Annotated in this window: 48 protein-coding genes (1 of these 48 only partly in view); 29 read left to right on the top strand and 19 right to left on the bottom strand. The window is 32.4% G+C overall.

What is annotated here, in order from left to right; all coding sequences use genetic code 11:
• Positions 1-244 precede the first annotated feature (244 nt).
• The 4 genes from ACTPNM_RS15880 to ACTPNM_RS15865 all read right to left on the bottom strand — a co-directional run bounded on the left by ACTPNM_RS15880 (position 245) and on the right by ACTPNM_RS15865 (position 2,633).
• The gene (locus ACTPNM_RS15880; RefSeq protein ID WP_440122792.1) at positions 245-898 is read right to left on the bottom strand and encodes an AAA family ATPase; all 654 of its coding nucleotides are present in this window, start codon (positions 896-898) and stop codon (positions 245-247) included.
• A complete protein-coding gene (gene pnuC / locus ACTPNM_RS15875) occupies positions 859-1,491 on the bottom strand; it encodes a nicotinamide riboside transporter PnuC (protein ID WP_440122791.1) in 633 nt (210 codons plus the stop codon). The genes ACTPNM_RS15880 and pnuC overlap by 40 nt, the downstream gene beginning before the upstream one ends.
• Positions 1,475-1,735 (bottom strand): hypothetical protein, encoded by a 261-nt coding sequence (locus ACTPNM_RS15870; protein ID WP_028891327.1) that lies wholly within the window; start codon positions 1,733-1,735, stop codon positions 1,475-1,477. Before ACTPNM_RS15870 ends, pnuC begins: the two co-directional genes overlap by 17 nt.
• A 271-nt stretch (positions 1,736-2,006) precedes the next feature.
• The gene (locus tag ACTPNM_RS15865) at positions 2,007-2,633 is read right to left on the bottom strand and encodes a 4'-phosphopantetheinyl transferase family protein (RefSeq protein ID WP_440122790.1); all 627 of its coding nucleotides are present in this window, start codon (positions 2,631-2,633) and stop codon (positions 2,007-2,009) included.
• Positions 2,634-2,695: 62 nt separating this feature from the next.
• Between ACTPNM_RS15865 and ahcY the strand changes: the two genes are divergently transcribed.
• On the top strand, positions 2,696-4,012 hold the full coding sequence (gene ahcY / locus ACTPNM_RS15860; protein WP_274639443.1) for an adenosylhomocysteinase: 1,317 nt from the start codon (positions 2,696-2,698) through the stop codon (positions 4,010-4,012).
• Positions 4,013-4,105: 93 nt separating this feature from the next.
• Here ahcY and ACTPNM_RS15855 read toward each other — a convergent pair whose 3' ends face one another.
• From ACTPNM_RS15855 to ACTPNM_RS15785, 15 genes are all read right to left on the bottom strand, one after another.
• Positions 4,106-4,612 (bottom strand): ferritin, encoded by a 507-nt coding sequence (locus ACTPNM_RS15855; RefSeq protein WP_274639444.1) that lies wholly within the window; start codon positions 4,610-4,612, stop codon positions 4,106-4,108.
• 82 nt (positions 4,613-4,694) lie between these two features.
• A complete protein-coding gene (locus tag ACTPNM_RS15850; protein ID WP_440122789.1) occupies positions 4,695-4,988 on the bottom strand; it encodes a hypothetical protein in 294 nt (97 codons plus the stop codon).
• A gap of 102 nt (positions 4,989-5,090) precedes the next feature.
• Positions 5,091-6,098, bottom strand: coding sequence for a TlpA family protein disulfide reductase (locus ACTPNM_RS15845; RefSeq protein ID WP_440122788.1), 1,008 nt, complete (start codon positions 6,096-6,098; stop codon positions 5,091-5,093).
• A 133-nt stretch (positions 6,099-6,231) separates the two neighbouring features.
• Positions 6,232-7,767, bottom strand: coding sequence for a YifB family Mg chelatase-like AAA ATPase (locus tag ACTPNM_RS15840; protein ID WP_274639446.1), 1,536 nt, complete (start codon positions 7,765-7,767; stop codon positions 6,232-6,234).
• A 42-nt stretch (positions 7,768-7,809) separates the two neighbouring features.
• Positions 7,810-8,172 (bottom strand): hypothetical protein, encoded by a 363-nt coding sequence (locus tag ACTPNM_RS15835; protein WP_440122787.1) that lies wholly within the window; start codon positions 8,170-8,172, stop codon positions 7,810-7,812.
• Between the two features lie 34 nt (positions 8,173-8,206).
• Complete coding sequence (locus ACTPNM_RS15830) at positions 8,207-8,779, bottom strand: DUF4126 domain-containing protein (protein ID WP_440122785.1); 573 nt, start codon at positions 8,777-8,779, stop codon at positions 8,207-8,209.
• Between the two features lie 78 nt (positions 8,780-8,857).
• The gene (locus ACTPNM_RS15825; protein WP_440122783.1) at positions 8,858-10,819 is read right to left on the bottom strand and encodes a cytochrome c biogenesis protein CcdA; all 1,962 of its coding nucleotides are present in this window, start codon (positions 10,817-10,819) and stop codon (positions 8,858-8,860) included.
• 24 nt (positions 10,820-10,843) lie between these two features.
• Complete coding sequence (gene tilS, locus ACTPNM_RS15820; RefSeq protein WP_440122781.1) at positions 10,844-12,157, bottom strand: tRNA lysidine(34) synthetase TilS; 1,314 nt, start codon at positions 12,155-12,157, stop codon at positions 10,844-10,846.
• Positions 12,158-12,169: 12 nt separating this feature from the next.
• Positions 12,170-12,994, bottom strand: coding sequence for a lysophospholipase (locus ACTPNM_RS15815; protein WP_440122779.1), 825 nt, complete (start codon positions 12,992-12,994; stop codon positions 12,170-12,172).
• The gene (locus ACTPNM_RS15810; RefSeq protein ID WP_440122777.1) at positions 12,995-13,507 is read right to left on the bottom strand and encodes a hypothetical protein; all 513 of its coding nucleotides are present in this window, start codon (positions 13,505-13,507) and stop codon (positions 12,995-12,997) included.
• 66 nt (positions 13,508-13,573) lie between these two features.
• Positions 13,574-14,890 (bottom strand): aminodeoxychorismate synthase component I, encoded by a 1,317-nt coding sequence (gene pabB, locus ACTPNM_RS15805; RefSeq protein WP_440122775.1) that lies wholly within the window; start codon positions 14,888-14,890, stop codon positions 13,574-13,576.
• A 67-nt stretch (positions 14,891-14,957) separates the two neighbouring features.
• On the bottom strand, positions 14,958-17,396 hold the full coding sequence (locus tag ACTPNM_RS15800) for a sodium-translocating pyrophosphatase (protein WP_440122773.1): 2,439 nt from the start codon (positions 17,394-17,396) through the stop codon (positions 14,958-14,960).
• A 119-nt stretch (positions 17,397-17,515) separates the two neighbouring features.
• Positions 17,516-18,043: an inorganic diphosphatase gene (locus ACTPNM_RS15795; RefSeq protein ID WP_099215634.1), complete on the bottom strand. Its 528-nt coding sequence runs from the start codon at positions 18,041-18,043 to the stop codon at positions 17,516-17,518.
• A gap of 103 nt (positions 18,044-18,146) precedes the next feature.
• The gene (locus tag ACTPNM_RS15790; RefSeq protein WP_440122771.1) at positions 18,147-20,678 is read right to left on the bottom strand and encodes a DUF5686 family protein; all 2,532 of its coding nucleotides are present in this window, start codon (positions 20,676-20,678) and stop codon (positions 18,147-18,149) included.
• 74 nt (positions 20,679-20,752) lie between these two features.
• A complete protein-coding gene (locus ACTPNM_RS15785) occupies positions 20,753-21,733 on the bottom strand; it encodes a pyruvate dehydrogenase complex E1 component subunit beta (RefSeq protein WP_440122769.1) in 981 nt (326 codons plus the stop codon).
• Between the two features lie 215 nt (positions 21,734-21,948).
• Between ACTPNM_RS15785 and ACTPNM_RS15780 the strand changes: the two genes are divergently transcribed.
• From ACTPNM_RS15780 to ACTPNM_RS15645, 28 genes are all read left to right on the top strand, one after another.
• Positions 21,949-22,689 carry an electron transfer flavoprotein subunit beta/FixA family protein gene (locus ACTPNM_RS15780; RefSeq protein ID WP_099215631.1) on the top strand — a complete coding sequence of 247 codons (741 nt, stop codon included), beginning with the start codon at positions 21,949-21,951 and terminating at the stop codon, positions 22,687-22,689.
• Between the two features lie 102 nt (positions 22,690-22,791).
• Complete coding sequence (locus ACTPNM_RS15775; RefSeq protein ID WP_440122767.1) at positions 22,792-23,745, top strand: electron transfer flavoprotein subunit alpha/FixB family protein; 954 nt, start codon at positions 22,792-22,794, stop codon at positions 23,743-23,745.
• Between the two features lie 148 nt (positions 23,746-23,893).
• Positions 23,894-24,508, top strand: coding sequence for a bifunctional nuclease family protein (locus tag ACTPNM_RS15770; protein WP_274639463.1), 615 nt, complete (start codon positions 23,894-23,896; stop codon positions 24,506-24,508).
• Positions 24,509-24,523: 15 nt separating this feature from the next.
• Positions 24,524-26,269: a NupC/NupG family nucleoside CNT transporter gene (locus tag ACTPNM_RS15765; protein ID WP_274639464.1), complete on the top strand. Its 1,746-nt coding sequence runs from the start codon at positions 24,524-24,526 to the stop codon at positions 26,267-26,269.
• 117 nt (positions 26,270-26,386) lie between these two features.
• Complete coding sequence (locus tag ACTPNM_RS15760; RefSeq protein WP_440122764.1) at positions 26,387-26,569, top strand: hypothetical protein; 183 nt, start codon at positions 26,387-26,389, stop codon at positions 26,567-26,569.
• Positions 26,570-26,683: 114 nt separating this feature from the next.
• Positions 26,684-27,508 carry a thymidylate synthase gene (locus ACTPNM_RS15755; protein WP_440122762.1) on the top strand — a complete coding sequence of 275 codons (825 nt, stop codon included), beginning with the start codon at positions 26,684-26,686 and terminating at the stop codon, positions 27,506-27,508.
• 64 nt (positions 27,509-27,572) lie between these two features.
• Positions 27,573-27,758 carry a hypothetical protein gene (locus ACTPNM_RS15750; protein ID WP_047790311.1) on the top strand — a complete coding sequence of 62 codons (186 nt, stop codon included), beginning with the start codon at positions 27,573-27,575 and terminating at the stop codon, positions 27,756-27,758.
• Between the two features lie 18 nt (positions 27,759-27,776).
• The gene (locus ACTPNM_RS15745; protein WP_440122760.1) at positions 27,777-28,262 is read left to right on the top strand and encodes a dihydrofolate reductase; all 486 of its coding nucleotides are present in this window, start codon (positions 27,777-27,779) and stop codon (positions 28,260-28,262) included.
• Positions 28,262-28,723 carry a GNAT family N-acetyltransferase gene (locus ACTPNM_RS15740; protein WP_440122758.1) on the top strand — a complete coding sequence of 154 codons (462 nt, stop codon included), beginning with the start codon at positions 28,262-28,264 and terminating at the stop codon, positions 28,721-28,723. The genes ACTPNM_RS15745 and ACTPNM_RS15740 overlap by 1 nt, the downstream gene beginning before the upstream one ends.
• 7 nt (positions 28,724-28,730) lie before the next feature.
• Positions 28,731-29,624, top strand: coding sequence for a gliding motility-associated ABC transporter ATP-binding subunit GldA (gldA, locus tag ACTPNM_RS15735; RefSeq protein WP_440122756.1), 894 nt, complete (start codon positions 28,731-28,733; stop codon positions 29,622-29,624).
• 26 nt (positions 29,625-29,650) lie between these two features.
• The gene (locus tag ACTPNM_RS15730; RefSeq protein ID WP_440122754.1) at positions 29,651-30,823 is read left to right on the top strand and encodes a hypothetical protein; all 1,173 of its coding nucleotides are present in this window, start codon (positions 29,651-29,653) and stop codon (positions 30,821-30,823) included.
• The gene (locus ACTPNM_RS15725) at positions 30,814-31,659 is read left to right on the top strand and encodes a tetratricopeptide repeat protein (protein WP_440122752.1); all 846 of its coding nucleotides are present in this window, start codon (positions 30,814-30,816) and stop codon (positions 31,657-31,659) included. Before ACTPNM_RS15730 ends, ACTPNM_RS15725 begins: the two co-directional genes overlap by 10 nt.
• Positions 31,660-31,953: 294 nt before the next feature.
• Positions 31,954-32,529 (top strand): DUF4255 domain-containing protein, encoded by a 576-nt coding sequence (locus ACTPNM_RS15720; protein ID WP_274639470.1) that lies wholly within the window; start codon positions 31,954-31,956, stop codon positions 32,527-32,529.
• Positions 32,530-32,535: 6 nt separating this feature from the next.
• Positions 32,536-33,606: a hypothetical protein gene (locus tag ACTPNM_RS15715; protein ID WP_440122750.1), complete on the top strand. Its 1,071-nt coding sequence runs from the start codon at positions 32,536-32,538 to the stop codon at positions 33,604-33,606.
• A 29-nt stretch (positions 33,607-33,635) separates the two neighbouring features.
• Complete coding sequence (locus ACTPNM_RS15710) at positions 33,636-35,606, top strand: phage tail sheath family protein (RefSeq protein WP_440122748.1); 1,971 nt, start codon at positions 33,636-33,638, stop codon at positions 35,604-35,606.
• Positions 35,607-35,649: 43 nt separating this feature from the next.
• Positions 35,650-36,096, top strand: coding sequence for a phage tail protein (locus tag ACTPNM_RS15705; RefSeq protein ID WP_047790305.1), 447 nt, complete (start codon positions 35,650-35,652; stop codon positions 36,094-36,096).
• Positions 36,096-36,533 (top strand): phage tail protein, encoded by a 438-nt coding sequence (locus tag ACTPNM_RS15700; protein WP_099215620.1) that lies wholly within the window; start codon positions 36,096-36,098, stop codon positions 36,531-36,533. The genes ACTPNM_RS15705 and ACTPNM_RS15700 overlap by 1 nt, the downstream gene beginning before the upstream one ends.
• Before the next feature lies 1 nt (position 36,534).
• Complete coding sequence (locus ACTPNM_RS15695; protein WP_408028391.1) at positions 36,535-36,696, top strand: DUF5908 family protein; 162 nt, start codon at positions 36,535-36,537, stop codon at positions 36,694-36,696.
• Positions 36,696-37,382 carry a CIS tube protein gene (locus ACTPNM_RS15690; RefSeq protein ID WP_440122745.1) on the top strand — a complete coding sequence of 229 codons (687 nt, stop codon included), beginning with the start codon at positions 36,696-36,698 and terminating at the stop codon, positions 37,380-37,382. Before ACTPNM_RS15695 ends, ACTPNM_RS15690 begins: the two co-directional genes overlap by 1 nt.
• Positions 37,383-39,128, top strand: a complete 1,746-nt coding sequence (gene vgrG, locus ACTPNM_RS15685; RefSeq protein ID WP_440122744.1) for a type VI secretion system tip protein VgrG — start codon at positions 37,383-37,385, stop codon at positions 39,126-39,128.
• Between the two features lie 4 nt (positions 39,129-39,132).
• Positions 39,133-39,423, top strand: a complete 291-nt coding sequence (locus ACTPNM_RS15680; protein WP_099215617.1) for a PAAR domain-containing protein — start codon at positions 39,133-39,135, stop codon at positions 39,421-39,423.
• 2 nt (positions 39,424-39,425) lie between these two features.
• Positions 39,426-39,839, top strand: a complete 414-nt coding sequence (locus ACTPNM_RS15675) for a GPW/gp25 family protein (protein WP_099215616.1) — start codon at positions 39,426-39,428, stop codon at positions 39,837-39,839.
• Between the two features lie 8 nt (positions 39,840-39,847).
• Positions 39,848-43,030 carry a baseplate J/gp47 family protein gene (locus ACTPNM_RS15670; RefSeq protein ID WP_440122742.1) on the top strand — a complete coding sequence of 1,061 codons (3,183 nt, stop codon included), beginning with the start codon at positions 39,848-39,850 and terminating at the stop codon, positions 43,028-43,030.
• Positions 43,018-46,185 carry a hypothetical protein gene (locus tag ACTPNM_RS15665; RefSeq protein ID WP_440122740.1) on the top strand — a complete coding sequence of 1,056 codons (3,168 nt, stop codon included), beginning with the start codon at positions 43,018-43,020 and terminating at the stop codon, positions 46,183-46,185. Before ACTPNM_RS15670 ends, ACTPNM_RS15665 begins: the two co-directional genes overlap by 13 nt.
• Before the next feature lie 78 nt (positions 46,186-46,263).
• On the top strand, positions 46,264-51,378 hold the full coding sequence (locus ACTPNM_RS15660) for a hypothetical protein (RefSeq protein ID WP_440122738.1): 5,115 nt from the start codon (positions 46,264-46,266) through the stop codon (positions 51,376-51,378).
• Complete coding sequence (locus tag ACTPNM_RS15655) at positions 51,378-53,153, top strand: contractile injection system tape measure protein (RefSeq protein ID WP_440122736.1); 1,776 nt, start codon at positions 51,378-51,380, stop codon at positions 53,151-53,153. The genes ACTPNM_RS15660 and ACTPNM_RS15655 overlap by 1 nt, the downstream gene beginning before the upstream one ends.
• A 24-nt stretch (positions 53,154-53,177) precedes the next feature.
• Positions 53,178-54,284: an eCIS core domain-containing protein gene (locus ACTPNM_RS15650; protein ID WP_440122734.1), complete on the top strand. Its 1,107-nt coding sequence runs from the start codon at positions 53,178-53,180 to the stop codon at positions 54,282-54,284.
• 50 nt (positions 54,285-54,334) lie between these two features.
• Positions 54,335-57,671, top strand: partial view of an eCIS core domain-containing protein gene (locus ACTPNM_RS15645; RefSeq protein ID WP_440122732.1) — the 5' portion only. It continues 287 nt past the right edge of the window; 3,337 of the gene's 3,624 nt are visible here — the first part of the coding sequence; its start codon is at positions 54,335-54,337; the stop codon falls past the right edge of the window.

Below are 57,671 nucleotides of genomic sequence, written 5' to 3'. Positions count from 1 at the left end.
CTCCTTCGTCGTTCGGAATGACGTTTAGGTTGTTTATTTCATATTATAATAATTAAAAGCTGTCATTTCGAAGGAGTTTGCGACTGAGAAATCTCAAGGTTCAGCGGAGCTAAATCTCAAAGTCGAGTGTTGGGAGTTTTAAAGGGTATTCGTAACTAAAATTAAGCAGATTTCTCCCTCTGGTCGAAATGACGTTTATCTATTATATTCATTACATGAAATACGCGATGACGTTTAGCAATGCTTACATATCGTAATTAGGTGTATCGGGTGATTGGTGCATAAAGTGCATATCTAAATCGGTAAGGGTGTCGGAAAAAGAGTATAAGTTTTCCTTTTTAGTGAGTAATTCATCAATAACTTCTACTGCTTTTTTCAATCGGGTTTCTTTGTCTCCTTTTAACAACACATACGGACGGTTGTATTTTTTCAACGCATTTTCAAAGGCTTTAAACATTTCCAAGCGTTGCTCGGGTCTGTCGCGTAAATCGTCGGCTTCCCAAGGCGTATCGATATAGGTTAAAAAATAAATATCGTAGGTGTTTGCAATGGCAGCCTCGTCTAATTTCGGATCTACGAATCCGCCATAATACTCTTCAGAATATACTTTGGTTTCCAATAAATCGGTATCACAGATGAGTACTTTATCCGCTTTTTTAGCCAATTCATTTTCCAAGCCCATTTGTCCTTCAGCAATCGGAATTAAATCGTGTTGTTCACAAGTTTTACGTTCGTTGTTCCACTTGTCTTGCAAGTATTCACGCGCAAATTCGGGAGCCCAAACAGTATTGTAATGACGCGCTAACTGACCAGAAAGTGTTGTTTTTCCTGTGCTTTCAGGTCCAAATAATACCACCTTTACAAGGTTGATGGGTTGTTGTGTAAGTGCTTTTTCCATGCTAAATATCCTGCAATTGCTATAAAGGTAAATAATAAATATTGAAAACTAGTAAAGGTAAATCCTTTGTAAAAGTACAGTGGAACGGAGATAATATCGCCAATAATCCAATAAATCCAGTTTTCTATTTTTCGTTTTGCCATCAGCCACATTCCTACAAAGAAAATGGCAGTGGTAACGGTGTCTACATAAGCTGTCCAGCTTGTCCATTTATCAAAAACAGTATACACAGCGTAGACAAAAACTAAGGTGGCTACAAATATGGCTACGCTTTGTTTTTTTTCTTTAGATGTTGTTCTAGAGATAGGAGTTACATGTGTGGCATCTACTTTTCGTGTCCAGATATACCAGCCATATACACTCATAATAAAGTAGTACCCGTTAATCATCATATCACCTAACAGTTCCCATTTTAATAGGAGGTATACAAAAATAGCGGTGCTAATCATCCCCGTAGGGAATACCCAAATTTTATTCTGTTTAGAAAACCAAACGGATAAAAAACCAAAGATAACGGCAATAATTTCTAGCCAAACATCAATAGGATTATAATTAGCATACTGCCCAAAAAGGAAATCAAAAAGTTGGCTCATAATCGCTACGATCGGTTTTTACGATTTTCATAAATAGCAATCCGTTGTCAATTAATTCAAAAGCATTTTTTAATTCAGAAGTAACTAAACTCATCACGGTATCATAATCACCATACACTTGCGTACTTAACGGATTTTCTAATACGGTTAAACCTGAGGCTCTTAGTTTTTTGATGAAATTGATAATTGGTTCTTCAAATTCGTTCTGAAGCGGACTTAAGGTTAATTCTACGGATATTTTCATGGTTGTTCCTAATTAGAAAGATGCAAAGTTACTAAAGTTAAGTTGTTGTTGTGTGGAAAAGGTTTTGGGAGTTTTTGGAGTTGTAGAGTGGCAAAGTTTTTTTAGTTACAAAGTTTCAAAGATGCAGAGTTTTTTAGTTTCAAAGTTTTGGAGTGGTAGAGTTGCAAAGTTGTGGGGTTTTAAAGTTTCAAAGGTGCAGAGCTTCAAAGTTTCATAGTAGCAAAGTTTTTGGGTTGTAGAGGTTATGGAGTAGGAGAGTATGATACATTTTTTAACAAGCGCACACGCAGGTGAATCCTTCCATTTCTAAAAAGTGGATGTCGTATTCTGAGGTTTGTCCTTCGTATAAAATTTTTCCAGTGGTTACATTTGTGTCAAAAGAAAAATCTTCAATATAAATGTTTTCTAAGAAGAGCAATTTTTTCTTTCCGTAGATTTTATACAAACTTTCTTTGGCTCCCCAAACAATGGTTAGTTTGCTTACCAAAGCATCGTGGTTGGCAATAGATTTGTATTCTTCAATAGGAGTAAATTTGTGTGCAATTTTTACAATTTTATCGCGCTGCATTTCAATATCTATCCCCACAGGTTGTGTGTCGGAAATAATTATTGCCGAAAAGGTAAATGAATGGGTTATTGAAATGAATTTACCGTCTTTTAAGTGTGGTTTTCCGTAGCCATCGTACAGTAGATCGTCATCGGTATAACCAACTTCTTTTAGTAAGTGACGTACACTCATAAAGCCTCTTTGGTGTAAATCGGACTTCATGCCGTTTACTCTTTGTTGATTTCCTTTTGTTAAAGAAACGCCGTTAGAAAGTTGTTCAAAAGATTCTTCAATCTTCCAAATCAATGCTTTAGCATGGTTGTTTACCGTTAATGTTTTGTAAAGAGGCATATTTTAGAAAGTTATTTCGTAATTTTGCGACTCAAATTTAAGATACATAAATATACAAAAATATGAGCACAAAAACCGCAACATATGTTCCTTACAAAGTTAAAGATATTTCTTTAGCTGATTGGGGAAGAAAAGAGATTGAATTGGCAGAAGCTGAAATGCCAGGGTTAATGAGTTTACGAGAAGAGTATAAAGATGAGCAACCTTTAAAGGGTGCAAGAATTGCAGGATGTTTACACATGACGATTCAAACTGCGGTTTTAATTGAAACGTTACAGGCTTTAGGTGCTGAGGTTACTTGGAGTTCTTGTAATATTTTCTCTACTCAAGATCAAGCTGCTGCTGCTATTGCTGCTGCTGGAACTCCTGTGTATGCTTGGAAAGGTATGAACGAGGAAGAGTTTGATTGGTGTATTGAACAAACATTATTCTTTGGTGAAGATAAGAAGCCATTAAACATGATTTTAGATGATGGTGGAGATTTAACGAATATGGTATTAGATAAATATCCTGAGTTAGCTTCTGGAATTAAAGGTTTATCTGAAGAAACTACTACAGGGGTACACCGTTTATACGAGCGTATGAAAAACGGAACGTTACCAATGCCTGCGATTAACGTAAATGACTCGGTTACTAAATCGAAGTTTGACAATAAGTACGGATGTAAAGAATCTGCAGTTGATGCAATTCGTCGTGCTACTGATGTAATGTTAGCTGGTAAAAGAGTAGTGGTTTGTGGTTATGGTGATGTTGGTAAAGGTACTGCGGCATCTTTCCGTGGAGCTGGTTCTATCGTTACGGTTACTGAAATTGACCCTATTTGTGCGTTACAAGCGGCAATGGACGGTTTTGAAGTGAAGAAATTAGAAACTGTTGTTGGAAAGGCGGATATCGTAATTACTACTACTGGTAACAAAGATATCGTTCGTTCTGAGCACTTCGAAGCGATGAAAGATAAAACAATTGTTTGTAACATCGGTCACTTTGATAACGAAATCCAAATGGGTTGGTTAAACGAAACATACGGTGATACTAAGGTTGAAATTAAGCCTCAAGTTGACAAGTATACTGTTAAAGGAAATGATATTATCGTATTAGCTGAAGGACGTTTAGTAAACTTAGGTTGTGCTACTGGTCACCCAAGTTTTGTAATGTCTAACTCTTTTACAAACCAAACTTTAGCGCAAATCGAATTATGGAAAAATTCTGATGCGTATAAGAACGAGGTGTATATGTTACCTAAACACTTAGATGAAAAAGTAGCAAAATTACACTTAGCTAAGATTGGTGTTGAGTTAACCGAGTTACGTGAAGACCAAGCTAAATATATTGGTGTAACTGTTGAAGGTCCATACAAACCAGAACACTATAGATACTAGATTCTTAGAGTCAAGATTTTTAGAATCAAGAGTCAAGACACAAAAAATCCCGCAACATTGTTGCGGGATTTTTTTATACTGTTTATAAAAGTTTTATTCGGTAGGAATACGCTCATCAATCATTTTTAATGGCATACCTTCCATTAAATCGATTAAGTCTAAAATATCTCTTACTTTCTCTTCTTCTTCGGCTTGTTCTGTTACAAACCATTGTAAAAAGATTTCAGAAGTAAAATCACTTACTTTTCTTGCAGTTTTAAATACGTGGTGAATAGATTTAGTTACTTCTATTTCGGCATCTAAAGAAGCTTCAAAAATAGCTCGTAAGCTTTCAAATTCGTGAGCAACTTCTGTAGCTATAGGTGACATTGCACTACCGCCATTATCGTTAACGAATTTGAAAATCTTCATCATGTGCTCTCTTTCTTCTTCAGCTTGCTTATAAAAGTATGCTGCGCTATTTCTAAGTTCTCTTTGGTCGCACCATGATGCCATGGCTAAATATTTAGAAGAAGCTTGTTGCTCCATCGTTATTTGGTGGTTTAGCAAATCAACTACTTCCACATCTAAAATCATGTCTCTTCTTATTGCTGTTTCCATAATATTTTGTTTAGTTTTAATACTATAAAGATACAGATTATAAGGCTCTAAAAAGAATAGAGGGGCTAATTTAAAGCTAGTCTTAGTAAAGACTTTTCTGCTTAAATACTGATAAAAGAAGTTCTCGTAACTCTATGAGTTGAGGTACATCTAAGAATAATAGGTGTTTGTTGTCTGCTGCAAAAAGGAGTATGAAGTTATCACCGTCGATAATCGTTTCTAAAGATTCATAAGAAGCGTATTCTAGTACTTTTTTTCTGAAGGTTAATAGTTGGCAGAAAGTAAAGTCTATTACTTTATAGCCTAAATCTAGTTGGTAACAGTTTCTGCCACCACAAGAAATTTTAAATGATAATTCTTCTACAAAAAAATTCATTCGGCAAATATAATTATTTTTAATGAATCTAAAGAAGAATAATTTAAGCAATAAAAAAGCCCACTAATTAGTGGGCTTTTTTATTATAAACGTCTTTTAAGACTAAATATTCAATGACTCGAATAATTCAACTAATTTAGGATTAGAAGGTCTTGGAGCATTAGAATCTATAATCTTTCCTTCTGGATCTAATAAAATAAATCTTGGAATTCCTGATACTTTATACGCATCCATAAAAGCTTTATCTTCTTTTGCATATAATTGAACTCCTGATAATTCTTTATCAACAATCATTTTTTTCCAAGTCTCATAGTCTTTTTGTCTGTCAACAGAAATACTTACAAACTCAATATTTTTATTGTGGTATTTTTCTTCAACTTTCTTTAAGAAAGGAATTTCGTTTTTACATGGTTGACACCAAGTAGCCCATAAGTCGATATAAACATACTTACCTTTTAAATCATCTAAAGAAGTAGTACCTCCAGCATTATTTTCATAGTCAACAAACTTAGGAGACTCAGCACCTTTAGCTAAGTTTTTAGCAATATATTGCTTATCGTTGTACATTTTAGTTAAGTACTTTTCTAAACCAGCAATACTTTGTTTTTGATTTGCCACGAAAGTAGAATCTAATGTAGCTCCTTCAAATCTCTTGTTAAAATCATCAACAAAATTTGAAACTTTAGATCTAAAGTCTAACTCTGGTAAATCCATTAACTCTCTATCTCCAAATAATTTTTCTTGATTTAAAGAAGATTGAGCTAAGAAAGCACTTTCTTCAGAACCAACACCCGTATAAGTTATAGTTTCATCAAATTTTTGAGCGTCAAGGGTCATGTTAATATCTGCTCCATTTTTTAAGTATAAAGTAGCATATTCTTTACCATCAAAAAGTCTGTAGAAACCATCTTTTATATTCATGGTATCTTTAAAAGTTCCGTCCTCACCAACTTTAATTACTTTGTTGAATTTAAATTGAGGGTTAGAAATAGTAACAGTTTCAGAGTTTTTGTTAGTAATTTTTCCAGAAAAAGTAACATAATCTTTTTGTTCCTTTTTACATGAAATTAAGGCAATAGAAAATGCCAATAAGTAAACTAGTTTTTTCATTAGGGTGTGTTTAATTTTGCTATCCAGCGTTATAATAAGCGTCTAAATTAGTGATTTTAAATGAAAGCGCAATTTTTTAACATTTCCCTAACTGTTTTAAAGTTGTATACTTGCTTGAATTCTAGCTTTATAATTATCCTAACCAACCTTCACGATCCAAACTTCTATATTGAATAGCTTCAGTAATATGTTCGGATTGTATGTTTTCGGAAGAAGCTAAATCGGCAATAGTGCGAGATACCTTTAAAATTCTATCATAAGCTCTAGCTGATAGGTTTAACTTTTCCATGGCTATTTTTAATAAGTTTTTACTTTCTTCTGATAGCTTACAAAATTCACGAATCTGCTTTACATTCATTTGAGCATTGTAATGAATGTTTTCAAAGTCTTTAAACCTAGTTGTTTGTATTTCACGAGCAAGAGTAACACGTTTTCTTATATCTACGCTACTTTCTCCTTTTCGTTCATCTGATAGCTTATCAAACGGCACTGGTGTAACTTCAATGTGAATGTCTATTCTATCTAATAAAGGGCCAGAAATTTTACTTAAATAACGTTGCATTTCGGCAGGAGAGGAGGTAACTGGTGAGTCGGGATTATTGAAATATCCAGAAGGACTTGGGTTCATACTTGCTACCAACATAAAACTACTAGGGTAGTTTACTGTAAAACGAGCTCGTGATATGGTAACTTCTCTGTCCTCTAAAGGTTGACGCATTACTTCTAAAACTGTACGTTTAAATTCTGGAAGTTCATCTAGAAAAAGGACTCCGTTGTGTGCTAAAGAGATTTCTCCAGGTTGAGGGTATTGTCCGCCACCTACAAGTGCAACATCAGATATTGTGTGGTGAGGAGAACGAAAGGGGCGTTGATACATTAAACCGGTATTCTTTACCTTTCCTACTACTGAATGTATTTTGGTGGTTTCTAAGGCTTCGTGCAAAGTCATAGGAGGTAGAATGGAAGGCAAACGTTTTGCCAACATTGTTTTACCCGCTCCTGGAGGTCCTATAAGAATAATATTATGTCCACCAGCAGCAGCAATTTCCATACAACGTTTTATGGATTCTTGTCCTTTTACATCAGCGAAATCAAACTCTGGAAAATCGATATGTTTGTAAAATTCAGCACGAGTATCAACGGTTGTAGGTTCAATTAGTTGATTACCATCAAAATGATTGATAACTTCCATAATATTGTCTACTCCTAGAACATTTAAGTCGTTAACAATTGCAGCTTCTTTAGCGTTTTCCTTAGGAAGGATGAAATGTTTAAAGCCTTCTTCACGTGCTTTAATAGCAATAGGTAAGGCTCCTTTTATGGGTTGTAAACTTCCATCAAGAGAAAGTTCTCCCATAATGATGTATTCGTCAATGTATTCTGATTTTATTTGATTTGAGGCAGCTAAAATTCCTACAGCTAAGGTTAAATCATATGCAGCACCTTCTTTACGAATATCAGCAGGTGCCATGTTAATAATGATTTTCTTTCCTGGGAGTTTGTAACTGTTATTGGCTAAGGCGGCAGAAATTCTATACGAACTTTCACTTACAGCTTTATCGGGTAATCCAACTAAATGATATCCTATACCTTTATCAATATTAACTTCAACGGTGATTGTGGTTGCTTCAATACCAAAAACGGCACTTCCATAGACTTTTACTAGCATATTTTTTTCTCTTTTCGTTAAAGATAGAGAAAAAAATAAAATTTATTGTAATCGCATCTGTTTTGGGTTCCAAAGAGTTGGGTCATTCTTTTTTAAGAAGCCTTTTAAAAGATTGTTGTTTTGATAATCGGTATAATCATCATAAATTAATGAAGTTGGTTTTTTACTTAGTTTATTGAATGGAAGAGAAAAAGAATTGTTATCAATATCTTCTTGACTCACAATGAAGAATGAAAATCCTGTTAAATCTAGGTTTTTATTTATTGTTGATGAATCAAAAAAAGTAGTCTTTATTTTAGAAAAGGTATAAATACTTTTAGGTGCTTTTTCTTTTTTATCAATTTCTTGGGCTGTACTAGAAAATATCACAGCTATTAAAAAAAGGGTAGTAATGCTATTTTTCATAAAGTTAGATTTATAAAAAAAATAGTACCAAGAATTATGCCTTTTTTGATTTAGGAAAAATGTACTTGTACATTTTACGAATACCAATAAATATTAAAACGACTAAAATAATAGCAACTACAGGTAAAAAAATAGAAAAGGCAGACATAACTACTGAGGTTCCTGTTTCTACAGTTGAAATAACTGGATTGGCTACTCCACCAGTTGTTGCTGTAGAAGTAAGCCGAGTAGAAGCGGCAGTACCTTTTATAGCTGATGCTGTTCCTCCACCAGCAATAATTGCTAAAGCCCAAGTAATAAAGGGCGATAAATCTGCTACGGTTGAAACCATAACTGCTGTACCTGCAATTGCAGCAAGTGGAACTGCTATGGTATCAAGTAAATTATCAAACCAAGGAATATAATAAGCAAATATTTCTAATATGGTAGCTACCCCTAAGGTTATAATAGCAGGAGTACTTGCTGCCCAAATCCAGTTTTCGTTTAATGGAATTATATTATAATATCCAGCTAAACTTAATGCAAACAGAGGTAAAAAGACTCTAAACCCAACTGAAGCAGCTAAGCCAATTCCTAAAAATATGCTGATAATAGTTTCTGGTGTCATATATTTTTTATTGAAAGATATAAAAAAAGCCTCTTTTTTAAAAAAGAGGCTTTTAAATATATAGTTCTAATACTAAAATTAGTTAGAGTTAAATCTGTCTAAACCAGTTTTTAACCAATTGTAGTAAGTCGTATGATCTGTATATTGTTGAGGTGAGTTTAATACCTCTAATTCTGGACTCATTAATACATAGAATGGTTGAGAAGCTGTTTTAAAGTTAGCAGCTTGTAAAGTTGCCCACTTATCACCATAAGTTCTAATTCTTTTTACTTTTCCATTTGATTTGATAAAGTCGAATTGCTCTTCTTCTGGTAACATTCTTTGATGGTCATCTACATATAATGAAATTAATACATAATCGTCATTAATTAAAGAGTAGATGTTTGGTTGACTCCAAATATTCTCTTCCATTTTACGACAGTTTACACATGCCCATCCTGTAAAGTCTAATAATACAGGTTTGTTAACCGATTTTGCGTAAGCTATACCTTCATCAAAATCTTTAAAACAGTTTAGGTTAAGAGGACAGTGGTTGTCTTTTTGATAAATACTATGGAATTTAGGTGGAGCAAATCCACTTAATAATTCATTTTGACTCCATGCTGGTTTCTCCATAACTCCTGGAGCTAAATACACAGCTAATCCTAATGCACCGATTCCTATTAAAACTCTAAAAAGAGTCATTTTTCCATATTTTTTACCGATAAATCCAAATAGATAAAGTGCTAATAAAAATGCAATTAAAGCCCATATACCGATAAAAATTTCTCTTTTTAATAATCCCCAGTGACCTACTAAGTCAGCATTTGATAAGAATTTGAAAGCAAAAGCTAATTCAATAAATCCTAAAACAACTTTAACAGTGTTTAACCATCCACCAGATTTTGGTAATGTGTTTAACCAGTTAGGGAACATTGCAAATAAAGCAAAAGGTAATGCTAAAGCTAATCCAAAACCTACCATACCTACTGATAATTGCATAGCACCACCGCTTAACGATCCTGCTAATAATGATCCTAAAATTGGTCCTGTACAAGAGAATGATACGATAGCTAAAGTTAATGCCATGAAGAAAATTCCGATTACTCCTCCAATATTAGAAGCACTATCTGCTTTATTACTCCAAGAGCTAGGTAATGTTAATTCGTAAAAACCGAAGAAAGAACCTGCAAAGAATATTAGAATAACAAAGAAGAATAAGTTTAACCAAATGTTAGTTGAAATACTATTTAATATTTCAGGATCTAATGTATCTAAGAAGTGGAAAGGTAAACTTATTAACCCATAAATTAATACGATAAAGAAACCATATAAAACAGCACTACCAACACCTTTTCCTTTTTTCTCTGTACGTTTTGTGAAAAAAGATACAGTTAAAGGCACCATTGGGAATACACATGGAGTTAAAAAAGCTAATAATCCACCAACAAAACCTAACAAGAAAATGTTTAATAAGGTGTCATTTTCTTCTTCACCAGAACTTGACTCAGTTGAACTTTTTAATAAAACTGTGTTTTTTAAGTCTAAGTTTAAAGTTTGAGATAACTCTTTACTTTTATCATCAACTTCAGCAACAGTTTGTTCTACTTTTTCACCTGATAATGAAAATGTGAAATCTTCATCAAAAGGTAAACAGTATTCTTTACATACTTGTGCGTCTAAGTTTAATGTAACTTTTGTTAATGTAGAATCAGAAACAGTAATTCGTTGTACTATTTTACCTTCTTCAACAAAAAAGATTTCATCTTTTCCCCAGATTTCACTAAACTGAGTTTCTGTTTCACTTTCCTTGGCTTTACCATTTAAGGTATATCCAGATTGTCCTTCTGCTGGTGTAATTGTCATAGGTAGTGACGCATCTTCTGGGTTATACTGAGAGTATAAATGCCAGTCTTCAGCAATTAACACGTCAAAAATTAAGTCGTACTCAGTATCAGAGATCTTCTCTACTTTAGGAGTAACAACTACGGGGTTATCATCAGATTGAGAATAAACCGCTAAACCTATGAATAATAAAAATAGAGTAAAGAATTTTTTCATTCTATTGTAGTTTGATGGGGTTAATTAAATACTAATTTTTAATAGTTTGGTTGTTTTTTCTGTCGGTAAAAAGCGTCTGTCTTGCCGTTTTCCTACTATCCAAATAATCTCATTTTTACTGGAACAGAGTAACCAAACTTTATTTTTGTTTACAATTGATATCTTTTCGTCTTTAAAATACTTACTAACTTTTTTACGTCCTAACATTCCTTTAGGATAAAAAAAGTCACCGGACTTCCACCGTCTAAGTTTTAGGGGGAAACTAAGTAGTTCGTCATCAACGTAAATACTTTTATTATCAGTATTAGTTTTTTCTTGAACCCTTTTTAGTAGCAGCTTGATAGGTGCTGTAATTTCTTTGTTTTCCTCCCTTATAATGAAATGTTCCTCTTCAAAAGAGGTCTTTTCATTAGTGCGTAAAAGTAATAAAAAATCTCTGTCTTTCAACAAAGTATAAAATTTTGTTAAAATACGTTTACCTGATTGTGCATAAATCAAGTTGTAAACATCGTCCCATTCCGTGAATTTATAAGGCTTTAACAGCTGGTAGAGGTATGCTTTCGGGTTCGATAACTTTAACAGTTTTACAATGTTTATTTTTAATAAATCTCCCTCTTTTGAGACGATTTGATGGGTGATTTCTTCTATTTTATCATTAACAATTTGTTGAGATTCTTTTAAATGACCAATCGTTTTATTAAAATTATTTAAGATGTTGGGATTCAGCTCTTTTAGTATTGGTGTTATTTGGTGACGAATCTTATTTCTCAAATATTTTATATCAGCATTGCTTTTATCTTCACGCCACTTAATATTGTTGTTTTCGGCAAATGTTAGAATCTCTTCACGAGAAAAAGGAAGTAAAGGTCGGATGATGTTTCCATTAATTGAAGGTATTCCAGTCAAACCTTCTAATCCCGTGCCACGAGAAAGGTTAATTAGAAAAGTCTCCAAATTATCGTCAGCATGATGGGCTGTTAATATATAATCAAAATTGTTTTCTTGACTTAAAGTATTAAACCAATTGTAACGTAAATCTCTTGCTGCTAGTTGTGTTGATAATTTATTCTTAATAGCATATTCATTCGTGTTAAAGTGTGTTGTAAATGTTTGGATATTTAAGTTTTCTCCTAACTCTTTAACAAATACTTCGTCTAAATCACTTTCTTTTTCTCTTAATTGGAAATTACAATGCGCTAATGAAATATTAAAACGCAGTTGATGTAAAAGGTGTGTTAGTACAACACTATCAACTCCTCCAGAAATAGCTACGAGTAATTTTTTCTCTTTTAAAAAGGGAAATTGTTCGTCAATATGTTTTGCTAATTTTTGGAGCATGTAGATGAATAATTATTGTAATTGAGTGTTTAACCAGTTTACAACATCTTGTAACATTTCTTCTTTACATAAGTCATTTTGTAACTCATGAAATCCGCCTTCATATAATTTTATACTGGTTTTAGATGCATTATTAGCAAAAGCTTCCGTGCCTTTATAATCAATAATTTTATCTCCTGTACCGTGTAATAGTAACATTGGTGTTTTTAGAGAGGAAGCATTTTTTATAGCCCATTCACCAGCATCAATAAAAGATAAAGAGAAATTAGGGCTAACTTTATCATGTACTAAAGGGTCATTGCTATATTTTTCAACTTCAACAGGATCACGAGATATATCATTTGCATCTAATTCATTACCTAAAGTAATTGAAGGTGCTATTTTTTGCATTATTTTCCCTAAAGAAAGTTTCCATGCAGGTGGTTCAAATGCTAATCGTAAAAAAGGACTTGTAGCTATAATTCCTTTTAGAAGGTGTTCTTTTCTAAGAGTATAATTAATTACAGTGTTACCTCCCATAGAATGTCCATATAAAAAGGTAGGTTTGTCGCCAAAAACCTCTTTGGCTTTATCAATTAATTTAGTTACACTTTCTAATACATAGTTGTAACCAGGGTTATGTCCTCTTTTTCCTGTTGTCTTACCGTGACCGAAGTGATCAAAAGCAATTACTCCAAAATTATTATCTGTTAGCTTTTTCGCTACATGTTCATATCTACCAGAGTGCTCTCCCATTCCATGGATAATCACTACCACAGCTTTTAGGCTTTCAGGTTTCCAATATTGACCAAAAAACTCAGTTTTTTGAAAATTGAATGTAAATGTATGGTGTGTCATCTAGTCTCTAGTAATGTTTCCATCTTCTAAAATATTAAAAATAATAGTAGAAGGAGAGTCAGAAATATATTCAACTAATTCAATGCTATTTTTATCAAGAGTAGAAGTGGTTTTTAACATTCCTTCCGCTATTTCATCATAAGCCAATATTTGACTATTAATTATATTGAATTGCTTATCGTAAGTTACTAACATAGAGATTAACTCAGTATTATTTGGATAGAAATAATATACTACAGATTGAAAGTTTTCTGATATTTTAGGAAGGTAAGAAACACCAATTTTAGCATTTTTCTCATTTAATTGTTCTTCAAAAATTGAAGGAAGTTTTAAAAGTTCTTGTTGAGATTTGGTTAATAATTTACCTTCTACATGATTGCTAAAGTTTGTGCTATCAACCAAAGGAACATTTTTAGTAGGATAATCGTTTAAAAATGAATACTTGTTTGCTTTACAAGATGTCATTGATGCAATAATAGCAACGAAAAGTATAATTTTAAATGTGTTTTTCATCTCTTTATTTTTTGTAATAGTTTTTTGATTAGAAATATTTATTTTGAGTATTTGTTATAAATATAGTTAACTTTTGTTAGTATGCGTTAAAACATATTTCATAGCCTTGGCTTTGAGTAAGCATTCTTCATATTCTTTTTCTGGAGTAGATTTAGCTGTAATAGCACCACCAACTGAGTATGAAACGTATTTATTTTCTGCATTGTATAAAATACTTCGGATAACTACGTTAAAATCGAAGTCGCCATTTGGAGTAAAATAGCCAACGGTTCCAGAGTATAAACCGCGTTTGGTTTCTTCTAATTCTTCAATGATTTTCATGGCTGAAATTTTGGGAGCTCCGGTCATGCTTCCCATGGGGAAGGTGTCTTTGATTACATCAACTGGATGTGTAGTATTTTCAATTTCTGAAACTACAGTAGAAATCATTTGGTGTACTTGCTTAAAAGAGTATACTTTACATAGTTCTTCTACTTGGACACTTCCTTTTTTAGCTGTTCTTGATAAGTCGTTACGAACTAAATCTACAATCATAATATTTTCTGATCGTTCTTTTTCGTCACGAGCTAAATCAAAAGCAATTTTCTCATCTTCAATAGGACTTATAAGTCGTTTTGCAGTTCCTTTTATAGGTTGAGAAATAATTTTAGAAGCTTCTTTTCTGATATATCGTTCTGGAGTAGCAGAAAGCAAGTAATGATTGTCATTTCTAAAAAAAGTAGCAAATGGAGGTTCTGATATTTTGTTTAACTGTGTATATACTTTATATGGATTTATAATTGTGTCTTCTGCATAGAATTCTTGACAAAAGTTAGCTTCATAAATATCTCCTCTATGGATATGTTCCAGTACTTTTTCTACTTTTTGGTGGTATTCATCTTTATGTATTCGGAGTTTTATTTTTACTTCATCTGTTTCTTCTTGTTCGTGATTTTGAATAATAGGATTGGTTTCAATAATGTCTTCAAAATCTTCTTCTAACTCATCATCAATCATTTGTAAATAATGAAACTCAACTGTATTTTCTTTGATGAAAATTAATTTTTGAGGTTGAAAAAAATACAAGTCAGGAAAATGAAGCCCGTCAAAATTATTAGAAGTTAGTCTTTCAGTGTCATTTTTAACATCATAACTAATGTAGCCAAATATGTAATCTTTTGTGAAAGATTGGTATTCTTTAAGTTTATCAAAAGCGTTATGATAATCTGTTTTAATAGAAGTAAATTCTTCTACAGCTAAAGCGCAATCAAAAGAGCTATATTTTTGCTCGTAATTGTTAGAATCTAGCCAAATAGCTGTTTCAAATTGTTTAGCCCAAACAAACAGTTTTTGTTTGAAGAGCTCAGGGGTGTCTATAGAAAAAATACGGACGGTTCTTGACATCGCCACAAAAATAAGAAACCCGATAGAAATACTGCTATCGGGTTTGAGTTTTATACGAATTTGAGGATTATTCTTTTTTTGAGTTTTCGTATTCTTCAATTTTCTTTTCAACTTCTTCTAAAGTACCTTCAAAAGTTTTTTCTTCAGTTGTTTCTTCACCGTTTTTAATAATTGTAGTAGTAATAGTAGCTTTAGCAGTACCATTGTCACTCTTTTCAATATTTACTTTAACGATGTTTTCTAATTTGTTTTCTGTAGTAAATTCAGCATCAGTAGAAAGTTTTACTTCATGTTTTTCACCATTCTTGTCAATCCAAACTTTAATATTTTCCGTTTCTTTATGTGTTTCAGAAGAAGTATGCCCGCCTAATATTGGAGCAATAACTAAACCAACTAAACATGTAAGTTTAATTAAAATGTTCATTGATGGTCCAGAGGTATCTTTAAAAGGGTCTCCAACAGTATCACCCGTAACGGCTGCTTTATGAGCATCAGAACCTTTGTAGGTCATCTCTCCGTTGATTTCAACACCTGCTTCAAAAGATTTCTTAGCGTTGTCCCATGCACCACCAGCATTATTTTGAAAAATAGCCCACATAACACCTGATACACAAACACCAGCCATATAACCACCTAAAGGTTCAGGACCAAAAGCTAATCCGATAATAATTGGGGTGATGATAGTTATTAACCCTGGTAAAATCATTTCTTTTAAGGCAGCTTTGGTTGAAATATCTACACATTTTGCATATTCAGGGATACCTGTTCCTTCCATAATTCCTGGAATTTCTTTAAACTGACGACGTACTTCGTGTACCATTTCCATAGCTGCTTTTCCCACTGATTGCATTGCTAATGCAGAAAATATTACAGGAATCATTCCTCCAACAAATAGCATAGCTAATACATCTGCCTTAAAAATATTTATTCCGTCAATTCCTGTAAAAGTTACATAAGCTGCAAATAAAGCTAAAGCAGTTAAGGCAGCAGAAGCAATGGCAAAACCTTTACCAACCGCAGCAGTTGTGTTTCCTACAGAATCTAAAATATCAGTACGTTCACGGACGTGATCTTCTAATTCACTCATTTCAGCAACACCACCAGCATTGTCAGCAATAGGACCGAATGCGTCTATAGCTAACTGCATAGCTGTTGTTGCCATCATTGCTGAAGCTGCTAAAGCAACTCCGTAAAATCCTGCAAAATAATATGAACCATAAATTGCAGCAGCAAATAATAAAACAGATAAGAAAGTAGATTTCATACCTACAGCTAAACCAGCAATAATATTAGTACCAGCTCCTGTAGCACTGTTTTGTACAATAGCTAACACAGGCTTTTTACCTAAACTAGTGTAATACGAAGTTACCATAGAAATAAGAGCACCTACTGCCAAACCGATACAGGCTGCCCAAAATACATTAATGGAAGCTACTTCTTTAAAACCTGCACCGAAGAATTTCATTTGCATTGTTTCAGGAAGCATCCATTTTATTAAGAAAAAACTTGCCGCTAAGGTTAAAATAATAGCAACCCAGTTTCCTGTGTCTAATGCTTTTTGTACTTCTGCTTCTTTAGCTGTGTTATCTTTAATTCCTACCAAAAAAGTTCCAATAATGGAAGCTACAATACCAACTCCAGCAATCACTAACGGAAGTAGTATTGGTCCCATTCCGTTAAATGCATCGGAAAAAGTAGAGTCTATTGACATGTCTCTGATAACATAGTTTCCAAGAACCATGGCTGCTAATACTGTTGCTACGTATGAACCAAATAAATCGGCCCCCATACCAGCAACATCACCAACGTTATCACCAACATTATCTGCAATGGTAGCAGGATTACGAGGGTCGTCTTCTGGGATTCCTGCTTCTACTTTTCCTACTAAATCGGCACCTACATCGGCAGCTTTGGTATAAATACCTCCACCAACACGAGCAAATAAAGCAATAGATTCAGCTCCTAATGAAAATCCTGCTAAAGCTTCTAGCACAACAGTCATTTCATTGTAGAAGTTTCCGCCATCTGTAATAAATTGACCAACAAATATTAGAAAAAATAAACTTAGTCCTAAAACGGCTAAGCCAGCAACACCAAGTCCCATTACAGTTCCTCCGCCAAAAGATACTTTTAGAGCTTGTGGTAAACTGGTTTTAGCAGCCTCAGCTGTTCTTGCGTTAGCATCGGTTGCAATACGCATTCCTATGTTTCCTGCTAGCGCAGAAAATATAGCTCCTATGATAAATGCAGGAACAATCATAATACTGGTTGTTTCTACCAATTGAGAGATTCCAAATAAAGCTAATGAAGCGATAATAACAAAGATTAGTAATAATCGATATTCGGCAGCTAAAAAAGCAAGAGCTCCTTCTTTAATACTTTTTGAAATGGATTGCATTTTTTCATTTCCTGCATCTTGTTTTTTAACCCAGATCATTTTTATATACATAAAAATGAGTCCTAAAAGTGCCAAAAGTATTGGCACATATATCATGTTTTGTTTCATGTTATTGTTATTTGATTAGTTATAAGTGTTCGTAAATATAACAAAATCAATAACTAAACAAAAAACCTCTCAGTTGAAGCTGAGAGGTTTTTTGTTTTATATAGGATAATTTTTTCAGATTAAATCTTGAAATTTCCATTAGCTTTATGTTCGCTATTTTCATAACGCTCTAAACACTTGTCTAAAATTTCGTAAGCTTCATCAGCATTACCCCAGTCTCCGATATCAACTTTTTTCTTTTCTAAGTCTTTGTATACTTGGAAGAAGTGTGTGATTTCTTTTTGACGGTGAGGGTTTAGGTCTGTGATATCATTATATCTGTTCCAAATAGGGTCAGATACTGGTACACAAACAATCTTTTCGTCTGGGCCTTTTTCGTCTGCCATATGGAAAACACCAATTGGTTTTACCTCCATAACACACATTGGGAAAGTTGGTTCAGCACCTAAAACTAAAACATCTAATGGATCACCATCTAATGCTAAAGTTTGAGGAATAAACCCATAGTCTCCAGGGTACATCATTGAAGAGAATAACATTCTATCAAAACGAATTTTTCCTAAATCAAAATCGTATTCGTACTTGTTTCTACTACCTTTTGGTATTTCAATTAAAACATCAACTGTTTTTCTTTCTTTTGCGGTCATATATTCTAAACTTTTCTTCGTTTTCTAAAATCGGTTTGCAAAAGTAGTGATTTATTAGTTTTTTTAAAGAAAAAATAAAGGTATTTTATGGTTAAATGTATGATTATAAGCCGGGTTTAATACCTATACGGATTGCAAACTTTGGTGTTGGGGCAACAACTGAACCTGCTGGAGGTGTATAATTACTTCTCCAAATAGCGTCAATTCTTAGAAAACGTAAGTTACCATACCCAATATTTTCTAGCCCAACACTATATTCATAATATAGTTTGTTAGGAGCGTTGTAGTTAATGTTATATGCTCCACTGCTATTAGATAAGCCATCATTTATAGCTCTATTTTCTTGAGATATATTTCCGTAAGCAGCTCTAAAAGAAACTAAACTTCTTAGTTTTAACTTTTTTAATAGCGGAATTCTATTCAGAATATAACCATTAAAATGGTGTTCAAAATGTCCTGCTAAATATTCGTCAGCAACAAAATCGTAGTAATTAAGTAAGGCAAAAGTATCTTTTACTAATGAAAACGTTTGGTTGGCAGGAATAGGACTTAATAAAGCAACAGGAACAGTACCAAATGTTTTTCCTGCTTCAATACTAGCGTCTAAAGTTCCAAACTTACTAAGTAGAATAGGTTGGCTGTATTTGAATTGGATTTTATCGTAACTGTGAGTTCCATTAAAAGGTCCTTTATAACCTTTTCGGTAGTTTAATACAAAAGTAGGAAATACGTTTCGTCCAAAACGTCTTTCTACACCTAACCCATATACAAATCTTCCAGGAGTGAAAGAAACATAAATATCGGAAGCTACATCAGTAACTCTTGATTGAATATTTCCGTTTTCATCAATGTAATTCATGGAGAAATCTTTCTCAGAAGCTGAAGCTATTTTTGAGTGAGAAAAATTAAACCCTACATGTAAGTTCTGTTGAACTTGGTAATCAAAATTTGTAGCTATTTTTTCAATATTAGATAAAAAGAAATTATCTCCTCTTGAAAATAATGCAGCCGTACCAAAACTTCTTCCTAAAAGTTGTGTTGTGTTTAATAAGGTACTACCTAATTGTTCAATATCTTTTTGATAAGCAACACCAACTGCAATTCTTGGTTTGTAAGATAAAAGGTAGCGTGCTTCTGCACCATATTTTGCTTTTTTGTCTTTAAAGCCGTAGGCAATGTGACCTCCTAGGCGAAAACGATCATCTTTAGTGATAAAGGTTCTGAATCCCATTTTGGTTCTGAATCCTTCTACTTGATTGTTGGCAAAAGCAGTCCATAAAGGTCCAATTTGCACACCAAATTTGGTGTTTATATATCCACTGGCCACTGTGTTAATTAGACCTGTTAGGTTTTTTATTTGTTTCTTTTCTTTAACACTTTCAATTAATTTGTAGGTATTTTTACTTTCATTGGATTGAACATCTGCCCAATAAGATTCTTCTTTTTCGTATTGATCAGGCCTAATCTTTTCAATAGTCTGTTCGTAAAAGCTTTTAGGAAGTGCTTTGTCTAAGACATAGTTCTTAAAAATGATATTTTTTTTAATAGTTAACCCTTTATTACTTTCGTTTTTATCAATAAAAGTAAAGTCTCCTTCATAAGCATTTTTAGTAGGGATGTAAATGCTGTCGTTTCGTACTTCAAATTCTTTTTCAAAAGTAAGCCCCCTTACAAAGTTTAAGTTGATGCTTTTGTGGACTTTCATTTTTAGTTTTTTGATAGAGAAGTTTTTGTCAGCTACCCAAAAGTTCCCTTGAAAAGCTAAATCACCATCCCTTCTTGGGAAGAAGTAAATGTTGTAGAGTTTTTTATTATTGTTTACAATACTGTCATATAAAACATAATCGTAAGTAGAAAAACCATCAGTAGATAAAGGACTAATAAAGGGTTTTTGAAGTAAGTTGATATTGTTTTTAAAAACATCAACATTTTGAAAAGTATTAGCCATTCTATCAAAAATAAAACCTTGGGCACTTAAACCTTCAGATTTTTCAGCTTCAATATCTTCTCTAAGATTGTTGTTTTTATTGTCTCCATATACATTAGCAACTTGTTCATTTAAGTAAATAGGAATGTAATAATTTATTCCATCGCTATCATAATTTATTTCTTGAAGAGCTTGTTTATATTCTTTCTTAAATATTTTTTTCAAGAACAATGTATCTAAGTTGTTTAGCCCAATTTCTATGGATGTGTTTTTTTTGTATTGATAATGGTCAACTAAGTCAAGTCCATTTTTTCGCTTACGTTTCCATATCTCTTTTAAAATTCTATAAGCGGGATTTTCTTTTTTCTTTAAACGTTTTTTAGGTTTGGTAACAATAACAACTTCTTCTAACTCATTGCTTTCCTCTTTTAATACAACACTTAAAAATTTTGTCTTTTGACTAACTTTTATTGTTTGCGTTTGGAATCCTACAAAAGATATTTCGAGTGTACCTCTGTATTTATTTGTTTTTAGATAAAATCTACCGTTATCATCAGTAGTGGTTCCGTGTGTGGTGTTTTTTAGGATTACATTAACGAAAGGCATTGGAGTGTCAAACTCGTCAACTACTTTACCTTGTATGGTTAATTGTGCGCATAAAACACTGGTAGTTAGTAGTAATAGTAAGGTAAGAAGATGTTTCATCATTTTTTTTACTACAAAATCCTTTTGACCAGAGTCAAAAGGATTTTAATTTATTTTTCAATTTCTTTTTTCTTCAATTATTTGCGGTACATTACCTCTTTTACGGCTGATACAACATCGTTTGCATTAGGCAACCATTCCTCCAATAATACAGGAGAATAAGGAGCGGGAGCATCAGCAGTTGTAATTCTTTTAATAGGAGCATCTAAGTAATCAAATGCTTCGTCTTGCACTCTAAAAGTAATTTCTGATGAAACACTTCCAAATGGCCATGCTTCTTCTAAGATTACCAATCTGTTAGTTTTCTTAACAGATTCTAAAATAGTTTTATGATCCATTGGACGAACTGTACGTAAATCGATAATTTCAACTGAAATACCTTCTTTAGCTAATTCGTCAGCAGCTTTATATGCTTCTTTTATGATTTTACCAAAAGATACTACAGTTACGTCTGAACCTTCTCTTTTAATATCAGCAACTCCAATAGGGATGATGTATTCTCCTTCAGGAATTTCCATTTTATCACCATACATTTGCTCAGACTCCATAAAAATTACTGGATCGTCATCGCGAATAGCAGCTTTTAATAAACCTTTTGCGTCGTATGGATTAGAAGGAACAATTACTTTCAATCCAGGGCAGTTAGCATACCAGCTTTCAAAAGCTTGTGAGTGTGTTGCTGCTAATTGACCTGCAGAAGCTGTAGGCCCACGGAAAACAATAGGGCAGTTAAACTGTCCACCACTCATTTGACGGATTTTCGCAGCATTGTTAATAATTTGGTCAATTCCTACTAAAGAGAAATTGAAAGTCATATACTCAACAATAGGGCGGTTACCGTTCATTGCTGATCCTACAGCAATACCACCAAAGCCTAATTCTGCAATAGGAGCATCAATAACGCGTTTAGAACCAAACTCGTCTAACATCCCTTTGCTGGCTTTATATGCACCATTATACTCAGCAACTTCTTCTCCTATCAAGTAAATGCTTTCGTCTCTACGCATTTCCTCGCTCATTGCTTCGCAAACGGCTTCTCTAAATTGTACTGTTTTCATACGTTTTATAAGTAGTTGTTTATCAAGAGTGCAAAAATAATAAAAATAGGGGTAATATTGTAGCTTTAAAATAAACAAATGATTATGTAATAATAATACCTTAATTTTGAGGTTGATTAATGTTGAGGAAAAAATTTATTATGCGTGCATAGTAAATTAAAAAAAATCCTTAACTTCGTCGCACAAAATTAAGTTTCTTTAAAACAACGATATATATGAAAATATTAGTTTGTATCAGTCATGTACCTGATACTACTTCAAAAATCAACTTTACTGATAACGATACAAAGTTTGATACTAACGGGGTTCAATATGTTATAAATCCATACGACGAGTTTAGTTTAACTCGTGCAATGTGGTTTAAAGAAAAACAAGGAGCAAGTGTAACTGTAGTGAACGTTGGAGGAGCTTCTACAGAGCCTACATTACGTAAAGCTTTAGCGATTGGTGCAGATGATGCAATTCGTGTAAATGCTGAACCTACTGACGGATTTATGGTTGCTAAAGAATTAGCTGAAGTTGTTAAAAATGGAGGATATGATTTAGTATTAGCAGGAAAAGAATCTGCTGATTATAATGGGCAAATGGTTCCAGGGATGTTAGCTTCTTTATTAGATTTTAACTTTGTTAATGGTTGTGTTGGTGTAGAGGTAGATGGAACAAATGCTACTTTAGATAGAGAGATTGACGGAGGAGAAGAAAAAGTATCTTCAACATTACCAATGGTAATTGCAGGTCAAAAAGGAATTGTAGAAGAAAAAGATTTACGTATTCCTAATATGAGAGGTATTATGATGGCGCGTAAAAAGCCGTTAAGTGTAGTTGAACCAACGGGTGCAGCAGCAGCGACAGCAACTCAAAACTTTGAAAAACCAGCACCAAAAGGAGCGGTTAAGTTAGTTGATAATGTTGATGATTTAATTGATTTATTACATAACGAAGCGAAAGTAATTTAATCAGTTAACCTGTTTTAATAGAGTTCAAAAGAAAAAATAAAAATATTTGTTAGTGTTTAATGATAAAAAACTAACCACTAACGACTAAAAAAATAAATAAATATGTCTGTATTAGTTTTTGCCGATTCATCGGAAGGAAAATTCAAAAAAACAGCTTTTGAGGTTGTTTCATACGGAAAAGAAGTAGCAGAACAATTAGGAAGCGACTTAGTAGTGTTAACTATTAATGGAGGAGATGCTTCTGAATTATATACTTACGGAGCAGAGAATGTAGTAGAAGTAAAGAACGATTTACCTTCATTTAATGCTAAAGGTTATGCTTCAATTATTAAACAAGTTGCAGAAGCAAAAGGAGCAAACACAGTAATTATTGATTCTAGTGTTGATGGATTAACTGTAGCACCATTAGTAGCTGTAGCTTTAGAGGCAGGATATGCTTCAAATGCTGTAGCTTTACCAAGTAGCACAAGTCCTTTTGTTGTTAAAAGAAAGGCTTTCTCAAACAAAGGGTTTAATAACACTGAAATTTCAACTGAGAAAAAAGTAATAGGTGTTGCTAAAAATTCTTACGGAGCACATGAAAATGCAGTAAGTGGTACTGCTGAAAGTTTTGATGCTACATTACCTGAATTAGGAGTGAAATCTGAAAATATTAATAGAGCAACAGGAAAAGTTACTATTGCTGATGCTGATATTGTTGTTTCTGCAGGAAGAGGTTTGAAAGGGCCTGAAAACTGGGGAATGGTTGAGGAGTTAGCTGATGTTTTAGGTGCAGCAACTGCATGTTCTAAGCCTGTATCTGATTTAGGATGGCGTCCACACAGTGAACACGTGGGGCAAACAGGTAAGCCAGTAGCTTCAAATTTATATATAGCTATTGGTATTTCAGGAGCAATTCAACATTTAGCAGGAATTAATGCTTCAAAAGTAAAAGTAGTTATCAATACAGATCCTGAAGCTCCTTTCTTTAAAGCTGCTGATTACGGTATTGTTGGTGATGCTTTTGAAGTTGTACCTCAGTTAGTAGACAAATTAAAAGCTTTTAAAGAAGCATAAAATAGTGGTAATTTTTTCTTTTTCTATAAATTAGAGTACAACTCATAATTTTTAGTAAATTGTGCCCACTTTAGAAGGCTGTCTAAAATTTTAAGCAAAAGGCCTAAATTTAGACAGTTTTTTTGTATTTTATGATGATTGATTGTACATGAGTTTAATTAAACTAACTATAAAAGGGATTTCGTATAGCCAAACACAAAGTGGGGCATATGCTTTAGTGCTGAGTGAAATGGAAGGAACCAGAACACTTCCTATAATCATAGGAGCATTTGAGGCACAATCAATAGCAATAGCATTGGAAAAAGAAATCCGTCCTCCAAGACCACTTACTCACGATTTATTTAAAACATTTTCTGATAGATTTTCTATCACAGTTAAGCAGGTAATTATACACAAGCTAGTTGATGGTGTGTTTTATTCAAGCTTAATCTGCGAAAGAGAAGGAGTAGAAGAGGTTATTGATACAAGAACGTCAGATGCAATAGCTTTGGCAGTTCGATTTGAAGCACCAATCTTTACCTACGAAAATATTTTAGATAAAGCAGGTATTTATCTAAAAATGGATGAAGAACTAACAATTGAAGAAGATTTGGATTCTGATGAAGATGAGATTGAGTTTTCAATTGAAGAGGAAGAAGAAGATCAAGGGAACTACTCACACTTATCACTTAAAGAATTACACGAACAACTTAACGATGCTGTAGCCAATGAAAACTACGAATTGGCAGCTAAAATTCGTGATGAAATCAGCAAACGTTCTTAATTTAAAATATTAAAAATGAAGAAACTATTTACTTTCATAATGCTTTGCGTTACGATGATAACTTTTAGCCAAAGCATTGAAAAAAAGTGGAATTTCTCATCAATTACAACAACCAAAGGAGATTCAATTGTTTCTATAGATCCTACAGATGTTTTTACCTTATCAGAAGGCAACTTTACATACTCTTTAGTAGCAAAAGATAGTTTACAAGCTTCAGGAAACTATATTCATCAAAATAACTTATTAATTTTTAACTACAAACAACCTAACGATACAGTTCGTTATTACAATGTAGTTGAGTTAACAGATGAAGTATTAACACTTTCAGAAAAAAACATACTTTATAACTTTACAACAGAACCAAAAGTAGTTTTAGAAAAAGACTCTGAAGAAGTAGTAGATAATACAAGTAAAATAATTCCAAGTCAAGGTTTCTCAATGCAAAGTTTATGGAGAGGAGCTTTAGGAATGGTAACATTATTAATTATAGCTTTTTTATTTAGTGCAAACCGAAGAGGTATAGATTGGAAAACAGTAGGACTGGGATTAGCTTTTCAATTATTAATAGCAATAGGAGTTTTAAAAGTTCCCTTTGTGCAAAAAACATTTGAGTTAGTAGGAGGTTTATTTGTTAGTGTATTAGATTTTACAAGAGCAGGAAGTGAGTTTTTATTCAGCGGTTTAGTTGCTGATATGGATTCTTTTGGATTTATTTTTGCTTTTCAAGTATTGCCTACAATTATATTTTTCTCGGCACTAACGTCAGTGTTGTTCTATTTAGGGTTAATTCAAAAAGTAGTAAAAGGATTAGCTTGGTTGTTATCTAAATTTTTAAAGATTTCTGGAGCAGAAAGTTTATCGGTAGCAGGAAATATTTTCTTAGGACAAACAGAAGCACCTTTGTTGATTAAAGCATATTTAGAAAAAATGAACCGTTCTGAAATCTTATTAGTAATGATAGGAGGAATGGCAACCGTAGCAGGGGCTGTTTTAGCTGCTTATATTGGATTTTTAGGAGGAGATGATGAAGCATTACGCTTATTATATGCAAAACATTTATTAGCAGCATCTGTAATGGCAGCACCAGGAGCAATTATTATTTCTAAAATATTATATCCACAAACTGAAGAAGTAAATACAGATGTACAAGTTTCATCAGAAAAAATTGGTTCAAATATTTTAGATGCCATTGCTAATGGAACAACAGAAGGTTTACAACTAGCAATGAATGTTGCAGCAATGTTATTAGTATTTATTGCATTTATAGCCATGATAAATGGTATTTTAGGTGGAATTGGAGGTTTTGATGGAATTGAATATTTCAGCTGGAAATTTACTTCTTTGAATGAGTTGATTGAAGGAGCTACACCTTATGAAGCATTATCGTTAGAATTTATTTTAGGATATGCCTTTGCACCTTTAATGTGGTTAATAGGAGTTGCTAAAGAAGATATGGCATTAATGGGACAATTATTGGGTATTAAATTAGCTGCAAGTGAGTTTGTGGGATATATCCAATTAGCAGACTTAAAAAATGCAGCAAGTGCAACACATTTAACGTATAGCAAGTCAGTAATTATGGCTACTTATATGTTATGTGGTTTTGCAAATTTTGCTTCTATTGGAATTCAAATTGGAGGAATTGGTTCATTAGCACCAGGTCAACGTAAAAACTTATCTGAATTTGGTATGAAAGCTTTAATTGGAGGTACAATTGCTTCGTTAATGTCAGCAACCATAGCAGGTATGATTATTGGTTAATAAGGTTTTTAGAATAATAGGTTTTTTGTAATCTATTGTTTTTTAGGTTGATAGTTTTGTTTGTTCACTTTTTTTGATATATTTATACCAATATTAACCCCCAAAATTAAATCTATCATGAAAAAACTGAAAAGTTTAAAAGGAATTAAAACGTTATCAAAAAGAGAACAAAACCAAATTAACGGAGGTGGCTATACCTATTGTAAAGGAAGCAACATGTGTTGTACAAGATTTGCTAACGGTTTTGAGTTTTGTGACTATGGTTACTGTCAAAGTAACGGAAACTGTGTTTGGGCATAGTTATAGTTGATAACTTATTAATATAATTTTAAAAGCATTTACATTTTTTGTAGATGCTTTTTTATTTTTACGTTGTTAAACAAATCAATAATTTTAACAATTAAACGTAGAAGGATGAAGCAGTATCACGATTTAGTAAAACACGTTTTAGAAAACGGAAACGAAAAAGGAGATAGAACAGGAACAGGAACTAAGAGTGTTTTTGGATATCAAATGAGATTTGATTTGAGTGAAGGGTTTCCAATGGTAACAACTAAGAAGCTACACCTAAAATCGATTATTTATGAATTATTATGGTTTATAAAAGGTGATACCAATATTAAGTATTTACAAGAAAATGGTGTACGTATTTGGAATGAATGGGCTGATGAAAATGGTGATTTAGGACCAGTTTATGGACATCAATGGCGTAACTGGAATAGTGATGAAATAGACCAATTAAAAGAAGTAATTGAAACACTAAAGAGTAACCCTAATAGTCGTAGAATGTTAGTGTCTGCATGGAATCCTTCAGTTTTACCTGATACTTCAAAATCGTTTGCAGAAAACGTAGCAAATGGTAAAGCGGCATTACCTCCATGTCATGCATTTTTTCAATTTTATGTAGCAGACGGGAAACTTTCATGTCAATTGTATCAACGTAGTGCAGATATATTTTTAGGAGTTCCTTTTAATATTGCGTCTTATGCTTTATTTACCATGATGGTTGCACAAGTTTGTGGTTATGAAGCAGGAGAGTTTATTCATACGTTTGGTGATGCTCATATATATAATAATCATATGGAGCAATTAGAGTTGCAATTATCACGTGAGCCAAGACCTCTTCCTAAAATGAAAATTAATTCAGCAATAAAAAATATTGAAGATTTTACTTTTGAAGACTTTGAGTTGATTGGTTATGACCCACACCCTCACATAAAAGGAGTTGTAGCAGTATAATTTAACTTTATTTTATATATATTGTTTAGTAGCTTTGTAAGAAACCAGCAAAAAAGTTATAAGAATGAATATAGACGTTGATGTTTTAAAAGAAGATCTCTACGATAAAATAGCCGAAATTAACGATGAAAATGTATTAAAAGCAATTCATACGTTGGTTGATAATATGAAAAATGAAACTTTTGAAGAGGCTACAACAGAAAAAAGAGACCTTACAGGTTATATTAAAGAATGGGTGAAAAACATGTAAGCCACACAAACTAAATTTATGATTACACTCATAGCTGCAATTGCAAAAAACAATGCTTTAGGGAAAGATAATGACTTAATTTGGCATTTGCCTGCCGATTTAAAGCGTTTTAAAAAAGTTACTACAGGGCATCCTATTTTAATGGGACGGAATACTTTTGAGAGTATTGGAAAACCTTTACCCAACCGTACATCAATAATTATTACCCGAAATAAGAACTATTTTATAGATGGATGCTTAATAGCAAATAGTATTGAGCAAGCTATAGAGTTAGCAGAAGGAAAAGATGCGTTTATAATAGGTGGAGCGCAAATTTACAAGGAAGCTTTAGAGCAAAGTTTAGTTGATAGATTAGATATAACTGTGCTGCATCATGAATTTGAAGCAGATGCTTTTTTTCCTAAAATAGATATGAATGTATGGAAAGAAGTAGCAAGGGAAGATTTTAAAGCTGACGAGAAAAATAAATATGACTACAGCTTCGTTTCTTACGAAAGAAGATAATGGAGTTTAAAGAAACAAATAAATTATCCACTTTTTATAAAGAACAAGTTAGGTTACTATGGAATCGTGAATACCCATATGTCATTAAGCAGAAAAGTATTGAAGATTTTAATCAGTATTTAGGGCCACTAAAGGACAAAAATCATCTTTTGGTTATAGAAAATAGTCGAGTATTGGGTTGGTGTTGTGATTTTATTCGAGAAGGAGAATGTTGGTTTGCAATGATTTTAGATACAGAAATTCAAGGAAAAGGAATAGGTAGAAGCCTAATTGAAAAGCTAAAAAAAAGACACAATAAATTAAATGGTTGGGTTGTTATTGGTGAAAACTATTTAAAAGAAAATAACCAAACATATAAATCGCCAATAGGTTTTTATAAGAAATTAGGATTCACTGTTTTTGAAAAAGAGAAACTCAATTCATCAATATTAAATGCTGTAAAGATTCAGCTGAAATCATAAGAACTAAATGTCGATAGAACTTACCTCAATAGTAAAAACATACGGAACACAAAAGGCTGTTAATAATATTTCTTTTTCAGCAAAGAAAGGAGAAATAGTTGGTTTTTTAGGTCCAAACGGAGCTGGGAAATCTACAACAATGAAAATCTTAACAGGGTTTATTAAACCTTCAGAAGGAACTGTGTTGGTAAGTGGTATTGATGTAATTTCAAACCCTATTGAAGCACAAAAAAAAATAGGTTATTTACCAGAGCATAATCCGTTGTACTTGGATATGTATGTGCGAGAATATTTACAGTTTCAAGCATCTTTACATAATATAGAAAAGGCTAAAATTAATGAGATTATTGAAAAAGTAGGGTTAACGATTGAAGCACACAAGAAGATTAATCAATTATCTAAAGGTTATCGCCAGCGTGTAGGATTAGCGGCTGCTATTTTACACAATCCAGAAGTATTGATTTTAGATGAACCAACAACAGGATTAGATCCAAATCAATTAGTTGAAATACGTCAATTAATCAAAGAGTTAGGAAAAGATAAAGCAGTATTACTATCTACACACATTATGCAAGAAGTAGAAGCAATGTGTGACCGAGTTATAATTATAAATAAAGGAGAAATAGTAATTAATAAACCTATTTCAGAACTTAAAACAGATAATGAACAAGTAATTAAAGTAACGTTTGACTATAAATTAGAGGAACAATTTATTAAACGATTACCAAATATTACAGCATATAAAAATACGCTAGAAAATAATTGGGTGTTAACTTTTAATTCTTCTAAAGATATGCGCCCAGTAATTTTTGACTTTGCACAAGAAAACGGATTAAAAATTCTAGGATTAAATACCGAAAACAAAAACTTAGAAAGTTTATTCAGGGAATTGACTAAATAAAAAAAAGAAAAACTAAAAATTGATTAATGAAAAAACTTTTACTTCTGGTATTAGTTCCTTTTCTGTTGAAATGCAGTAAAAAGGAAGATTCAAACATTTACATTGGTGGCTACAGAGGTTTAGATAAGGTTATACCTTATCCATACTTATTAAAGTATGAAGATAAAAAGGTTTCTTTGTATAACTATTTAGGAAAGAAAATAGAAGAGAAAAAAGTCGATTCAATAAAAGCAAACGATACTTTAAAGTTAGCAGGTAAAGAACTTTTAATTTGTAAAAAGAAAGGTGAAAGGATAACTGTATTTGATTTACTTGATACAGTTAATTTTTCAAGATATAAGGATAAATCAAGAAGCCCAATATATAAGGATTTAGCGGTTTTTAAGAAAACAAGTTTCGATAAAATAGATATGTATGTTGAAGATGTAAAAAAGCTTTTAGAATCGAAAATATGGAAATGTAATGTTGAAAAAAGCAAAAATGACACCCCTAATGAAGATTTTGTAATAGAAAAAGTATATTCATTCAAAAATGAAGAAGTAATAGAGTTGACTAACTATTATTATAAAGAAGAGAAGGTTATTTCAGAGAATCAAAGCATGAAATTTAATCTTTTTAAAATAGATAATCAGTTGTTTCTTTCATTTTCAAAACAAACTGAAAATTCACTACCTATATTACAAATAACCGTTATTTCAGACTCGAATATTTCGTTGAAAAATTATTCTGTAAGAGATATCGAAGGACAAAAGGTCTTATTAAAAACAAGTTCAATTAATAATAAAGATTTTAGTACTTCTATTAAGGAATCTAATGAATTTGAAAATTGTTTTGAAGGCTATCAAGGAGAGTATTATTACGGAGATGATGTTACTTTTAAAAAAGGGAATGAATTTCTAAAGAACTATGTTAATGATGGACTTCCTGAAATTAAAGAAAACAGAAAAGAAGGGTATATTATTATTCATTTTAATGTAAACTGTAATAAAAATGTTGGAGACTTTGGGTTGATACAAATGACCAGGGATTATAAGAAAACAAGTTTTTCTAATGAGTTAGTTAAACATTTAATAAATAAAGTAGCTAGTCTTAAAGATTGGCCAAAAGTTGAAGGATTGGAATGGCTAAAGTATAAAGATGTTCATGCGTTTTTAATGTTTAAAATAGATAATAATAAAATTGTAGATGTATGTCCTTAAAGAAAATAGTATTTATTGTTGCAACCGCCTTTGTTTTAAGTTGTAAAACTGAAAATAAAGTGTCTTTAGATGAACTTACAAATAAAGACAAAGACTCTATAGCAAAAAAGTTTGATGATATGTCAGTCTATTTTCTTCAGCCTTCACAAATTCATAGAGACTATAAAGATTCAGCTATTGCAATTCTTCCTGAAAAAATAGATTATATTCAACGATTATCTTACTCGTATAAAAAAGTAGGAGATCATATAAAAGCAATGGAAATACTTAACAAAGCTGTTGATATAGATACAGCTAAAGGGCAAGTAAATGCATTACAGTATAGAGCATGGACATTGTTGTACTATTACCGTGATTATAAAGGTGCGATAAAAGATGTGGATTTAATAGAAAAAATTACTGGAAATAAATATAATGTCTGCTGGGGAGAGCCTTGTGGCTTACAAAAAGGACAGGCATTGTATAAACTTGGAAGGTATGACGAAGCTATTGAAGAGTTTATTACGGCAAACAAAGAGGAAGAAAAATTAGGATTTGATATTAGTGATAATCATTTAGTGTTTTTTTACTTAGGGAGATGTTATGCTGAAAAGAAGGATTACAAAAATGCAATTAATAGTTTTGAAAAGTCTTTAAAAGGAGCTTACAATATGTTCCCAGAAGCATATTATCAACTAGGGTTAATTTATAAAAATCAAAAGGATTATACCAAAGCAAAAGAATACTTTTTAAAAGCTCAGAAAATACCAGAATATAAAATGAACGAACCGTATATTGAGCGTTTTGATGAAGTTTTTCCTTATATGATTGAAAAAGAATTGAAAGGACTAAATTAAAAACAAAATACTCGTTTAAGTTAACAAACAAGAATATATATAAACTCTTTATGCACAGTGTGCATAAAGAGTTTTTTATTGGATTCACGTAAAACTTAAAAATTCTTGATTAAAAAAGTAAGGGTGATTTCCCCCTTTTTACTACCTGTAATTCTATTAGAAAATATTTAGGAGAAACTACTTTTTTAAAAGAGTTTTTCATTGCGGTTATTCTTCACAAGAGAGGTTAATTTTACAATGTCTGATTGCTAACCCTTCAATCTACAAGCAAAACTAACCAAACTTACTATTAAAATGATTTTTGAAATATTACAAATCATTACCGAAGAATTGAATGACTATTTCGACGAAAAAGCCGTAGACTTATCAAACATAGCTATGGCTGAAGGAGATGGAAATTCCCCAGCAAACACTCCAGATATTTCATTAACATTAATTAATACACAAGAAGAGTTTGCATTAAAAAATACTTCTAACAATCGTGTAGAAGGAACTTCAGTTAGTTACAGAAATCCAAAAGTATATTTAAACCTTTATGTTTTATTCAGTGTAGATAAATCCAGTTATGCTGAATCTTTAAAGAGTTTGACAAAAATATTAGCCTTTTTTCAAGGTAAAAAAGTATTCACACATCAAAACACCAACTTTGAAGGTATAGATGGACTAGGAGACCTAAAGACTTTTAAATTTATTACTCAACTATATACACCTTCTTTTGAGGAGTTAAATTATATATGGGGAACCTTAGGAGGCAAACAATACCCGTCAGTACTTTACAAAATAACATTACTAGAAATAGAAAGGGATATTGTAACTAAAGAAGGAACAGTAGTTTCTGGTATTGAACAACAATCAATAATTAAAAATTAGAAGATTATGTACAAAACACTGTTCAATATCAATATATATCACTCTTACTTTTTAGACGAAGGAGAACGAACTTTTTTTGAATTAAATGGAGGAAATAATGGAGTAATACCTCTCACAGATGAAGAAAAAAAACGTTTAGAAGAGCAATATGATATTAGCAAGTTTCTATCAATTCAACCTACTCAAGAAACCAAAAAGGATTTAAAAAATCATAGACTATTACTTAGAAGCCATAAAAAAGGAGTTCGAGTACTATCAGAAACTATAAAAGTAACAGCTGAAGAAGGAAATCAAGAAGTAAATAGATATAGTCCAATAATTACATTACCCGATTCACTAACGCTAACTTTTTACTTAAAAGTGCACCATGTTTATTTTGAAAATTTTTCTAACATAATTGAAAAGAAAGAGGAGCAACTATATTACTTATCAAACAAAAGTTCCTCAGTAATCAATTTATTTGAAACAATTTCTGAGGTGAAAAAATGGAGTTCATTTTTGATTTCAGATAGTGAAACAAGAAAGCTATTACATCAACTAGAAAGAGAAAAGGAGTTTGATTCAATTATGCCAAACTTAGTAACCATAGCAAATATCAATGCTTCTGAATTAGATGTTATAGAATCTAAAATAACAAATGCTACTCCTTTAAATGAAGAAGAGCAAAAGGTGATAGATACTATTAATTTTTTTGTAAGAAGAATTAAAAATAGTGGGGTAATAGGGGTTGTTCAAATCCAGATATCAGGAGACAATAACAACAATTTAACAGAAGAAGTATTAACTAAGAATGAAGAAACAGAAGTCTTTGATGTCTCAAAACAATGTTTGTTAGAGGAGTCACCAGAGTTTTCTGTTTGTATTGAAAATAGAAACACATTTTGGCGTTACACGAAAAGAAGTGAAAACCTTGTAATGACTACGTCAGAAGAAAAACCATTGACACTTAATGGTCGTGTAGAGATAGATAAACAAGACGTTATACCAGAACCACAAGAAGATTATTATTTCCCAAATCCTACTCCAGAAAGTATTAAGAAAGAATCGCAAGATTATTATTCGGAAGTATTTATATAAACAAAAATTAAAATTTAAAACAAGTAATTATGTCAGCGTACAAAACACCAGGAGTCTACGTAGAGGAAATTGTAAAGTTTCCCCCATCGGTAGCTCAAGTAGAAACAGCAATTCCAGCTTTTATTGGTTATACCGAGAAGGCAGAGAAAAAGAATGGAGATACTCTAGCTCTAGTTCCAACAAGAATAACATCACTCTTAGAATATGAAACATATTTTGGAAAAGCCCTTAAAGAGGACTCTATTGATGTAGAAATTGTTGATAAATTGATAAATAAAACTATAGAAAGATCTTATGTAGTAAGTAAACCAAGTAATGCAAAACCATTTTTAATGTATTATGCAATGCAAATGTATTTTGCGAATGGAGGAGGACCATGTTATATTGTATCTGTAGATCAATATGGAATAGAAGTAAACCCTGCTACGCTAGTAAGTAAAACAGATTTAGACAAAGGGTTGGCTAAAATTCGTAAAGAAGATGAACCTACGTTATTACTTTTTCCAGATGCAGTAAATATGGGAAATACGGATGATTTCTTTGCTTTATATAATGATGCATTGGCACAATGTAATGAATTACAAGATAGGTTTGCCATTATAGATACTGAAACGGACGATGAACAGAATGAAACTCCAGTAGAAGATTTAAGAAGTAAAATTTCAAATGATAAAGATTATGTGAAATATGGAGCGGCATATTATCCTTTTTTAGAAACTATTTTAGATTACGATTATGATGAATCAAGTGTGTCAATTACTCATATTTCAGAATTAGCTAATTCGACTAATGAAGCTGTGAATATAGCTAATAGAAGTTTAACGAATATAAATAATGTTATTATAAACGTACCAAGTTTAATAACAGATTTAAATACGTCAACGACAGCTGTTATAAATGCAGGATCAGCATCAGCAGCGAAAAGTGCATCTAGTGATGTTGTAGATAAATTGAATGATATTTTATCAGTACTAAACAATGTTAAAAATGAAAGTACTCTAGCTTTATTAGCTGCAAGAAATTCTCAAAAAGCAATAGATAATCAGGCATCTGCTGAAGTCACAAACGTTAAGGATGATGCAGATAGTTTAGAAGCAAAAATAGGAGAAATAACGGCTTTAATATCTGAAGTAAATGACATAAAGAATGATGCTACAAACCCATCAACTCAAGAAATTGCAAAAGCAGCAAGTAATTCAGCATTGTCTACATTAGACGGAGGAGGTACATCAGTATTAGAAACAAAAATTCAAAATGTGGCTGATGCTATTGATAACCCAGAATTATTAACAAGTTTAACAAGTGCAATTGGAGGAGATACAGACAATGGTAATTTACATGGGTTAACTCTAAAAGATATAGAATTGATAGATAATGCTGCATATAATACGGTAAAATCAGAAATAAATGCAATGCCAATGGTATTACCCCCGTCTTCGGCTATGGCAGGAGTTTATGCAAGAGTTGATTCAGATAGAGGCGTATGGAAGGCACCAGCCAATGTAAGCCTGAATTATGTAATTAAACCAACATTACAAATTTCTCATGAAGAACAACAAAACTTAAATGTAGATACAGTTGCGGGTAAATCAATAAATGCAATTCGATCTTTTGTAGGAAAAGGAAATCTTGTATGGGGAGCAAGAACTCTTGCAGGAAATGATAATGAATGGAGGTATGTATCTGTAAGACGTTTCTTCAACATGGCAGAAGAGTCAATTAAAAAAGCATCAGAACAATTTGTTTTTGAACCTAATGATAAAAATACTTGGGTGCGTGTAAAAGCAATGATTGATAACTTCTTAACACAACAATGGAGAGCAGGAGCACTTGCGGGGCCTACACCAGAAAAAGCATTTTATGTAAGTGTTGGTTTAGGAGAAACCATGACAGCTCAAGATGTTTTAGAAGGAAATATGATCATAGAAATAGGTATGGCAGTAGTACGTCCAGCTGAATTTATCATACTTAAATTCTCTCACAAAATGCAAGAAGCATAAGTAAACTAACTAACCAAAAAATATAAATAAAAAATAAAGAATCATGGCAGAATCATATCCAATGCCAAAGTTTTCCTTCGAGGTAACCTTTGGTGATACGAAATTTAATTGTACAGAAGTATCAGGGTTAAGTTTTGATAATAAAGTAATAGAATATCGTGGAGGAGCAGATAAAGAATACCACAAATCAAAACAACCAGGATTATTCGAATATAGTAACATTACTATGAAGAGAGGAACCTTTGTAGATGAAAGTAAACAGTTTTACAAGCAATGGGCTAAAACAGTTTATTTCCAAGAAGGAGGAGAGCAATTTAGAGGAGATTTAACCATCAAATTATTAGATGAGACTGGACAACCAGCTGTAGTATGGGAAGCTCAGAATGCTTATATCACTAAAGTACAGCCTACAGACTTAAAAGCTGATGGTAATGAAATAGCCATTGAAACTGCTGAGTGGGCAATTGAGAAGCTTAAAATGTCATCGTAATGAGCTATCATCCACCAGTAGGATTTAGTTTTAAAGTAGAGTTTGAAGATATTCCAACTTCAAGCGGCGACAATTCATTTCAATCAGTTTCAGGTCTTTCGGTAGACCTTGAAACTGAAGAAATAGCCGAAGGAGGAGAAAACAGATTCAAGCATAAAATACCCGTACGTTCTAAATATCCAAATTTAGTGTTGAAAAGAGGGATGCTTGTCGATTCAGAAGTAATTAAATGGTGTAAAAAAGCCCTAGTAAACTTCGAGATACAACCTATAAATATCAATGTAATGTTATTAGGTGAAGACGAGCAAGCCATACAAACATGGAATGTAAAACATGCATACCCTGTAAAATGGAATGTAGGAGACTTTAATGCTGAAGAAAGTAAACTGGTTATTGAGACACTTGAATTAACCTATAATTATTTTAAAATAGTATAAGATGCCTATTACTATCAAAGAATTACATATTAAGATTAACGTGGATGAAAAATCAGAATCACAAGGAAAAACAAGTGGGTCAAAAAAAGGAAACACAGCAGCTATAGTTTCGGCATGTGTGGAGGAAGTAATGGATATTCTTGAAAGACAAAAACAAAGATAATGAGTCAAGGAGAGTTAAAAAAATTAGTAATAAAGGCGTATTCTGACGATAAGTTTAAGAATGAAGTAGCCAATGGGGAGTTTACAACACTTATAAACCCAGAAAAGTATATGGTTGCTTATAAACCAGAATATACTGAAGAACAAGGGCAAGGTACAAGTGGCTCTCAACCTAAGTTTACAAGAATATCTCCTCAAGAATTAGATTTAGATCTGTTGTTTGATAGTAGTGGAGCCATTGACGGAAAAAGTGATCTAAAAGATGGAATCATAGATAAAATAGAAGCGTTTAAAAAAATTGTATTCGAATACAAAGGAGAAGAGCACAAACCTAACTATTTAATGATTAAATGGGGTGCTCTCCTTTTTAAGGGCTCTTTAGTAGATCTTTCTATTGAATATAAATTGTTTGCACCAGATGGAACACCATTACGTGCCAGTGCAAAGCTTAAGGTAAAAGGTACTATTGATGATGATTTACGAGTAGCAAGAGAAAACAATCAGTCGCCAGATTTAACTCACTATCGTAAAGTGAGATCAGGAGACACTTTACCACTTATGTGTAATCGTATTTATGGAGACTCAAAGTATTATTTAGAAGTAGCTCGTGTTAATAAAATAATGCAGTTCAGAAAACTAAAATCAGGACAAGAAATATTTTTCCCACCCTTACAAAAATTTGCTTAGATGAATAATACAGGAACCATACAAACTTCAAAAAGTGCCGATTTAGTCACTTTTAAAATCTTGATTGAAGGAGAAGAACTCTCAAAACAATATGAGGTAAAAAATATTACTGTTTCCAAAGAAGTAAACAAAATACCAACAGCTCAAATTGTTTTAATTGATGGAGATGCTTCAGAGAGAGATTTTAAATTAAGTAACGAAGAGTTATTAATTCCTGGTAAAGAAATTGAAATTACCGCAGGATATCATTCTGATGAAGAAACTATTTTTAAGGGAATTGTTATCAAGCATAATCTAAGAATTAGAGCTAGTTCAGCACAATTAATAGTTGAGTGTAAAGATGAAGCGGTAAAAATGACCGTAGGCAGAAAAAGTAAATATTTCTATGAAAGTACCGATAGCGACATTTTTGAAGAAATTATAGGGAAGTATAGTTTGTCAAAAGATGTAGAAACTACAAATTACAACCACGCTGAATTGGTGCAATATAATGCATCAGATTGGGACTTTGTCGTTTCAAGAGCGCAAGCCAATGGAAAACTATGTTTTGTAGATGATGGAACAATAACCATAGCTAAACCTAATGTAAGTCAGTCAGAAATTGAAACGGTAACTTTTGGAGGATCCTTATTAGACTTTGATGCAGAAATAGATGCCCGTCACCAAGTGAAAAAAGTAGCAGCTTACAGCTGGAATCACGCCGATCAAGAAGTGATCGAAATTGAAGGAAAAGATCCAAATGTAAGTTTAAATGGAAACTTATCGGTTTCAGACTTAAACAAAACCATAGGTTTAGAAAGTATGGAGTTACGACACGGAGGTGTTGTTACGGATACTGAATTACAAGACTGGGCAGATGCCAAATGGTTATTTCAACAATTGGCAAAAGTAAGAGGGCGTGTAAAATTTCAAGGAATCCCGTCAGTGAAACCAAACACCATTTTAAAACTAGAAGGTGTTGGAGACCGATTTAACGGAAATGTATATGTAACAGGAGTTCAGCATGTAATTTCAGAAGGAAATTGGGTAGCCAATGCACAGTTTGGTTTATCAACAGAATGGTTTTCTGAAACTTTTGAAATCTCAGCAAAACCGGCTTCAGGATTATTGCCTGCCATTCAAGGGTTACAAGTGGGAATTGTTTCTCAATTAGAAGAAGACCCTGATGGAGAAGATAGAATTCTAGTACAAATTCCAATTGTAAATAACGAAGAAGAAGGTATTTGGTGTAGAGTAGCTTCACCCGATGCAGGAGAAAACAGAGGTATTTTCTTCCGTCCAGAAATAGGAGATGAGATGATTGTAGGGTTTATTAATGAAGATCCTAATGATGCCATTGTTTTAGGAATGTTGCACAGTAGTGCAAAACCTTCTCCAATAACAGCTACTGATGATAATCACGAAAAAGGAATTGTTACCAGAAGTGAAATGAAAGTATTGTTTGATGATGATAAAAAAATAATCACTATTGAAACACCCGCAGGAAAAATTATTTCGCTGAATGAAGATGAAGGGGCCATAACGATTGAAGATGATAATTCTAATGTAATTACGATAAATAGCGATGGAATATCAATGGAAAGTGCCGGAGATATTTCATTAAAAGCATCAGGAGATGTAAATATTGAAGGAACAAATGTGAGCATAGCAGCCAATGCAGAATTTAAAGCAGAAGGTAGTGCTGGGGCAGAAGTTTCAACAAGTGCTATAGCTGTTTTAAAAGGTTCATTAGTTCAAATAAATTAAAAAAATGGGAAACCCAGCAGCAAGAATAACAGACATGCATGTGTGTCCAATGGTTACAGGAACAGTACCTCATGTAGGAGGCCCAATTTTACCAGCGGGAGAACCTACCGTATTAATTGGAGGGTTACCTGCGGCGAGAGTAGGTGATATGGCAACTTGTACTGGGCCACCAGATAGCATAGTCGCTGGATCAGGAACCGTATTAATTGGAGGGATGCCAGCAGCAAGAATGGGAGATAGTACTTCACATGGAGGAACTATTGTACTAGGAGAAGCAACAGTTTTAATAGGATAACAATGGAAAATAAAAAAGCATTTTTAGGAATAGGTTGGGATTTTCCACCAGAGTTTTCAAAAGATCTAAGTGAAGTTATCATGATTTCAGAAGAAGAAGATATTAAAAGTAGCTTGGAAATATTGTTAACTACCAGATTAGGAGAACGTGTAATGCTACCTAATTACGGTTGCAACTTACAAGAGCTTCTTTTTGAAAAGTTAGATAGAACGCTAATAACCTATGCTAAAGATTTAATTGAAACAGCAATTTTATATCACGAACCAAGAATTGATGTGATTCATATTGATGTTTCAGAAACAGACCCTTTAGAAGGAATGTTAATAATAAAAATTGAATACATAGTTAGAGCTACCAATAGTAGAACGAATGTTGTTTTCCCTTTCTATAAAGGAGAAGGAACCGATATAAATTAAGACACACCATGAGTAAAATCATTTCTAGCATATTACAACGAAACGGAACAGGACAAGAGCTGCGTTATATTGACGCATTAGATCCTGATAATTTCGAACTTCACGATTTTACTATAGAAGATTGGATTTTGTTTGCTTATAATTTTGCTGAAAAATTAAATTACTTTCCTACAGGAAATCATAAAGTAGCATCTGGAGATTGGCAAGATTTTTTTAAAAAATTAACTACAGCAGATATTCCTTTTAGGAGAACTAGAGAATATCAAAAATTAAAAGAAAACATTAGCTCAACTCTTAATGGATATACGGAGGAAGGAAAGTTGAGTCCGCATTTAACCTTGTTTGTTTGCTTCTTAGAGTTATTAGAATTTTCAAAAGAACGATTTAATAATTTAACCAAACGTCATTTAGATTTTTATTACAAAGAAATATTACAAGTTCAAAAACGAGAACCTGTTTCAGATCAAGCGCATATAATTTTTGAATTAGCAAAAAAGATTACTGACGAACGAATTGAAGAAGGAACCTTACTTGATGCAAAAAAAGACAGCCTAGGAAATCCGTTGGTTTACGAAACAACAGAAGAATTAATAGTAAACAAAGCCTCAGTAGGAGCCATAAAAACCATTTACAATAACAATTCAGAAAGTTTAAAAAAAATAAAAGCAAGTGCAGTAGCTAACACAAAAGATGGTTTTGAAGAACCACTTCCTGAAGATGCGCCGTATTGGTATCCCTTCGGATATCCTGCAAGTGGAAAAAATGCTGCTGAATTGCCAGATGCAGTAGTAGGGTTTTCAATCGCCTCACCAATGTTATTGTTGCAAGAAGGAGATAGAACAGTAACGATAACCATTAATTTTAAAAACAATTTTGAAGAAAACTCTTTTGATGTAAGTGAATTATTGCAAACCGTTCAAATTTTTGGTAGCGGAAAAGAAAAATGGATTGAACCAACACTGGTTGCTATTAACAATGTAAATGATGGAGCGTTAGTTGCTACGAATCAAATAAGTTTCAAATTTACCTTAGGATATGATTCAGGTGCATTAGTAGAGTATAATGAAGAGTTTTTACTAACAAAATATAAAACTTCACATCCGTTAGTGCGTTTTGAATTTGATGTTTCAACAGCCGTAGGATATGATTTTTATAGGTTTTTAGCAGGAAATACACTTGAAAAAGTAACCATAAAAACAGATGTTAAAGGAGTAAAGTCGGCAACTGTAGAAAATGATAATGGAACGGTAAGAACTAAAAAACCATTTCACCCTTTTACTACACGTCCTATTGAAGGATCTAATTTTAGTGTAAGTTACGACGAAGCTTTCTCAAAAAAATGGAAAGATTTTACGGTAAATCTACGTTGGAAAAATACGCCAGATGATTTTAAAGAATGGTACCAAGCGTATGTGCAACCGTCTAGTTATTCTTCAATTAATACGTATAAAGAACAGCTTATAGAAGATATAAGTTCAAGAGCTATCCTAGTTCAAGATGAAAATTATTTTAAAGCGGAAAAGAGGTTGTTGCATGCCGCTGGGGAAACTAAAGAAACAATAGGGGAAATAGTAGAGCTCTTTAAAAAAGAAGTTTTTGAAGACGGAGATAATGAAGAGATATTTTATACAGCTGTTTTTACAGTAACTAATTCAGGAAGTTCGTATGAAATTGACAAGGCAGGACCTTTACAATTATCGTTACAGCAATCATTTTTTCATGAATTATACCCTAAATTATATGCATTAGCAGTTAGTTCAAGAAGTAGACTTATTAATCTTCCTAATGAGCCTTATACTCCTTTGGTTGAGTCAATTTCTGTAGATTATTCGGCAGAAGAAGCGATGCTAATGGAAAGTATGGATTTGGAAGAAAATCGTATTCAACTTTTTCATGAGCATCCTTTCGGTCAGAATGAAGAAAATTATGCAGAGAAGAAATATTTACAAGAAGAAAAAGGAATTGTGGATATTTTTGATAAAGATACTATTCAAACCACTTTAGTACCAAAATACTGTTTAGGAGGTCATTTGTTTTTAGGAATAGAAAACATTGAACCTCAGCAAAACCTTTCGTTGTTAATCCAAGTATTAGAAGGAAGTGAAAATCCACTAGTGGAAAGCTTCGGAGAAAACGAAAAGATAAATTGGTCGATATTATGTAATAATAAGTGGAAAACGTTAGAAAACAATATCATTTCTAATAACACAGACAACTTTTTAAAATCAGGAATAGTTAAATTTTCAATACCTAAAGAAGCTACTTCAAATAATATATTATTACCATCAGGATATACTTGGATAAAAGCACAAATGAGTAAATCATTTGAAGCAGTATGCAAGGCTATTGGTATTCACGCTCAAGCAGTAGAAACTACGTTTGTAAACAACAATAATGAGGTAAGTCATTTAAAAAACGGGCTACCTAGCGGAACCATTAAAAAAATGGTTACACGTATACCACAAATTAAATCAGTATCACAACCTTACAGTTCTTTTGGAGGAAGTCCAGAAGAGTCAGACGATAATTTTTACAGAAGAATAAGCGAGCGTTTGCGTCACAAAAACAGAGCAATAACCTTGTGGGATTACGAGCATTTAATTCTTCAAGAATTCCCAGAAATTTATAAGGTAAAATGCTTAAACCATACCTCACAAACAAGTTTCACAGCAGCAGGTCATGTTACTTTAGTAGTCGTGCCAGATACTGTAAATAAAAATGTATTTGACATTTATCAACCACGAGTAAGTAAAGCCACTTTAAATAGTGTAACACAGTATATCAATGCATTAAATACATTACATGTAAATGCAGAAGTCATCAATCCTAATTACGAAGAAGTAAGCATAGGTTTAGAAGTAAGTTTTTATGATGGATATGATGAAAATTTCTATACCGAACAATTAAAAACAGACATTACAAAGTTTCTGTCTCCTTGGGCTTTTGATGAAACCAAAGAAGTAACCTTTGGAATTATGCTACATAAAAGTGTCTTAATTGATTACCTAGAAAAACTACCCTATGTAGATTATTTGCAAAATGTAACGATGAATGAGGATGCTAATGTGTATAAAATAGAACCAAGTGATCCAAAATCAATACTAGTATCAGCAAAGAAACATAACGTAAGTACAGTGTTAACCACTTGTAAAGGAACCAAAAAAATCATAGAACAAACATGTCAGCTATAAACGAACATATCAATATTCCGAAGAATATATCTACCAAAGACGATTTAGATTTTTCTTTTTTAAGGAAAGAAGGAATTTCTTATTTAGAAACATTTGGAGGTAAGTTATGGACTGACTTCAATTCGCACGACCCAGGAGTAACTATTTTAGAAATGTTGTGTTATGCTATTACCGATTTAGGAATGCGTATCAATACACCACTAGAAGATTTATTAGCATCTAAAGACCCGAATTTATCACTACAAGCACAGTTTTATAAAGCATCAGAAATTTTTCCAACAAAACCAGTCAATGAATTAGATTATAGAAAATTGTTTATTGATTTAGAAGGAGTAAAAAACTGTTGGTTACGAATTTATGATAAACAAGTATTTGTTGATTGTAAGAATAACAAATTAAGCTACAAAAAGTTTGAAGATATTTTACCAGAGTTTCAAAAAGACTTTAAGTTAAAGGGACTGTATTCATTATTGGTTGATTTAGAAGAAGGTTATACAAAAGAGCAGGTTTTTCCGAATATCAAAACAGCTTATCATAAGAATAGAAATTTATGCGAAGATTTAATAGCAATAAATGAAGTAGATACACAGCCTATTGCTATTTGTGCCAATGTAGATGTTGTTCCAGAAGCAGATGAAGAGTGGGTGTATGCTAATATTTTATTTCAGATAGAAAATTACTTATCACCGTCGTTACAGTTTTATTCAGTGCAACAAATGCTTGATAAAGGATATACTACCGATGAGGTGTTTGATGGTCCGGTATTAACAAAAGGATTTATAGATACGAAAGAACTCAAAAAAGCAGAATTAAGAAAAGAAGTACGTCTTTCTGATGTGATGAAAATCATCATGAATATTGATGGAGTAAAGCTAATTAAAGATATTTCTGTAGGATTTTGTGATGAAAACATTGTTCAAGAAAATAAATGGATAGTTTGTATCGATCCAGATAAAAAACCAGTATTGTGTAAAAAGAGTACGTTTAATTTTAGCAAAGGATTTTTTCCTCTGAACTTAAACTACAATAGAGTTGATGAATACCTTAAGCAATTAAAAGAAGATGAAATTGCTTCACAGCAAATAACAGCTGATGAAAAGATTTTATCATTACCAAAAGGCAGTTCAATAGGAGCAGGTGAGTATACTACTATTCAAAACGATTTTCCTGACACCTATGGTATTGGTCAAGAAGGCTTAGCAATACACGTAACCAATGAAAGAAAAGCAAAAGCCAAACAACTAAAGGCGTATTTAACATTTTTCGATCAAATCTTAGCAACCTACTTCAAACACTTATCAGAAGTAAAAACATTATTGTCTGTTAGCGGACAAGAAACGCGAACATTTTTTACACAAGCAGTAAAAGATATTAAAGATTTTGATGAGCTCGTAAGTGAATATCCACAGTCAGATGATGATGAATTAACAAAGCTTTTATTCAATCAGTTCGATAATAATGTAGAACGCAGAAACTCTATTTTAGATCATTTGCTAGCACGTTTTGCAGAACGATTTGGAGAGTACACATTTATTATGAAAGCGTTGTACGGAACAGCTACTGATGAAATTGTGCTATCAAATAAAGAAGCCTTTTTAAAAGATTATAAAGTAATAAGTAGTGAAAGAGGTGTAGCTTTTAACTATTACAAACAACCCCAAGAAAATTTATGGGACACAAATAATGTATCCGGATTTCAAAAACGTATAGCACGTTTAATGGGAATTGCTAATGAGAAAAGAAGACACTTAACGGAAACCAATGTAGATATTTATGAAGTAACAGAAGGGAGTGATACCTATAGATGGAGGTTAAAAGACAATGATGGAAATATACTGTTGTCAGCAACTGAAAACTATGCTAAAAAAGTTTTTGCTATTGAAGAATTATACTTTGCAGTATTACAAATGGTACAAACCAAAGAAAAAGATATAGAGGAAGCTTTTGAAGAGGGTATTACAAATAATATGCAAATTGGATTTATAAGAATACATGAATCTACACCATCAAAACCTTCTATTCCAGTAAAGTATTCTTTTGATGTTATTAACCCAGAAAAACCAAAGAGTAGTTCTGATTACATCATTGCAAAACAATACAAATACTATACAGATAGTAATGATTTAAAAGAAGCATTGTTAGCAATAATTTCTTTTTTGAAAAAAGATTTTACTGAAGAAGGAATGTTTTTAGTAGAGCACATGTTATTGCGTCCAGATGTTACCGAATCTTATGTTGAAATATATGAAGAAATAGAAGGAAGTAATATCTACCGATGGAGGTTACGAGATAATGATGGAAACATCTTGTTATCAGCCCAAGAAAACTATGCAAGCGAAAAATTTGCAGTAGAAGGTTTCTACTTAATTGTACAACAAGTTTTACAAACAAAACAAATTGATTTAGAGAAAACATTTAAAAAAGATGTTATAGATAAAAAGAGAGTTGGACACATAAGAATACATAATGCTACATTATCAAAACAATCAAACTCTGTAAAATATTGGTTTAATGTAGTTAACCATGAAAAGCCTGAAGATAACAGTGAATCAAGTCTTGCAAAGTCAAGTGAATATGAAAATAGGAACGCATTGAAGAATGCTTTAAAGAAACTTTTCTTCCTACTAAAAAAAGATTTTTTAGAAAAAGGGGTGTATAATGAAGATCAAATGGTTTTACGACCAAAAAATACGAGTAATGAAATAGAAAACTTCTTACCTATTTGCGCAAAAGATTGTGAAGATTGCGGAACTATTGATCCGTATTCTTACAGAGTAAGTATCGTTTTGCCAGGATATACTTATCGTTTTTCAAACCCAGATTTTAGACGCTATATGGAAAATATTATTCGACAAGAACTTCCTGCACATGTTTTACCAAGAATTTGTTGGGTAGGAAAACGAAAAGGAATTGACTCTGATAATGAAAATGACTTGTTACAGTTCGAAAATACATATAAAAAGTATCTGTTTGCAAAAACAAACCTAGAACAAAAACAACCTGTAGAAAATAACGAGTTGTTAGACTTAATACAAGCTATACAGCAATTAAATACTATTTATCCTTCAGGAAGATTAACTGATTGTAAAACAGAAGATGAAGCATTAGATGGAAGAATTATACTAAACCAATCTAGTATAGGAAATATAGAATAAGAAAAAGAAAATAATAACGAAGAAAACTCATAAAAATAGTACGTGTTTATTTATTAACACAGCCAAAACATAATACGTATGGAAACGACTAACCTGAAACTAAGAGAAATTACAACTGAATATAGTAAGTTTAATGCTAATCAAGTATTAACCGAAACACAACTTAATACATTTATCGATTATTTTGAAGACCAAAACCGTTTGTCAAGGCTAGGTTTAAGTGGTGTTGGAATAGCCTGTGGGTTTGAGGTAACTCCAAAATTTACTATAGATAAAACAGCGGTGTCGAGTATTGAAATTACTCAAGGAACAGCAGTAACTACCGATGGAGATTTAGTTCAGTTTTTTGATTTAATAAAAGAAAGTTTACAGTCAAAAACATTTTCATTCTATAAAAAGTTTGAAGATACTGATGGTAATTATGATCGTTTTAAAAATGCTCAGGGTAATCAATATAATTTATGGGAATTACATACAGAAGCAGATGAGTTGTACACTAATTTAGTTGAATTTCCAGAGATACAAAGAATGGCTGTTTTGTTGTATCTAGAACAATATCCAAATGAAGACATGTTGTGTAAAAAACTGACATGTGATAATCAGGGTATTGAGCAGATCAATAATTTACGCGTATTACTTGTAAGTATTGAAGATTTAGAAGCTATTGCAGCTAAAGACACCATCTTTTTAAAACACAATTGGTATAAATTTAACAACGAACTACCTGTTGTAGAAGCAAAAAGAGTGGTGTTAAACGAAAAAAATACCAAAACATTTTCAGAGTTAAAAGCACAGTTTGATAGTGTAGTTAAAGATACAAGTATTAGTGTAGATTTAATTGAAGGCTTTGATACAATATTCTCAAAATTTCAAAAACCATCAATAGCCACTAAAATAAAATCATTATTTAGTTTTAGTTCTTTAGCTGTTCCACTAGATTTCCAGTATCGATATGATGTTATCAAAGATTTGATAGATACGTACAATGAAATTAAAGAACTACTATTACACATCAATGTAAACTGTTGCCCAAATATTGGAGCCTTTCCAAAGCATATAATGTTAGGAAAGTTGAAAAAAGAAACAGAATATCCAGAGTTACGTCATCAATTTTATAAGTCACCTATTGTAGGTCATGAAAATGAAAATTTTCAAAAAGTACAACTGTTAATTGATAGAGCAATTGCTATTGCGAATAATTATATAGGAAAAACAAAATCAGAAGATGTGGTGATAACCCCATCACGGGCACATACCACATTAAGTGAAAAAGCTGTTCCTTTTTATTATAATGTTTCTTCACAGTTTTTAAAGAGATGGGACTTTAACAAAACAAAAAATTATAGAGCAAATCAAAATTTAAGCTATCATAAAGAAAACCTTAAGAAGTCAGCAGCAATAAAGAATCCGTTAGCATACAATATTGATAAAAATGATTTCTATAGAATTGAAGGGCATCAAGGAAAAATGTACAGAGATGCCTTAGCAAAAATCTTAAAACTTAAAAAAGATAACGGATTGAATTTTGATGTGAAAACACTTTCCATCAATGCAGTTGAACAAAAAATAAATATAAATAATTACGAGTGTGAGTTTGAAGACTTAAAAATGTTGTTGAATGCATGGAGAGCAGAACAGAATTGCATTTTATCAGAAGTAAGTAAAACATTTTCAGCCTTTAAATTAACTGATCCAAAAACTAACACAGTAGTAGATAACGTGGTCAACTATAAAGACAAAATAAGTGTTTTAGAAAAAGAACCCATAAAAGAAGAAATTCCATTAGTAAAAGAGTACATCAGTAGAATGGATTTACTTTCTAAAGAGGCAAGTGTTAAGGAAGATTTTGTGTATAAGTATGATATCGGAACCAAAGAATATAATAAGTTTTTAGAGGAAGAAAACATTGTAAAAGATAGTTTAACAAAAGAGGAAGACTCAATAGGTTTTTTGATAGACCGAGTAATTGATGAAAACAAATACGGATCAGCCAGCGACATTATCGTTGAATTAAATAAAGAAACTGAAGTTTTAAAAGAAAAAGAAGTTTGGAAAGAAGAACCAACGCTTAGCGATTTTATTTTAACAGATCTTACAGAAACCTTAGTTCATACTTATGTTTTAGATACAAAAATTCCATTAAATATAAGAGATATAGATAGTCTTGTGCTAACAAGTTATAAACTAACGATAGCAGAGCTGTGTAAAAGAGTAAAAAAACTACAAGCAAAGTATAACAGTACTTCATTAGAACTATCAACCAAACAAATTTTAGGGTTATTAATTAACCAGTTATCAATTGTTTGTTGCTCAGGAAAAAAGTTAGAAACACTACTTGCAGAAATAGATAAAAGGACGAAAAAAATTTTAGAAAGAATTCAACTTTCAGAATTTGTAAAACAACATCCAGGACTTGAACACAAAGCAGGAGTTATTCCAGGAGGGACTTTTGTAATGGTATATGTAAATGAAAATGCAGTAGATAAAAATACATTTGATGATGTAGTGTTAGATGTTGTATTTAAAAATCAGCCGATATTATCAGGTACAGGGATTATAAAAGATGAATTTTCAGCTTCAGAAGAAATCTTTTTAGGTAAAGAAACATTATATAAAAATGGTGGAGTTATCAATTTATGGGATAAAAGTTCAAGTATTAATTTTTCATTTGTAGATGGAAGTTACTTTAACTTAGAAAACAGATTTTTTTCTGAACAAGATGTTGTTTTAGTAGGAAAAACATTAGCCGAAACAGTAAGCAATTTTACAGCGTTCTTAAACAGAACTTGGTTCAGGGCAGGTGTATCTAAAATTCTTAGTGCAGAAGAAACTAAAATGTATAAAGATGGTTCTGTAGGAATGCGTATTACTATCAAAGATCATTTAGTACCTAGAGGTGAATACTTTTTCCAGATCTATAATCCTATTGTTTTAGAAACTACCAAACGTTTATATTTTGACGAAAATGAAGTGATTCGTGAAAATGAAACATTGAAAAATACGGTAGTAGCAGACTTTTCGTTGCCATATATGTGTTGTTCAGACTGCGCTCCAGTGAACTTTATTATACCAAAAGAACCACCATTTTTAAGTTTACCAGTAAGTACTATATGTTTGAAAAAAGAGACTGTAATTGAACCTTTAATTTTTACAGTAAGACCTATAGACGGAGAGGTAAAAGCAATTGCTCCAGAAGGAGTAATATCAGGAGTGTTTAAAGATCCAGAAGATGAAAAATGGAAAATTGATGTTACTAAAACTGATAAAAGTTTATTAGGTAAACCAATGAAGTTTACAGTAAACGATGAACCTACCGATTGTGAACTTATCGTATATCCAGCATTAGAGTTGTTGGTTGAAGTAGAACAACCTATTGAATACAATGAAGATAAATCTAAAGCTAGGGTAACTTATGTATTACATTGGAAAGATGCTGATTTTGTTGAAGCTGATTTCTTTAATAACATCAAGTATTCTTGGGACTTTATGGGAGATGGTACCAGAGTAGAACGTACGCCAATAAACAATAAAGTCTTTCAAAAGTATACACTGCCAATTGATGATATAAACAATGAGGTAACCCCGGCATTAACAATTTCATTGGGTCCATGCTCAAAAGAAATCCCTATAAAACCCATAAAATTTGATACGCTAACACCATCAGAACTAGCCATACGACCAAAATATTGCTTAGATTTTGGTAAAGAAAAAACAGCAAGAATACCATTTACAAATGTTAATGGAACAATAACTATTGAAGGTGGAGCTATAAAGGGTGTTACAATTGAGAATAATGAATTAGTTATTGATGTAGCCACTTTTGAAAATTATGATCAAATTATTGAGTTCTTAGAAGACGGGCAAACAACAAATGCAAGAATAACAATTCATGAAGTTAAACAAATAAGTATTTCAGAACGAAGCGAATCGAGATTTATATGGAAAGACGGACAATTATTTTACGAAGCAGCTTTTGAAGCAATACTTCCAGAAGGAGTAAAACCGGAAGGATTAAAGTTCAATTGGAGTGTAAATAGCATTGAATCGGAGACAGAGTTGTTTAATCCTCAGTTATTAGTAAAAGAAGGTGTAGGAAACTCTTACACAATAAAATTAATGATTACTGATGGTAACGGATGTTTTTCTAAAGCAGATTTTACAAAGAATATAGCCTTCCCAGAGTTTACAATAAGCTTACCAAACACTACTTTTTGTTTAAGTGATAAAGAGTCTTATCCTGTTGTAGTAAGACCACAATTTGAAGGTGTACAACTTACAGGAGGAAATGTAAAGTTTAATGAAGAAACAAAATTATGGGAGTTTGTGCCAGCTAATTCAGGATTAACAGATTCAAGTACTGTAAGTATAAGTCTTGTAGGAACTTTTGTTACACAGGCTATTAATTTAACAGCGACACCACAAGCAAGCTTTACTTATAGTTTTGATCCAGAAACTAGAATATTATCATTAACAAATACTTCAGAAAAAGGAGACAAGTATGTTTGGGTGATTAATGGAGTTGAAAGAGAACCTCAAATAAATAGAACAACAATAACAGAAGACCTGAGTAATTTTGATGGAGACATGGTAAAAGTCTCTTTAATGGTAGTAAGTGAGTGTGGAGAAAATACATCAACAGAAGTTATAGAAATAGGAAAAATACAAGATAAAACCTGTGAGGAAATAACAAGAACAGAAGTTGAAAACTATTATAAGTTAAATAAGTTTAGCATAAATGATGGAGGAAGTGGTACTAATGTTAACATGGTAGTAGTAGTTCCTACAAATGATGCTTATACAGCAATTATAACCGATGAAAGTAATTCTTATTTAACAGGAGAAAACAACAATCAATTAAGAGGAATGTTTTCTAAGTTACTTATCAATACGTCAAAATTACTTATTGAAGATATTGAAAACAGAACATTACTTACAAGGTATTTTAGGGCAGAAGTAAGGTTGTTTTTAAATATTCTTCATTGTCAAGACCAAACTGTTTTAGAGTTGGATGAAAATCAAGGAGTTATTTTAGAATTGTTACAAGTTATAGATAGTGCTTTTATTTCTTTTAAAGAAAATCAAATAAAAGTAGCAAATGAAGCTTTTTTACAATTTTTAAAGGAGTTCACAACTGAAATTCAAGCAGAATATATTTCTAAGTTTATTAATGAAAACTTAATACAAAACTTATAATGGTTGCTAAAGAACATACCATTCAAAAAGTATTTGTTGAGGTAAATACGAAAAGTAAAAAAGTAGCAGAAGAGTATAAAAATACTATCGAAGACTTTTTGCAAGAAGAAGTATTTCCAGAAATAGAAAAATATTTTAACTCTCAAGAAATCGAATATGAAGCATACATTCAGCAAATAGAAAACTTAAATATTGAAGTAGATATATCAACTAACAATAAGTCTATAAAAGATAACAGTACAAAGAGAGAAATAAAAGAACAACTTATAACAAAGTTAAAAGCAATTTTCAAAACCCCAGAACTACACGATATAGTTATAAAAAAGGTTACTGCTTCAGAGACTAAATTAGATACTTTTTTTCACTTTTTACAACACGGAACAACAGCTTGGTGGAATCAAAAGGAAGAGAAAAACTTTACAAAAAAGGTGTTGTTTGAAATAACAGAAAGTCAATTTTTTGAAGAACGTTTTTTGAAATCATTAAGAGATCAAGTTCAACAGAATAGATTAATTCAACAGTTTAAGACTGAAGAATTGCAAATATTATTCCTAGGAGTTTTTAATAAACCAATGGGGTATGAGGCTTTTCTATCAACTATCAAAAAATTTGATTTTAAGAGCTACGCCATAAGGAATAAAGTGTGGAAGTTTTTCATCAAAGCAACAATTAACAATGATTTTTCAAGAATAGTAAATGAAGTTCAAGAAGAAATAGAGATATGCAAAAGAATAAAGGCTTTTAATTCTTCAAAAAATCTAACTCAATTTTTACAAGAGCTAACTTCTCAAGAAAGAATATTCAAAAATCAGTTTAATAGTAAAGAACAGAAGGAGTTTAAAGAGAAGAAAGAAAGAAGTAGCATTGAGGCTGTCAATACAGAGTTTATAAGTAAAAAGGAAGAGGAGAAATCAGATGTTAGTATTGATAAACTAGATAAAGTAGTAGTTAAAAAAAATCAAAACAAAGCAGAAGAATTAACTCTTCCAAAAAAAGAATCAAGTACATCTAATTCACAAAAAACTCTTGAAAAAGTAGATAATCAAAACAAAAAAGAAGTTTTAAAGAAGAAAACATCATCAAAAGAAAAAAGTAAAGAAGTAAAAGAAGAATTAAGAATAAAAATGCAAGCGAAAAGTAAGAACCCTTATGAAGATAAAGGAGTAAACTTGAAAACGGAGAAAATTACTGACGACCAAAAGAGAGCTGAATATAAAAGGAGACATCAAGAAGCGTTAAAAAATACTTTTCTAAGAAAAAAAGAAGTTATAAGCGAGCCTAAATCACATCTTGTAAAAAATGCAGGATTAATTTTATTACACCCTTTTTTAAAACAGTTTTTTAATACATGTGGTTTTCTAGACAATGAGAACAAAATTATCAAACCCAATGAAGCAGTTCACTTACTACATTATGTAGCTACTAAAAAAGAACAACAGTTTGAAAACAATTTAATTTTCGAAAAATTTTTGTGCAATCTACCCATACAAAGTTCTATTGAAAGAAATGTAGTACTGAGTGATGAACTTAAAGAAAAATCAGAGGAATTGTTAAGAGCAGTACTTCAAAATTGGGCGGTTTTAAAAAACTCTTCAAACGACCTGTTGCGTAATGAGTATTTACAAAGAGAAGGTAAACTAGATTTAACTAAAGATAACCCTAATCTAACAGTTGAAAGAAAAACACAAGATATTTTATTAGATACCAAATTACCATGGAATTTAAGCTTATGTAAACTTCCTTGGATGAAGGAATTAATCTTTACTAATTGGTAAAATATAACTAAAACTTTAAAAGTCATGTTTAAAAGAGATAAAAAACCAGAAGCTAATAATGTTCAAACTAAAGATAAAAAAAAGGATTTGTTTATTCAGCCAAAGTTAGCATTTGGTCATAAAGGAGATCAATATGAAGTAGAAGCAGATAAGATGGCTGATAAAGTTGTGGGAAATAGCGCTGAGTCTAATTCAGTGCAAAAGAAAGAAAATGAGGAAGATATTCAGCAAAAACCATTAGCTTCTGAAGTAAGCTCTCTTGTACAAAAAGTAGAAGCGTCAGAAGAAGAACAACCTGTTCAAAAGATGGAGGAAGAAGAAGCGGTGCAAAGTAAGGAAGAGGAAGAAACAGTACAATCGAAGTGCGATGATTGTGAAAAAGAAGAGAAAGTACAAAAGCAAGAAGAAGAGGAAGCTGTGCAGTCAAAAACGGAAAAATCTACTTCAACAAAAAATAAACCTTCTTTTGAAAGTAAGTTAAAAAGAGGAAATGGAGGTCAAAAAATGGATGCACAAACACGAAGTGAAATGGAGTCAGGTTTTGGAGCCGATTTTAGCCGTGTAAACATTCATAACAACTCAGAAGCAGCACAAATGAGTCAAGAAATAGGAGCACAAGCATTTACGCATGGAAACGATATTTATTTTAATAAAGGAAAATACAATCCAAATTCTAAAGAAGGAAAGCATCTGTTAGCGCATGAGTTAACACATACTATTCAACAAAAAGGAATGGTTCAGAAAAAAATACAGCGAAGCATTTCAAGAAGTACACCAAGTTGTAGTTCATCTAGTAGCGTACCTCTAAATTATAGAGGTGTAAGTGTTAGAAGAGGAGCCTATTATACAGATGTTTTTGATAGACCTTCGGGAGGAACAGTAAATATTTTTGTAGAAGCCTCTTCGAATGATGATAACTGTCATTTTGATAACACTTATGGAGTTAATGTGTGGCAATGTCATATTCTTGGTGATGAAAAAATTGAAAGTCAGCATATCAGAATGTTTAGAGAAGAAGGAGGTATATCCTACAGTATAACATTACCTACAGAAGAGTGGAACACTTATGAAAAATTTTATTTGAGACTGTATTTTAGGTGTAGTGCTACTGTAAATGTTAGCATTACATAATATTCAAGGGACATATCAAATTATATTCATTTTTTAAGAGCTAATAATCTATGTTTTCACCAAAAACTCAACATACCACAAAACCAACTTCTTCAAAATCAAATGGAGGAGGAAGCTTTATTCAACCTAAATTAAATGTTGGGAAACCAGGTGATAAATATGAGGTCGAGGCAGATAAAGCTGCTGACCAAATAGTAGCCAAGGGAAAAGAAACTTCAAACTCTTTTTTCGCACCAACAGTTCAAAAGAAAAATGAAGAAGAGATTCAAAAGCAAGAATCAAACGAGCAAGAAATTCAACAAAAACCTTTAGTTGATTCTATAAGCCCTGTAGTTCAATTAAAATCAGAAAATAGTCTTCAAAAACAAGAAGAAGATTTACAACAAAAAGAAGAGGAAGATGTGCAAAAATCTACTGAAGAGGAAGTTCAAACAAAAAAAGAAACAACAGAGTCACCATTTGCTGGAGAGGTAATTCAGCAACAAGCAGAAGAAGACATTCAAGAGAAAGAAGAGGAAGAAATTCAGGAAAAAGAGGAGAAAGAAATTCAACAATTACAAATGTCAGGAGGGGATGATAATTCTTCATTAGAAAGCAATCTCAGTAGTTCAAAAGGTGGAGGAAACTCATTACCAAGTGGCACTAAGAATGAAATGGAGTCAGGTTTTGGAGCTAATTTTAGCGGTGTGCGTGTTCATAACGATAGCAACGCTGTTCAAATGAATAAAGAGTTAGGTTCCCAAGCTTTTACCAATGGGAATGATATTTATTTTAACGAAGGAAAATACAATCCAACATCAGAGTCAGGAAAACATTTGTTGGCACATGAATTAACGCATACAATACAGCAAGGAGCTTCTACAGGAGTACAAACAAAACTGATACAAAAAACTGGTGATGATACTGAATATGATAGAGACAATTTTTCATTTGAGTTAGAAGGCAGAGGGAATTTTGATGTGCAAATATTGTCCTCAGGTAGAATCATTGTCTCCAAACTACCGGTACAACCTGCTAAGGTTGGTTTCTTAAGTGGTTCCTTTACTAGACCTAAGAACTATAACAGAAACTCCCAGCCTAACAATCAAAGAGAATTATGGAGTGAAGGACTAAAAAATACAGGTGGAATCACCAGTTTTATTGCTAATAAAAACCTTTTAGGAGAAGGAATAAAGGTGCTAAAAACACCAGATGGTAATGGAGGAAGATTAAGAAGGATTATCGGAGATATTAATACACTAAAAAGTGAATTAACTTTTCCATCTTGGAGAGAAAATGGTAGGGGAAGATGGTTCCAGGTAGATCATAAAAAAGAATTACAACTAGGTGGAGATAATGATATAGATAATATGTGGCTATTAAATGAGGATTCAAATCGATCATCAGGTTTTCATATTTATAGAATCATAAGATCCATCTCTGCCAAGATTGGAGAACATGAGCGAGATGCTAGAAATACTGAAACAAGAGATAATCTTAGAAATGCTGATATCATTATGCAGAATTGGGATATAGAATTTTCCCAAGCTATAAGAGATCCTAACTCTAGAGCTTCAGAAAATCCGAGTAATTGGACAAAAAGTAAAATAGAATCAGGGGACCATTTAAAAGACGAATATGACATACAGCAAGAATTTTTAGGTGATCTAGGTTCTGCTAATGAAGTGATGGTATTTCCATTTCAGGCAGGTGGAGTAGGTAAAAGATTCAGAAATAATGAAAATATACTCTCTAGAGAGAAAACTTGGTTAGATCCTTGGGAAATTACAGCTAAACAATTTAATACGGCAGATGGTAGTAGTCAAACTGAAAATTTAGGCTCTTTTACTTTGGCATTGAAAGATAATACTGTAGCAAGTTCTAGTGGTTCGCACGTGGTAACAATTAAAAGATATTCAGGAGCTCAATTTGCTGGATATTTAGAAATAGATAAAACAACACTTAGAACAGAACTGCAAGAGGCTTTTGATATTACAGGAATGAGTCCTGTTCAATTTCATCAAGTTCATTTTGATAACGAGAAAGGTATAACTATTACAGGTGTAGTTAATCCAACTCTAGGTTTGATTGAAGATACAACATTAGATTTGGAGATTTCTTCAGGAGATATTAAAGTAAGTAAAATTTTTAGTACAGGAAGTTTCAATTTCCCTTCTCCTTTTGAAATCAAGGATTCTAGCTTAGAGCTATTTTTGTCAATCGAGCGTGGTCTTGGTATAGAAGGTCGCGTAGATTTTGGTATAGATAATGTCGGAGAAGGACATATAGGAGCAGCAGCGTCTACTGCTGGAGGTTTTGAACTTGAAGGAGCTTTCAATTTTGATTCAGAATTATTTGATCCTGCTGAAATAAATGTGGAGTATAAAGAGAATATCTGGACGATAGGAGGCGAAATAGGTATTCCTGAAGGTAAGGTACGTGGCATTAAAAATGCTACAATCACTGCTACTTATAGTGAAAATAACTTCACCGCCACAGGTACGGCAGAGCTTGATATACCAGGGATTGAGCGCGGGACTATGACCGTAAATTATGGAGACGAAGGATTTTCAATCAGCGGTAACTTTGATTTAAGTTCAGACATTCCTGGTATAAGGGGTGGGAATGTAGAGGCAAGAGTTGCTAAAGAAACAGGAGCTGAAAATTACGATATTTTTGTTTCTGGTACAGCACAACCTGACATTCCAGGGATTGATACTCAATTAACTGTAACTTATGATAATGGAGCATTAACTATTGAAGGAAGTGCTGCTTATAATAGAGGGATGTTAAGTGGAACTGTTAACATTGGAGCTACCAATAGAGCTATTGGAGAAGATGGAGAACCATCAGGAGAGCCAGATGAAAACATGCGAGTATATGGGGGTGGAAGTCTAACTTTAACCTTAACACCTTGGTTGCAGGCTACAGCTGGAGTAAACTTTTTACCGAATGGAGAAATTGAAATAGCGGGTAGAATAGGACTTCCTGATACTGTGGACATTTTTGATAGACAATCTGTTGATAGAAATCTTTTCAATATGCCAGCGATTGAAATTCCAATCTTTGCAATTCCACTAGGACCAAGAAGTATTGGAGTTGTTGCTCGTATAACTGGAGGACTTGACTTTTCAGCTGGTTTCGGACCAGGGCAAATAAGAAGTCTATATGCAGATGTTATTTATAACCCAGATCGCGAAGATGAAACTACAATATCTGGACATGGAGAATTTGTAATACCTGCTGATGCTGGATTGACATTAAGAGGAGATTTAGGATTAGGAGTTAGTGTTGGATTTGCCAGTTTAACTGGAGGTATTGAGGTAGCTGGTAGTTTAGGTTTAGAAGGAGAAGCACTGGCTCAAGTAGATGTAAATTGGAGCCCTCAAAGTGGTTTAGCAATTGATG

The sequence above is a fragment of the Tenacibaculum sp. Ill genome (assembly GCF_051938915.1).
Taxonomy (GTDB): Bacteria; Bacteroidota; Bacteroidia; order Flavobacteriales; family Flavobacteriaceae; genus Polaribacter; species Polaribacter larymnensis.
This window is presented reverse-complemented; position numbering and strand designations above follow the sequence as displayed.

What these genes read in the sequence shown, in the direction of transcription:
- ACTPNM_RS15720 (WP_274639470.1), top strand. Translation starts at nt 31,954, where the DNA reads ATGATTTTTGAAATATTACAAATCATTACCGAAGAATTGAATGACTAT.
- ACTPNM_RS15780 (WP_099215631.1), top strand. Translation starts at nt 21,949, where the DNA reads ATGAAAATATTAGTTTGTATCAGTCATGTACCTGATACTACTTCAAAA.
- ACTPNM_RS15710 (WP_440122748.1), top strand. Translation starts at nt 33,636, where the DNA reads ATGTCAGCGTACAAAACACCAGGAGTCTACGTAGAGGAAATTGTAAAG.
- pabB (WP_440122775.1), bottom strand. Translation starts at nt 14,890, where the DNA reads ATGTCAAGAACCGTCCGTATTTTTTCTATAGACACCCCTGAGCTCTTC.
- ACTPNM_RS15760 (WP_440122764.1), top strand. Translation starts at nt 26,387, where the DNA reads ATGAAAAAACTGAAAAGTTTAAAAGGAATTAAAACGTTATCAAAAAGA.
- ACTPNM_RS15655 (WP_440122736.1), top strand. Translation starts at nt 51,378, where the DNA reads ATGGTTGCTAAAGAACATACCATTCAAAAAGTATTTGTTGAGGTAAAT.
- ACTPNM_RS15755 (WP_440122762.1), top strand. Translation starts at nt 26,684, where the DNA reads ATGAAGCAGTATCACGATTTAGTAAAACACGTTTTAGAAAACGGAAAC.
- pnuC (WP_440122791.1), bottom strand. Translation starts at nt 1,491, where the DNA reads ATGAGCCAACTTTTTGATTTCCTTTTTGGGCAGTATGCTAATTATAAT.
- vgrG (WP_440122744.1), top strand. Translation starts at nt 37,383, where the DNA reads ATGAATAATACAGGAACCATACAAACTTCAAAAAGTGCCGATTTAGTC.
- ACTPNM_RS15705 (WP_047790305.1), top strand. Translation starts at nt 35,650, where the DNA reads ATGGCAGAATCATATCCAATGCCAAAGTTTTCCTTCGAGGTAACCTTT.
- ACTPNM_RS15725 (WP_440122752.1), top strand. Translation starts at nt 30,814, where the DNA reads ATGTCCTTAAAGAAAATAGTATTTATTGTTGCAACCGCCTTTGTTTTA.
- ahcY (WP_274639443.1), top strand. Translation starts at nt 2,696, where the DNA reads ATGAGCACAAAAACCGCAACATATGTTCCTTACAAAGTTAAAGATATT.
- ACTPNM_RS15850 (WP_440122789.1), bottom strand. Translation starts at nt 4,988, where the DNA reads ATGAATTTTTTTGTAGAAGAATTATCATTTAAAATTTCTTGTGGTGGC.
- ACTPNM_RS15660 (WP_440122738.1), top strand. Translation starts at nt 46,264, where the DNA reads ATGGAAACGACTAACCTGAAACTAAGAGAAATTACAACTGAATATAGT.
- ACTPNM_RS15865 (WP_440122790.1), bottom strand. Translation starts at nt 2,633, where the DNA reads ATGCCTCTTTACAAAACATTAACGGTAAACAACCATGCTAAAGCATTG.
- ACTPNM_RS15775 (WP_440122767.1), top strand. Translation starts at nt 22,792, where the DNA reads ATGTCTGTATTAGTTTTTGCCGATTCATCGGAAGGAAAATTCAAAAAA.
- ACTPNM_RS15815 (WP_440122779.1), bottom strand. Translation starts at nt 12,994, where the DNA reads ATGACACACCATACATTTACATTCAATTTTCAAAAAACTGAGTTTTTT.
- ACTPNM_RS15855 (WP_274639444.1), bottom strand. Translation starts at nt 4,612, where the DNA reads ATGGAAACAGCAATAAGAAGAGACATGATTTTAGATGTGGAAGTAGTT.
- ACTPNM_RS15745 (WP_440122760.1), top strand. Translation starts at nt 27,777, where the DNA reads ATGATTACACTCATAGCTGCAATTGCAAAAAACAATGCTTTAGGGAAA.
- ACTPNM_RS15790 (WP_440122771.1), bottom strand. Translation starts at nt 20,678, where the DNA reads ATGATGAAACATCTTCTTACCTTACTATTACTACTAACTACCAGTGTT.
- ACTPNM_RS15730 (WP_440122754.1), top strand. Translation starts at nt 29,651, where the DNA reads ATGAAAAAACTTTTACTTCTGGTATTAGTTCCTTTTCTGTTGAAATGC.
- ACTPNM_RS15845 (WP_440122788.1), bottom strand. Translation starts at nt 6,098, where the DNA reads ATGAAAAAACTAGTTTACTTATTGGCATTTTCTATTGCCTTAATTTCA.
- ACTPNM_RS15800 (WP_440122773.1), bottom strand. Translation starts at nt 17,396, where the DNA reads ATGAAACAAAACATGATATATGTGCCAATACTTTTGGCACTTTTAGGA.
- ACTPNM_RS15650 (WP_440122734.1), top strand. Translation starts at nt 53,178, where the DNA reads ATGTTTAAAAGAGATAAAAAACCAGAAGCTAATAATGTTCAAACTAAA.
- ACTPNM_RS15675 (WP_099215616.1), top strand. Translation starts at nt 39,426, where the DNA reads ATGGAAAATAAAAAAGCATTTTTAGGAATAGGTTGGGATTTTCCACCA.
- ACTPNM_RS15770 (WP_274639463.1), top strand. Translation starts at nt 23,894, where the DNA reads ATGAGTTTAATTAAACTAACTATAAAAGGGATTTCGTATAGCCAAACA.
- gldA (WP_440122756.1), top strand. Translation starts at nt 28,731, where the DNA reads ATGTCGATAGAACTTACCTCAATAGTAAAAACATACGGAACACAAAAG.
- tilS (WP_440122781.1), bottom strand. Translation starts at nt 12,157, where the DNA reads ATGCTCCAAAAATTAGCAAAACATATTGACGAACAATTTCCCTTTTTA.
- ACTPNM_RS15715 (WP_440122750.1), top strand. Translation starts at nt 32,536, where the DNA reads ATGTACAAAACACTGTTCAATATCAATATATATCACTCTTACTTTTTA.
- ACTPNM_RS15700 (WP_099215620.1), top strand. Translation starts at nt 36,096, where the DNA reads ATGAGCTATCATCCACCAGTAGGATTTAGTTTTAAAGTAGAGTTTGAA.
- ACTPNM_RS15670 (WP_440122742.1), top strand. Translation starts at nt 39,848, where the DNA reads ATGAGTAAAATCATTTCTAGCATATTACAACGAAACGGAACAGGACAA.
- ACTPNM_RS15680 (WP_099215617.1), top strand. Translation starts at nt 39,133, where the DNA reads ATGGGAAACCCAGCAGCAAGAATAACAGACATGCATGTGTGTCCAATG.
- ACTPNM_RS15840 (WP_274639446.1), bottom strand. Translation starts at nt 7,767, where the DNA reads ATGCTAGTAAAAGTCTATGGAAGTGCCGTTTTTGGTATTGAAGCAACC.
- ACTPNM_RS15835 (WP_440122787.1), bottom strand. Translation starts at nt 8,172, where the DNA reads ATGAAAAATAGCATTACTACCCTTTTTTTAATAGCTGTGATATTTTCT.
- ACTPNM_RS15870 (WP_028891327.1), bottom strand. Translation starts at nt 1,735, where the DNA reads ATGAAAATATCCGTAGAATTAACCTTAAGTCCGCTTCAGAACGAATTT.
- ACTPNM_RS15880 (WP_440122792.1), bottom strand. Translation starts at nt 898, where the DNA reads ATGGAAAAAGCACTTACACAACAACCCATCAACCTTGTAAAGGTGGTA.
- ACTPNM_RS15695 (WP_408028391.1), top strand. Translation starts at nt 36,535, where the DNA reads ATGCCTATTACTATCAAAGAATTACATATTAAGATTAACGTGGATGAA.
- ACTPNM_RS15665 (WP_440122740.1), top strand. Translation starts at nt 43,018, where the DNA reads ATGTCAGCTATAAACGAACATATCAATATTCCGAAGAATATATCTACC.
- ACTPNM_RS15830 (WP_440122785.1), bottom strand. Translation starts at nt 8,779, where the DNA reads ATGACACCAGAAACTATTATCAGCATATTTTTAGGAATTGGCTTAGCT.
- ACTPNM_RS15740 (WP_440122758.1), top strand. Translation starts at nt 28,262, where the DNA reads ATGGAGTTTAAAGAAACAAATAAATTATCCACTTTTTATAAAGAACAA.
- ACTPNM_RS15795 (WP_099215634.1), bottom strand. Translation starts at nt 18,043, where the DNA reads ATGACCGCAAAAGAAAGAAAAACAGTTGATGTTTTAATTGAAATACCA.
- ACTPNM_RS15765 (WP_274639464.1), top strand. Translation starts at nt 24,524, where the DNA reads ATGAAGAAACTATTTACTTTCATAATGCTTTGCGTTACGATGATAACT.
- ACTPNM_RS15825 (WP_440122783.1), bottom strand. Translation starts at nt 10,819, where the DNA reads ATGAAAAAATTCTTTACTCTATTTTTATTATTCATAGGTTTAGCGGTT.
- ACTPNM_RS15810 (WP_440122777.1), bottom strand. Translation starts at nt 13,507, where the DNA reads ATGAAAAACACATTTAAAATTATACTTTTCGTTGCTATTATTGCATCA.
- ACTPNM_RS15785 (WP_440122769.1), bottom strand. Translation starts at nt 21,733, where the DNA reads ATGAAAACAGTACAATTTAGAGAAGCCGTTTGCGAAGCAATGAGCGAG.
- ACTPNM_RS15690 (WP_440122745.1), top strand. Translation starts at nt 36,696, where the DNA reads ATGAGTCAAGGAGAGTTAAAAAAATTAGTAATAAAGGCGTATTCTGAC.
- ACTPNM_RS15750 (WP_047790311.1), top strand. Translation starts at nt 27,573, where the DNA reads ATGAATATAGACGTTGATGTTTTAAAAGAAGATCTCTACGATAAAATA.